The following is a 57,671-nucleotide window of genomic DNA, read 5'->3' as shown; positions in this document are numbered from 1 at the left end:
ACGTCGAGGATCTGCAGCACCTCACGGTAGTTGCCCCGTTCGAGCTCGACGGCGCACAGGGCCTGGTACCCGGTGACGCGGTCGTAGAGGTCGAGGTCCTCGCGCTTCTGCTCCATCCAGACGGTGCCCAGGTCCTCGACGGCGGGCCCGCGCCAAAGATCCATCGCTTCGTGGAGGGCGGCCGCGGCGTCGTCGAGCCGTCCCGCGCGCCGCGCGTTCCCGCTGTCGCGGACCAGGGTTTTGAAGCGGGCGTAGTCGAGTTCGTCACCCTCGGGCAGGAACTGGTAGCCGGCACGCTGGGTGACGATCCGCGCGGAGACGCCCGAGCCCCGCAGCGACGCCCGCAGCCGGCTGACGTAGGCCTGCAGGTCTTTCCTGGCGTGCGCGGGCGGGCTGTCGTCCCAGAGCGCTTCGATGACGGTGCGGACGTGGACGACCTTGCCGTGGTTGAGCATCAGCACACCCAGCAGCGAACGCTCCTTCGCCCGCCCGAGCGCGGCTTTCCGGTCTTGCCGGTCTCCGAGCCGCAGCTCGACGGGCCCCAGGATCCGGAATTCCATCAGGTTTCCTCGTCCACCCCCGCTCCCCGCCTGGCACCGTAACGCGCCGGCGGCGAGGTTTCGGCGCAGGTCAAGCGGCTGTCAAGAATTTGTCCAGCAACCGGCAACCGGACTGTCAACCGGGCGCGGTCACGATCACTGCTGACAACCGGTTCGGCGAGGAGGTGGCCAGATGTGGATACGACGATGGCTGCTCGGATCGCCGCCGCCGGCCCCGGAGCCGGTCGCGGATCCCGTGCACCACACCATTCTCGCCCTCGCGATCGACGGCTTTTCGGCGTTCGACCGGACGAACACGCACCGCCTGGCGTTGCGAGCCGGGTTGTACCGCGTGGCCGAGCAGGCGCTGAGGGTCTGCGGAGTGGAGTGGGAAGGCTGCTACCGCACCGATCTCGGCGACGGCGTGCTCGTCTTGGTCCCGGCCGGGTATCCGAAGGCGGTGTTCAGCGAGCTGGTGCCGGACGCGCTGGCGACGGCGTTGGGGGAGCACAATTCCGGGCACCGGCTACCGGAGCGGATCCGCCTGCGGGTGGCGCTGCACGCGGGCGAGGTGAGTTACGACGACCACGGCACGACCGGTGCCGCTATCGTGCATACGTTCCGGATGCTGCAGTCTCGGGTTCTGCGAGATGCTTTTGCTTGTGCGGTGGGGGATCTTGCGGTGATTGCTTCGGCTTGGTTCTACGACGAGATCATCCGGCACAGTCCGGTGAGTCGGCCTGATCGGTTCCGGCCGGTGCTGGTACAGGAGAAGGAGACGGCGGCTCGGGGCTGGATCCGGTTGCTGGGGCCGGGCGATCCGGGTGGCAGGACTTGGACGGACGAAAACGCAGTATAGTGATGAGGGCGCTCTGCGCCCACGCCCTCATCACCCTCTACTGTTTCGCCTCTGGCCTCACGTCGGTGAGGAAAGACGACCATGCGCTCGGCGAGAATGCGAGAACCGGTGCCCCGTCCTCCTCCTTGCTGTCGCGCACGCCGACTGAATCAGATGTGAATCGTGCTTCGACACAACTGGCTAACGCGTTGGAATGGCTGCTTTTGAACCATTCGCGGTCGCCGGATGGGTTGTTGTGTCGAGTTTGTGCGTCCAAGGGGCTTACCTATCGTTGAAGAGTCCTTCCGGTTACCCCGCTTTTGGCGGGTTGGGTTTCGGGTGCCGGGGGCCAGGGGTGCACGCCGGGGATGGAGGGTCCCGGCCGCCTCCATTCCCGCGTCTCATGAGGTTGACGTCAGGCTTCCTCCGGTGTCACGACCCGCAGGAACGTCGTCCACGCGGTACGGGGGAACTCGATGAAGGGCGAGTCGGGACGGCGATCCTTGCTGTCCCGAACGAAGGCGGAGCCGGGCTCGAACCGAGCTTCCACGCAGCTCCCGCCGGCGTTCGAGTGGCTGCTCTTGAACCAGACGCTGTGGCTCGCCGCGGAGGTGACTTTGGTGGTCAATCAAGTTCCTTGGTGTGATGCTGAATCATCTTCAGTGTTTGGCTCTTGTCGAGGGCCCGCCGATAGGCGTCCTCGTAGGTGGTCGTCAGATTCCTGACTTGCGTCGAGTCGTCGATGATCCCCCAGGTGGTGACGGTTTCCTGCCAGGCCAGAGTGGGCAGCTGCGGGTTGTCGAAGTCGATGAGGACGACGGTCGCCCCGCCGAAGAGTCCGCATGCGGTCGCCGTGAACGGGATGACGCGGATGTCGAGCGTCTCCGGATGCTGCTCGATCAAAGTCGCGAGGTGCACAAGCTGGTTCCGGAGCACCTGCCTGCCGCCGATCTGCTGACGGAGCGCCGCTTCACTGATGACAGCGGTGAACTTGAACGGATCACTCTTGTCGGTGAGCCGCTGCTGCCGGCGCAGCCTGGCCTCGACCCGCTGGTCGACTTCGACGGGCCGCATGGTCACATCGGGCAGCATGATGCCCCTGATGTAATCAGCCGTCTGCAGCAATCCGGGGATGAGCAGGTTCTCGTAGTCCCGGATGCTTCGCGCGCCTTGTTCCAGTCCGTAGAGCCGTTGGATCTCGTTGTCGAAGAGTGCTGAATAACGCGTCCACCAGCCGCGTTCCTTGGCGGCCGTGCGCAGGGCGAGAAGCTCTTGCTTCTCCTCGGCGTCGAACTCGAACAGCTCGATGATCCGCACGAGGCTCTCGGGTGAGAGGATTTTGCGCTCGTTCTCGACCGCGGACCAGTAGTTGCGGGAGAAGCCCAGCGCGTCGGTGATGGTCTTGACTTCGACGCCCAGCTGGTCACGCCGCCGCTTCAGACGCAGGGCGAGTTCCCACGACGCGACGACCGGTGACGACGGCGCTGACAACGTCGGGCTCCTTCTGCACGCGCAGACGCAGCTGCGAGGGGGCATTCTTGGTTACGGTAACCGAACGGTGCGACCAGTGCAGTAGTGATGATGTGTTCGGTTCCCTAACCTGAGAATAGACATCAGCACGCCGCGACACGCCCGACGACGCGCGCCCGATCGGCTGATGCGCAGTCGTTGCCGAAGGGAACGATGATGTCCGATCCCGAGACGACCCGGCCGCCCTCGGGGCGGCCTGGCGGGCGGACGCACAGCCGGCCGCGGCCCGGGCGGGCTCCTGGGGCCATCGGGATCGCGCCGGTCCGCGGGGACTCCGTGGACTGGCGCGGCAGTGTCGAGCTCAACACCGCTCACTGCACGATCGTCGTGGTCGACGTTGAAGGGTTCGGGCGGTACAGCCGCACGAACCCGAACAAACTCAGGGTCCGCTCCGGCATGTATCGCGCGATCGAACGCGCCTTCGCCACCGCCGGAATTCCCTGGGCCGGCTGCCGGCACGCGGATCTGGGGGACGGCGTGCTCGTGCTGGCCCCGGCGGAGATCTCCAAGACGCTGTTCGCGGACCTCCTCCTCGGCGCCCTCGCCGACGAACTCATCGTTCACAACGCGACGCACCCGGCGCAGGAGCGCATCCGGCTCCGGCTGGCGCTGCACGCCGGGGAGGTGACCTACGACGACCACGGTGTCACCGGCTCGGCGATCCTCCACGCGGAACGGCTGCTGGACGCGCCCGCGCTCAAGCGTGAACTGGCGAACTCCGCTGCGATCCTGGCGGTGATCGCCTCCGGGTGGTTCTTCGACGAGGTGATCAGGCACAGCGAAGACAGCCGCGCCGGTGCTTACCGGCCGGTTGACGTCGGGGGCGGGGAACGGCCGGCGACGGCGTGGATCCGGCTTCTCGCGGCGAGGGCCGTGCGGTGGCGGCACAAAGGCTGATCGTCGGGAAAGCCTGCCGTACTCCCGAAACTTTCCGAAAGTTATTGCCCCACCATTCCCGTCGAACGCATGCTTTCGCCATCCCCAGCCTCGACGAGGAGGAAGCATGCTCACCAAGAACCGGTTCCGGGTGTTCGCCGCCTGCGCCGCCCTTGTGTCGACCGTGGTGCTGCCCGGGGTTGCCCGGGCCGACACCGTCATCACCACCAGTCAGACCGGCAACAACAACGGTTACTACTACTCGTTCTGGACCGACGGTGGTGGCTCGACCGCCATGACGCTCGGCTCCGGGGGCAACTACCGGATGAACTGGAGCAACACCGGGAACTTCGTCGGCGGCAAGGGGTGGAGCAACGGCAGCCGGCGGACGGTGAGCTACTCCGGCAGCTTCAACCCCTCCGGCAACGGCTACCTCGCGCTCTACGGCTGGACGTCCAACCCGCTCGTCGAGTACTACATCGTCGACAACTGGGGCACCTACCGGCCGACCGGGACGTACAAGGGCACCGTGACCAGCGACGGCGGCACCTACGACGTCTACCAGACCACCCGCTACAACGCGCCGTCCGTCGAAGGGACCAAGACCTTCAACCAGTACTGGTCCGTCCGGCAGCAGAAGAAGACCGGTGGCACCATCACCACCGGCAACCACTTCGACGCCTGGGCCCGGTACGGCATGCGGCTGGGCAGCTTCAACTACTACATGATCCTCGCGACCGAGGGTTACCAGAGCAGCGGCAACTCGAACATCACGGTGGGCTGACCCGTGCGGACATGGATCACGGCGCTGGTCACCACCCTCGCCTTCACCGGGAGCGTCATGGGAAGCGAAGCGCACGCCGCCGCCGCGTGCAACGGCTACGTCGGCCTCACCTTCGACGACGGACCGTCGAGCTCGAACACTCCGGCACTGCTGAACGCGTTGCGGCAGAACGGCTTGCGAGCCACCATGTTCAACGAGGGCCAGTACGCCGCCGCGTACCCGGGGCAGGTGAGCGCCCAGGTGAGTGCCGGGATGTGGGTGGGCAACCACAGTTACACCCACCCGCACCTCACGCAGCAGAGCCAGGCGCAGATGGACTCCGAGATTTCCCGGACGCAGCAGGCGATCGCGGCCGCGGGCGGTGGCACGCCGAAGCTGTTCCGCCCGCCGTACGGGGAAACCAACGCGACTTTGCAGGCAGTCGAAGCGAAGTACGGGCTCCGGCAGATCATCTGGGACGTCGATTCGCAGGACTGGAACGGCGCGAGCGTGGACGCGATCGTCCAGGCCGTCGGCCGGCTCTCCAACGGCCAGATCATCCTGATGCACGAATGGCCCGCCAACACCCGGGCGGCCATCCCGCGGATCGCGCAGACCCTGGCGAGCAAGGGGTTGTGCGCGGGCATGATCTCGCCGCAGACCGGGCGGGCGGTCGCGCCGGGCTGAAGGGGACGGTGGCGCGGCGGGGTCCGGCCGCCGCGCCACCGCGCTCAGTTGACGTACCAGTCCACCCGGACGGCGTCCGGCGACAGCGTCCGCAGCCGGGCGCACACTTCGTGGGTGACCACGAGCCCGTTCGTCCGGCAGAGCTCGGTGTGCTCCGGGTCGGGCGAGGCCGTGAAGTTCGCGGCGGCGAGGTGCTCGCGCATGACGTCCGGAGCGCGGTCGCCGGTCGCCGTCATGACCCGCCAGCAGCCGCCGGAACCGCAGTCGCGGTCCTCCTGGATCTGCAGCCCGGCGGGCCCCGGTGAGACGCCTTCGTCGCCGGCCGCCGCCTCCAGCCCGACGAACCAGGCGGCGCCCGTGACGAAGAACCCGGCGCACACCAGGAGGGCCAGCCGGGCGCCTCCCCGCCGCGCGCCGACCGCGCACACCACCGCCGCCAGCGTCGTGTGCAGCCAGAAGATCTCCCGCCCGGCGGGCCACGGCCCGGCCAGGTTCAGCGCGCGGGGCAGCACGAACCACGCCAGCAGCACCAGCAGGACCGATCCGGCGATCAGCCCGGTCCGGCGCGACGGCGCCAGCCCGCACCAGATCAGGATCGGCAGCAGGCCGAACGCGCCGCTGAACACACTCGGCGAGAACGCCGCCACGACCACCGCCGGCACCACCAGAGCCACGCGCCACCAGTGGGTCTTCACACTTTCGTGGGTCAGCACGTGCCCATTGTGCTCAGCCGGGGAGAAGCCGGGCGACCCGGCCGGGTCCGGCACGTGCGAGGAGCTCGTACGACCGCCGCCGGTCGTGGTGGTCGTACACCGGGGTGGTCAGCATCAGCTCGTCGGCGCCCGTCTCGTCGACAACGGACTGCAGCCGTTCCCGCACCGTCTCCGGTGACCCCACGAAGAGCCGGTCGCTGAGGTCGGCGGGCTCGCCGGACTCGGCATCCGTCGGACTGGGCAGCAGGATGCGCTCACCCCGGAGCCGCCGGAGGACCTTCACCCGGGTCGGCCGGGCCAGCCACTCGGCCCGTTCGTCGGTTTCGGCCGCGATCACGGACACACTGACCACCGTCGTCGGCGCTGAAAGGGCAGAAGGCCGGAACGTCGAGCGGTACGTCCGCATCGCTTCGGCGGCGTCGCCCGGGTTGAGGTGGTGGGCGAAGGCGTAGGCCAACCCGAGCTCCCCGGCGAGCCGTGCACTGTCCGGCGACGAGCCGAGCAGCCAGATCTCCGGGGTGTTCCCGCTCGCCGGGATCGCCGGCCCCGGCTCGGCGAAGTACCCGATCAGCTCTTCGACCTGCTCTCGGAACCCCGGCGTGGTGCGATCCCCGCGGACGAGGTCGACAGCGTGCCGCGGACCGCCGCCCGCCCGGCCGAGACCGAGGTCGATCCGGCCGGGGTGGAACGCCGTCAGCGTGCCGAACTGCTCCGCGACCACGATCGGCGGGTGGTTCGGCAGCAGCACGCCGCCCGCGCCGACCCGGATGTGGCGCGTCGCCGCCGCGAGCCGCCCGGCCACGACGGCGGGCGCGGAGCTCGCGACACCGCGCATCCCGTGGTGCTCGGGCACCCAGTAGCGGTGGTAACCGAGCTCGTCGGCCAGCACGGCGAGGTCGACGGTGCCGGCGAGCGCCTGCCGGGCGGTCGAGCCGGCCACGATCGGCGAGGTGTCCAGAACGGACAGCCGGACGTCCACAGTGGACTAACCGGCGAACAGGTCCGGCCGGCGGTCGGCCAGGTAGGGGCTGAGCTCGCGGGCCTTCGGGATTTCGGTCAGGTCGATGTCCGCGATCCGGAGTTCGCCGTCGCCGGTGAGCACCCTCCCGTCCGGGCCGACGATCCGGCTGAGCCCGCAGTAGGTGAGGCCCTGGCCGCTGCCGGTCCAGTTGGCGTAAGCGATGAACAGCTGGTTCTCGAACGCGCGGGCCGGGACGAGCCCGGTGGCGACGAACCCGCAGGGCTCCATCAGCGCGGTGGGCACGAGCAGCAGCTGCGTCCCGGCCAGGGCGTGGGCACGCACGGCTTCGGGGAATTCGACGTCGTAGCAGATCAGCACGCCCAGCGTGAGGCCCTCGAACCCGGCTTGCACCACCCCGTCGTGGCCGGGGTCGAACGCGGCCCGCTCGATCGGCCCGTACAGGTGGCTCTTGCGGTAGCTCAGCAGGGTCCGGCCGTCGCGGCCGGCCAATCGGGCGGTGTTGTAGACGCGGTCTCCGTCGGATTCGGGCCAGCCGTGCACGATGGCGATCCCGGTCTCGGCCGCGATCGCGGAGACCTCCGCGCAGTGCGGCCCGGCCAGGGGTTCGGCGAGAGCACGCAGCCGCCGCGCGTCGGTCAGGTAGCCGGTGCCGGACAGTTCGGGTGTGACGAGCAGCGCCGCGCCCGCCGCCGCGGCCCGCCGGGCGGCAGCACGCAGCCGGTCGGCTGAGACGCCGTCCGGTTCGGCCTCCCAGCAGGCGATCTTCACCGCCCAAGGGTAAGCGTGCCGCCGAAAAACCGGCAACCCCTACTCTGCCCCACCACGGGGGGCCGGGTGGCCGGTGATGCGGCAGACTGCTGGTCATGGACAAGGTGCTCCGCGGCCTCCGGCTCCCCGAGAACGTGGCGCCGGGCTGGTTGGTGGTGCAGCTGCTGGGATCCGTGGTGATCCTCGCGACGCTGCTGACCACCGGGGAGACCCAGTCGTTCGTGTGGGTGGCCTACGGTGCGGCCGCCGCGTGCTGGGTGGGTTTTGTGCTCGTGAACGAGCGCCTGCCGCGGACGTCGGCGGTGCTGCTCGCCGCGGGAGCCACCGTCGTGGCGCCGGTGATCAGCCTGGCTTCGGACACCTCGGCGCTGGTCATCGGCGTGGTGATGCTCGGCCGGTTCGCCGCGCTGACCACGCTGGGCGTGCGGGTGATCGTCGCGACCGGATGCGCCGACATCGCGCTGTGCATAATCGGCGGCCTGATCGGGGACGTCGGGGTCGGCGAGACCCTCGGCAACCCGCTCGGCCTGGTGATCATCCTGCTGTTCGGGCTCAACCGGCGGCAGTACCGGATCCACCTGGCCCAGACGCGGGCGCTGCTGGAGCAGACGAAACGCGCGCAGGCCGAGCAGGCGCGCGCGGCGGCGCTGGACGAGCGCACCCGCATCGCGCGCGAGATCCACGACGTCCTGGCGAATTCCCTTGGCGCGCTGGTCGTGCAGCTCGAACTCGCCGAAGCACTGATGGAGAAGAACGAGGACGGCCAGGCGCTGGAACGGATCCTGGTCTCGCGGCGGTTGGCGGTGGACGGTCTGGCCGAGGCGCGCAACGCCGTCGCCGCGCTGCGCGCCGACGTCCCGCCGCTCGACCGGGCGCTGGCGGATCTTGTGCAGCGGCACCGCAAGGTGAACGCGGCCGAAGTGTCCTTTCGCACCGAAGGCGACCTCCGGGCGCCCGCTTTCGCGGTGGTAGCCTGCCTCGTGGCGACGGCCCGGGAAGCGTTGACGAACACCGCGAAACACGCGCCGGGCTGTCCGGTGACCGTGGTGCTGGGGTTCGAACCGCGGGCGATCCGCCTCACCGTCCGGAACCCGTTGTCCGGCGAGCCGCAGGAGGGGAAGGGCTTCGGCGTGACCGGGATGCGGGAACGGCTCGCCCAGGTCGGCGGCCGGCTGAGCGCCGGGCCCGAACCGGGGGCGTGGCAGGTGGTCGCGGAAGTTCCGGAACCCGCGCACAACGGAGGGGATCATGGGTGAGCCGCAGACGATCAAGGTGATCGTGGTCGACGACCAGCAGGTCGTGCGGGAAGGCCTGGTCGCGCTGATGAGCCTGCTCGACGACGTCGAAGTGGTCGGCTCGGCGGCGAACGGCGCGGAGGCGCTCGAACTGGTCGGCCGGCTCGACCGGCTCGACGTGGTGCTGATGGACCTGAACATGCCGGTCATGAGCGGCGTCGAAGCGACCAAGCGCATCACCCAGGACCACCCGGACGTCGCCGTTGTGGTGCTGACGACCTATTCGGACGACGAGTCGATCGCGGGCGCGCTGGCCGCGGGGGCGCGCGGTTACCTGACGAAGGAAGCGGGACGCGGCGAGATCGGTTCCGCGCTGCGGTCGGTGGTCGCCGGCCAGCTGACGTTCGGCGCGGACGTCTCACGCCAGGTGGTGAGCGCGCTGTTCGACTCCGGCGGCCAGGTCACCCCGAAAGCCGTCCCGCACAAGGAAGGCCTGCCCGACGGGCTCACCGCGCGCGAGGCCGAGGTGCTCGGCCTGATCGCCGCCGGGTTGAGCAACGGGAAGATCGCAGCCGAGCTGTTCATCGGCGAGGCGACGGTGAAGACCCACATCAACAACGCGTTTGCGAAGATCGGCGTGCGCAACCGGGTCGAGGCGGTGCGCTACGCCGTGCAGCACGGGCTGGAACGGGAACCGCGGTCGCGGTGACGTCGGGGGCGCCACCGCGACCGGGTGGTCAACCGGCGAGCACAGCCTCGCGGCGCGGCTTCAATGCGAGCTTCGGGTTGTGCGCCACGACTTTGAACTCCTTCGCCCGCGGCACCCGGCTGAACAGGTTGTCCGTCCCGCAGAAGTGCAGCTCGGTGACGTCGAGCCGGTGCAGGGACGCCGTGACCGACGGCCAGTCGATCGGCCGGTCGAAGGTGTCCAGCAGCATCGTGCGCACCTGGGCGGCCGTGGTCACCACCGTGCCGTCCTGATCGGTCACCAGGGGAATCTCGGGGTCACGCAAGGGACAGTCGCCGAACGCGGCGGCCGAGGCCCGGCGCCGCAACGCCTCGAACGCGGGCGCGTGCACCGGCGGGCGCATCGTGTACAGCGAATAGCCGCCGACCGCGCTGATCCGGCGGGTGAACTCTTCGAGTTCGCCTTCGTGCAGCGAGATCATGTGGAAGCCGTCGTCGACGACACCCGAGATCTCGTACCACGACAGCTCGCCGAGCACCGTCCGCCAGCCGTCTTCGGGCACGCGCATCACGGTGTGCGTGACGACGTCCTGGTGCTGTGAAGCGAAGTACTCCGCCTCGCAGTCGGCCTGGATCGCGGTCAGGCGCACGGCGTCGGCGAACGAGAGCGCGCCGGAGTACACCGCGGCGGCCTTCTGTCCGAAGCTCACGCCGGTGACGGCGTCCGGCCGGAAGGTGAGCGAGTCGGCGAGGGCGACGCAGCTGACCAGGAACGCCAGCTGTGCCGCGGCGGAGTAGTCGTCCTCACCGTCGGCGTAGGCGTCCAAAATGGAGTAGCCGACCACGTCGTCGGCCTCCGCGACACGCTGCCTCGCAGAGGCGTCGAGCACGAGGAACTTGGTCAGCTCGGCGAACTTGCTCGGCGCCATGCCGGGGAAAACGAATGCGGCGCTGCTCATGCCCCCGCACCGGCCTTGGCGAGCTCTTCCATGTGCTTCTTGTCCGGCTTCCCGTTGCGGTTCACCGGGAACTGGTCCACCACGACCACCCGGTTCGGCTGCTCGTAGGCGGGCAGCACCTCTGCGATCCGGTCGCGCCAGTAACCGCTTTCCCGCTGGTCCGGGTCGGCGACGAAGAACACGAGCTGGGCGCCCTTGCGCTCGTCGGGCAGCGAGATGATGCGGGTGCTGCAGCCGTGCGCGGCGACCTTCCGCTCGATGATCTCCGGGTGCAGCGTGTACCCCATGCGGTGCACGGCGGCCTTACGACCGGCGATGAACAGGTTCCGGCGCTCGTCCAGGTAGCCGAAGTCCCCGGTGGGGTACCAGCCCTGCTCGACCGGGGTGCTCGTCCCGTCTTCGCCGAGCAGCGCGGTCAGCATGTCGGGGCAGTCGATGACGACTTCGCCGATCTCACCGGCGGCGACCTCACGGCCGTCGTCGTCGAGGACCTTGACGCCGATGCCGGCCATCACCTGGCCGGTGCCGACCGGGTTGTCCAGCGTGGCGAACGCCAGGTTGCCCAGCTCGGTGCTGCCGTAGCTGTCCAGCAGCGTCATGCCGAACTCGGCCTCGTACTCGGCGACCACCGGGCTGTCCAGCGGAGCCGCGCCGCTGCAGAACATCCGGACCTTCGCCAGCGCGGCCCGGGCCTCGGGGCGCTTGCGCACGATGTTCAGCATGCTCTGGTAGGTGGTCGGCGCGGCGTCCACCACGGTCGCGCCGCACTGGCCGGCCATCCGCAGCGCGCGGTCGAGCCGGCGGTAGGGGGCGATCACCAGCGAACAGCGGGTCAGCCAGGCGATCATCACCATCGAAATGCCGTACTGGTGCGAGAAGGGCAGCAGCGGCAGCAGGACGTCGTCCGGCCGGTGCCCGACCTGGTCGGCGTTGCGCTGCATGTTCTTGAGGAACCGGGCGCCGTTCTTGACGATGCCCTTCGGTGAGCCGGTCGAGCCGGACGACCACATGATGATGCTGTCCGGCCGCTCGCACCAGCGGTCGAAGCTCAGCCGCTCGCCGGGTTCGGCGGGCACGGCGTCGGCGAGCAGTTCGTAGAGGTAAACGGGGTACTGGCCGTCCGGCAACGGGGCGTCGTCGTCCACGATGGACAGCCGGACCCCCGCGCGGTCGAGGATCTCCTGCGTCTGCTGCGGCTTCTCCTGCGGGTCTACCAGCACGATCGACACACCCAGGTGCATCAGCGCGAACAGCGTCGTGACGTAACCGGCGGAGTTGCCGGCCTTGAGCATCACCCGGTGACCGGGCAGCAGTCCCCGCGCGGCCAGCGCGTCGGCCACGCCCAGTGCGCGCAGCTCGAACTCGTCGAGGGTCTGCACCGAGTCCGCAGCAAAGAGTTTCGCCGGCATCGGCCCGTCCTTTCGGTGGAATTGACGAAGTGCCCGATCCAAGGTGTGTCCGAATATAGGAATGGCCGGTCGGCGTCCGCCACCCCTAACCCGGGTAGGGGTGTGCCGAGCGCCTCATCAGCAGGTCCAGCCCCGGATCGGACCGGCGGAAGCTAGGGGCGCTTAGGGGTGGGGACGGCCGCGGCGCCTCGGTAGCCTCCCGAGAGGGTGCGGGAATTCCCGCCAATTCCCGTCGGGAAAACGATCGCTGGAGAACGAGGGAAAAATGGTGAACCCCATCCGGGACCTCGGAGACCTTTCCGCCTACGACCGTTCCCGTGTCCTCGGTGAATTCGTCCGGGCGCAGCTGGCCGCCGTGCTCGAGGACTGGTCGGCCGGCGGTGCCGATGAGCACCGCTCCTTCCTGGAGCTCGGCCTGGACTCGGTCGCCGCGGTCGCGCTGCACGCGCGCCTGGTGGAGGCCACCGGCCTGACGCTGCCGGTGACGCTGGCGTTCGACCACCCGACCCCGGCTCGCCTGGCCGAGTACCTGCAGGACCGGCTGACGGGTTCGGGTCCGGCGCCGGTGGCGGAGCTGCTGCCGTCGTTCGACGGTGAGCCGATCGCGATCGTGGGCATGAGCTGCCGCTTCCCCGGGGGTGTCCGCACTCCCGAGGAGTTCTGGCGCCTGCTTTCCGAGGGCGGGGACGCAACTTCGGAGTTCCCCACCGAGCGCGGCTGGGACCTCGACGCGCTCTACGACGCCGACCCGGACCGCCCCGGCACGACGTACACCCGCCGCGGCGGGTTCCTGCACGACGCCGCCGACTTCGACGCGGCGTTCTTCGGCATCAACCCGCGCGAAGCCGTCGCGATGGACCCGCAGCAGCGGCTGCTGCTGGAGGCGGGCTGGCACGCGCTCGAGGACGCGGGCATCAACCCGCTGCGGCTGCGCGGCAGCCGCACGGGTGTGTACGTCGGCGCCGAGTCGAAGGACTACGGCCCCCGGCTCGAGGACGCGGACGGCGCCGAGGGCTACCTGGACATCGGCACCGCCGGGAGTGTCGCTTCCGGCCGCGTCGCCTACACGCTCGGCCTGGAGGGGCCCGCGATCACCGTCGACACGGCGTGTTCGTCCTCACTGGTCGCGCTGCACCTCGCCGTGCAGGCGCTGCGGCGGGGCGAGTGCGGGCTGGCGCTGGCTTCCGGCGTCGCGGTGCTGTCGAGCCCGGGCGGGTTCCTGTCGTTCAGCCGCCAGCGCGCGCTGTCGGAGGACGGCCGCTGCCGCGCCTTCGCCGCCGACGCGGGGGGCACCGGCTGGGCCGAGGGTGTCGCGACCGTGGTGCTGCAGCCGCTGTCCGAGGCCCGGGCGCAGGGCCGTCGGGTGCTGGCGGTGGTCAGCGGCAGCGCGGTCAACCAGGACGGCGCGAGCAACGGCCTGACCGCACCGAGCGGCCCGGCCCAGCAGCGCGTGATCGAGCAGGCCCTCGCCGACGCGGGGCTGCCGGCCACCGAGGTCGACGCCGTCGAGGCCCACGGCACGGCGACCCTGCTCGGCGACCCGATCGAGGCTCAGGCCTTGCAGGCGGTTTACGGCGCCGGGCGTCCGGCGGAGCAGCCGTTGTGGCTGGGGTCGGTGAAGTCCAACATCGGGCACACCCAGGCGGCCGCGGGGCTGGCCGGGGTGGTCAAGATGGTGCTGGCCATGCGGGCGGGAACGTTGCCGCGCACGCTGCACGTCGAGGAGCCGACCCCGCACGTGAACTGGGCCGGCGGCGGAGTTTCGCTGCTGACGGTCTCGCGTGCTTGGCCGGAGACGGGGCGACCGCGCCGGGCGGGGGTTTCTTCGTTCGGGATGAGCGGGACGAACGCGCACGTGATCCTGGAGGCCGCGCCGGAGGAACCGGCGACGGCCGAGGCCACCCCTTCGGCGAGCAGGCCGTCGGAGCCCGCGACCACAGCTGCGCAGCAGACCGGTCCTTTCCTCCTGCCGATCTCCGCAAAAACCGCCGCAGCCCTGCGTGCCCAAGCCGAAGCCCTCGCCGACCACCTCGACCGCCACCCCCTGGCCGACCTCGGCGCCGCGCTCGGCACCACCCGTGCCGCGCTCAAGCACCGTGCCGTCCTGGTCGCCGAGGACGCAGCATCCGCGCGCACCCAGCTCGAAGCCCTCAAGACCGGCGACGACGCGCCCGGCCTGGTCCGCGGCCGCGTCGCCGACGGCGGGCTCGCCGTCCTCCTCCGGGGTGAACTGCCGCCCGATGTCCGGGACCTCTACCGCACTCACCCGGTCTTCGCCGAGGCGCTCGCCGACGCCTGTGGCCACCTGAACCTGCAACTGGACACCCCGCTGCTCGGCGTGCTGCTGTCCGCGGCGCCCGAGCTCGACCGGCCCGAGTACGCCACCTCCGCGGCCTTCGCCGTGGACGTGGCCCGCTACCGGCTGGTCGAGTCCTGGGGCGCGCCCGCGGACGTTGTCGCCGGGCTCGGGATCGGCGGGGTTGCCGCGGCGCACGTCGCCGGGGTGCTTTCGCTTGCGGACGCCTGCGCACTGGCCGGGACCGTGGCCCGGGGCGCGGGAGAAGACGAGCTGCGGAGGCTCGTTCGGGCACTGACCTTCGATCCCCAGCGAAGGCCGGTGCTCGACGTCGTGACCGGTGACCCGGTGGAGGCGGCCGAACTCGCCGCCGCCGGGCACTGGACGCGGCTCGCGGAGCCGGTCCAGCCGGAAGCCGGCTGGCTGGACCGGCACGGCGTGCGCGCCGTGCTCGAACTCGGCGCGACCACGAACCTCGCCGAAGCGCTCGCCACGCTCTACGCCCACGGCGCCGACGTCGACTGGCACGCCTACTACGGTGACCGCGACGTCCGGCACGTGCGGCTGCCCGGTTACGCCTTCCAGCGCGAACGCTTCTGGCTGAACGCTACGGCCCGGCGCGACACCGGGCTGGTCACCACCGTGCTCACCCACGCCGCCAAGGACGAGGTGACGCTGAGCGGGCAGCTCTCCCTGACCACGCACCCCTGGCTCGGCGACCACCGCGTCCAGGGCGCGGCGATCCTGCCCGGCACCGCGTTCCTCGAGCTGGCCGTGCAGGCGGGCACGCACACAGGCTGCCGCACGGTGGCCGAGCTGACCCTGCACGCGCCTCTCGTGCTGCCCGAGAACGCTGGTGTGAGCCTCCAGGTGACCGTCGGTGAGCCGGACGCACAGGGCACCCGCCCGTTCACCGTCCACTCGCGACACGAGGGACCTTGGACGCACCACGCTTCCGGCTCACTCGCCGCCGAGCCCGTCACCGCGGGCGCCGACGTGCCGCAGCCCACCGCCGGTGCCGTCGACATCAGCGACGTCTACCCAAGTCTCGCCGAGACCGGCCTCGGTTACGGGCCCGCCTTCCGCGGCCTGGCCGCCGCCTGGCGCACCGATGACGACGTGATCGCCGAAGTCGTGCTGCCCGAAGGAGTTCCGGGCGGCTTTGCGCTGCACCCGGCGCTGTCGGACGCGGCCCTGCACGCCCTCGAGCTGTTCGAAGGCGCCTTCGGTGGGGACGGCCGTGCCTGGCTGCCGTTCTCGTGGAGCGGCGTCACCGTCCACGCGACCGGTGCCACCCGTGCCCGCGTGCGGCTCACCAAGACCGGCGACAACACGGTCGCGCTGACCATCGCCGACCTCGACGGCAGGCCGATCGCCACCGTCGAGTCCTTGACCCTGCGGCCGATGTCGGTGCCGGCCGAGCTGTTCACCACCCACTGGGTCCCGCTGACGGCGGACGAAGCCCGCCCCGAGGTCCCGGACTTCGTGCTCGCCCCGGTCACGACCACCGGGACGGGCGCCGCGGCCGTCCACCGAACCACGTCCGACGTCCTGGCCGTGCTCAACACCTGGCTCACGACCTCCCGGACGGCGGACTCCCGGCTGGTCGTGCTGACCACCGGCGCCCTTGCCGTCGCGGGCGGGGACGCCGTTCCCGGGCTCGCGCAGGCCACCGTCCCCGGCCTGATGCGGTCCGCGCAAGACGAAGAGACCGGCCGGATCGTCCTGGTCGACACCGACGGCAGCGCCGCGAGTGAGGCCGCGCTGCCCGCCGCGGTGGCGTCCGCCGTCGCCGCGGGGGAGACCGAACTCGCACTGCGTGACGGCGTCGCGCTGGTTCCGCGGCTCGGCACTCAGACGTCCACAATGGACGCCACGGCGCTCGACCCCGAAGGCACGGTGCTCATCACCGGCGGCACCGGGGTGCTCGGCGGCCTGGTCGCTCGTCACCTCGTGCGCCGCCACGGCGTCCGGCGCCTGGTCCTGCTGTCCCGGTCCGGCAAAGCCGACCTGACCGACCTCGACGCCGAAGTCGAAGTTGTGGCCTGCGACGCCGCCGACCGCGAGGCGCTGGCCGCCGTCCTCGACGGCATTCCCCGGCTCACCGCCGTCGTCCACGCCGCGGGTGTCCTCGACGACGGGGTGCTCGGCTCGCTCACCGCCGAACGGCTGGCCAAGGTGCTCACGCCGAAGGTCGACGCGGCCCTCAACCTGCACGAGCTGACGCTGGACCGGCCGCTCGACGCGTTTGTGCTGTTCTCCTCGTCCGCCGCGCTGCTCGGCGCCGCGGGGCAGGCGAACTACGCCGCCGCCAACACCTTCCTGGACGCGCTCGCCCAGCACCGCCACGCGGCCGGGCTGCCCGCGCTGTCCCTGCAGTGGGGACTCTGGGAACAGGCCAGCGGGCTGACCGCGAAGCTCGGCGACGCCGACCATGCCCGCCTGCGCCGTTCGGGGATCGCCCCGTTGCCGACGGACCGCGCGCTGGCGATGCTCGACGCGGCGTTGCAGACGACGGATCCCGTGGTGGCGCCGGTGATCTTGGACTACTCGGCGTTGAAGGCGAAGGGTGACGTCGTCCCGCTGCTGCGCGGGCTCATCCGCGCCACGCCGAAGCTCGCACCCGTCGCCGCTGCGCCGGCAGCGGACCTCACCGGTCTGGTGCGCGAGCACGTGGCCGCGGTCCTCGGCCACTCCGCGCCGGACGCCGTCGAGGTCGACCAGGCGTTCACCGAACTGGGCTTCGATTCGCTGACCGCCGTTGAACTCCGCAACCGCCTCGGCACCGCGCTCGGCCGCCGGTTGCCCGCGACGCTGATCTTCGACTACCCGACGCCGGCCGCGCTGGCCGCGTACCTCGCCGAAGGAAGCCGGGCCGTGGTGACAACCGCGTCCCCGAAGGTCGTTGACGAGCCCGTGGCGATCGTCGGCATCGGCTGCCGCTACCCCGGGGGTGTGACCGACGCGGATGGCTTGTGGCGGCTGGTCTCCGAAGGCGCGGACGCGATCGGCGACTTCCCCGACGACCGCGGCTGGGACCTCGACGCGCTCTACGACCCGGACCCGGCCGCGCCGGGCAAGATGTACGTGCGCAACGGCGCTTTCCTCCCGGACGCGCTCGAGTTCGACGCCGGGTTCTTCGGCATCTCGCCCCGCGAAGCGCTCGCGATGGACCCGCAGCAGCGTCAGCTCATGGAGGTTGCCTGGGAGGCCCTCGAGAACGCCGGGATCGACCCGGGCAGTCTCAAGGGCAGCCGCACCGGCGTTTTTGCCGGGATCATGTACCACGACCACGCGGCCCGGCTGCGCGAAGTTCCCGAGGAGCTGGAAGGTTTCCTCGGCAACGGCAGCGCCGCCAGCGTGCTCACCGGCCGCATCGCCTACACCCTCGGCCTGGAAGGGCCCGCGATGTCGGTGGACACCGCGTGCTCGTCTTCGCTGGTCACGCTGCACCTCGCCGCGCAGGCGCTGCGGCGCGGCGAGTGCACGATGGCGCTCGCCGGCGGTGTGACGGTGTTGTCCACCCCCGAGGTCTTCGTCGACTTCAGCCGGCAGCGCGGGCTCGCCCCGGACGGCCGTTGCCGCGCGTTCTCGGACGACGCCGACGGCACCGGCTGGGCCGAGGGTGTCGGCATGCTGGTGCTGGAACGGCTTTCCGACGCGCAGCGCAACGGGCACCCGATCCTCGCCGTGGTGCGGGGTTCCGCGGTGAACCAGGACGGCGCGTCGAACGGGATGACCGCGCCGAACGGCCCCTCGCAGCAGCGTGTCATCACCGCCGCGCTGGCGGACGCCGGGCTGGGTACCGCGGACGTCGACCTCGTCGAGGCGCACGGCACCGGCACCGCGCTGGGCGACCCGATCGAGGTCCAGGCCCTGCAGGCGACCTACGGCGCCGGCCGGGGTGCGGACCGGCCGCTGTGGCTGGGGTCCTTGAAGTCGAACCTCGGGCACGCGCAGGCCGCCGCCGGTGTCGGCGGCGTGATCAAGGTCGTGCAGGCGCTGCGGGCCAAGACGATGCCGCGCACGCTGCACGCCGAAACGCCGTCGTCGAAGATCGAGTGGGCCGGTGGCGGGGTCGAACTGCTGCGGGACAGCCGCCCCTGGACGTCGGACAAGCCGCGCCGGGCGGGCGTGTCCTCGTTCGGCATCAGCGGGACCAACGCGCACGTGATCCTCGAAGAGGCGCCGGCGTCCGACGTCGTCGAGCGCGAAGGCGAGGCAGCGGGTCCGCTGCCGGTCGTGGTGCACGCGAAGACGCCGGAAGCGTTGCGGGACCAGGCTTCCCGGCTGCGGGACCACGTTCTGGCGCACCCCGAGTTCTCCGTCGCCGACATCGGCTACTCCCTGGCCACCGGCCGGACCGGGTTCGCCCACCGCGGCGCGGTGGTGGCCGCGGATCGCGACGCACTCCTGAGTGGACTCGCGGAACTGGCCTCGGGTGCGGAGTCCGCGGTGACCGGCTCCGGCTCGGCCGACGCCCGGGTGCTGATGGTGTTCCCCGGTCAGGGTTCGCAGTGGGTCCACATGGGACTGGAGCTGGCGGAGCACGAGCCGGTGTTCGCCGAGCGGCTGCGCGAATGTGACGCGGCCTTGTCGGAGTTCGTCGACTGGTCGCTGTTCGACAAGCTCGCGGACGAGTCGTCGCTGGGTCAGGTCGACGTCGTTCAGCCGCTGCTGTGGGCGATGATGGTGTCCCTGGCCGCGTTGTGGCGCGCCTACGGTGTTGAGCCGGCCGGGGTGGTGGGGCATTCCCAGGGTGAGATCGCCGCGGCGACCGTGTCGGGGGCGCTGTCCCTGAGTGACGGCGCGAGGGTGGTTGCCCTGCGCGCGAGGGCGTTGCGCGCCCTGGAAGGCATCGGCGGAATGTCGTCGATCCTCGTGTCCGCCGAGCGGGCCGCGCAGCTGATCACGCCGTGGGGCGAGAAGCTGGCGGTCGCGGCGGTGAACGGCCCGGCGCAGGTCATCGTGTCCGGCGACGTCACCGCACTCGACGAACTCGCGAAGCTCTGCGAGCAGGAAGGCGCGCACTACCGGCGGATCGGCGTCTCGTACGCGTCGCACCACCCGCAGGTCGGGCAGCTGGCCGACGTCATCCTCGGTGACCTCGCGCCGGTGGCGCCGACGACCACCGAGATTCCCTTCTACTCCACAGTGTCCGGCGAAGCGATCAACACCGCCGCCTTGACCGGCGAGTACTGGCTGGAGAACCTGAAGAGCCAGGTCCGGTTCTTCCCGACCGTCGTCGAAGCACTCAAGAACGGCTTCACCCACGTCCTGGAGATCAGCCCGCACCCGGTGCTCGGCGCGCCCCTGGAAGAGGCGGCGCAAGGCATCCCGGTGCTGTCGACCCTGCGCCGCGGTGACGGCGGGCCCAGCCGGTTCATGACGTCGGTGGCCGAGTTCACCGTCGGCCAGGGCAGCCTCGACTGGACCTCGCTGTACCTGGACGCGGGTGCGCGCCGGGTTCCCCTGCCGACGTACGCCTTCCAGCACGAGCGGTACTGGCTGGAGGCACGCCAGGGCGCCCAGGACGTGGGCACCGTCGGGCTGAGCCCGGCCGGGCACGGCCTGCTCGGCGCGGTGATGCACGCCGCCGGCGACGGGACGGTCTTCCTCAGCGGCCGGTTGTCCCTGGCCGCCCACCCGTGGCTGGCCGATCACGCGCTCGGCGACACCCCGCTGCTGCCCGGTGCCGCGATGGTCGACATGGCCGTGCACGCCGGTGACCAGATCGGCTGCCCGCACCTGGAGGAGCTCACCCACCACGCACCGCTTCTGCTGCCGCGGACCGGATCCGTGGTCGTGCAGCTGATGGTGACCGCTCCCGACAACGACGGCCGTTGTGGCCTGACGCTGCACTCGCGTCCCGACGAGGACGGCGAGTGGGAGCTGCACGCGTCCGGTCTGCTCTGCCGCGAGACGCCGGAACGGCCGCAGGCCCCGGCTACCTGGCCGCCGGAGGGCGCGAAGCGGATCGAGACCGACGACGCCTACCGCGTCCTTGCCGGTCAGGGCTACGCCTACGGGACGATGTTCCAGGGGCTCGAAGCCGCGTGGCGTGCCGGCGACGCGCTGTACGCCGAGGTGAGCCTGGCGGAAAGCCTGGAGGAAGACGGGTTCCTGCTCCACCCGGCGCTGCTCGACGCCGCGCTGCACGTCATCAGCCTGGCGAACCCCGGTGAGGACACGGCGATCCCGTTCTCCTGGCAGGGCGTCACCGTGCACGCGAGCGGCGCCCGCCGGCTGCGCGTCCGCATCACCGGCGGCGCGGACGACACCGTCACCATCAGCGCGTTCGACGGCGCGGGCACCCCGGTGCTCGACGTCCAGGCCCTCGTCTCCCGGGCTCTCCCGCAGCAGGCGCTGTCGCAGTTCGTCAACATCCGGGACAGCCTGTTCCAGGTCGACTGGCCGGAGTGGACGGCCGAGAGCGGGTCGGCGGTCATTGTCGACAAACCGACCTTCGGGGTGCTGGACGACACCAGCGGCCTCCGGTCCTGGTTTGCCGAGGCCGGGTGTGAGCCCGTGCTCTACCGCGGCTGGGACGAGGTCGCCGTCACGCGCGAAACCCCGGACCTGGTGCTGTGGGACACCGCTTCGCTGCTTCGCAGTCCCGTCGACCTAGACGACGGCGCGGAGCTGGCGGACACGGCGGGCCGGCTGGTCGAAGCGGTGCTGATGCGCTTGAAGCGCTGGCTCGCGCTGCCGCAGTCCGAACGCACCCGGCTCGTCGTGGTGTGCTGGGGCGGCCTGGCCGTCGCCGGGATCAGCGGCCTGATCCGCTCGATGAGCTCGGAGTTCCCGGACCGCCTGGTCCTGCTGGACGTCCGCGGCAAGGGCACGGTCGACGTCCCGGGCCTGATGTCGGTGCTGGCCACCGACGAGCACGTGGTCGGCGTCCGCGACGGCGTGGTCTGCGTGCCGCGGCTCGAGCGGACGATCTCCGAGCTGGCCATCCCCGACGGTGAAGCCTGGTCGGTCGCGTCGGACGGACGCGGCACCCTCGACGGCGTCGGGCTTGTGCCTTCCGACGTGGCCACACGGGAACTCGGCCGCGGCGAGGTGCGCATCGCGGTGCGCGCGGCCGGCGTCAACTTCCGGGACGTGCTGATCAGCCTGGGCATGTACCCCGACGCGGGCGCGATGATGGGCAGTGAAGCCGCCGGTGTTGTGTTGGAAGTCGGCGACGACGTCCGCTCGGTGGAACCCGGCGACGCCGTGATGGGCCTGTTCACCGAATGCTCCGGCTTCGGCTCGCACGCGGTGACCGACGCCCGGATGGTCGTCCCGGTGCCCGAAGGCTGGACCTTCGAGCAGGCCGGCGCGGCCCCGGTCGTGTTCCTGACCGCGTTCTACGCGCTGCACGACCTGGGCAAGCTGGCCACCGGCAAGCGGATCCTGATCCACACCGCGACCGGCGGCGTCGGCATGGCGGCCTTGCAGCTGGCCCAGTACTGGGGTGCGGAGGTCTTCACGACCGCGCACCCGAACAAGTGGCCGGTGCTGCGGACGCTCGGTGTGCCGCGCGAGCGGATGGCCAGCTCCCGCACCGCGGACTTCGAGGCGGAGTTCCTCGCGGCCACGCGCGGTGCGGGCATGGACGTGGTGCTGAACTCGCTGGCCAACGAGCAGACCGACGCGTCCCTGCGGCTGCTGCCGCGTGGCGGGCGGTTCGTGGACATGGGCAAGACCGACGTCCGCGACCCGGAAGTCGTCGCGAAGGAACACCGGGGTGTCAAGTACCGGGCCTTCGACCTGATCGAGGCCGGGCCCGACCGGATCCAGGACATCCTCACCGCGCTGCACGAGCTGTTCACCGCGCGGGTGCTGCTGCCGCTGCCGGTGAAGGCCTGGCCGATGCAGCAGGCCCGGCGGGCGCTGCGGTTCGTGCGGGAAGCGCGTCAGATCGGCAAGGTGGTGCTGACGCTGCCGGAGGAGATCGACCCGGACCGTCCGGTGCTGGTCACCGGCGGCACCGGCACCCTCGGCGCGCTGCTGGCCCGGCACCTGGTCACCGAGTACGGCGTGCGGGACCTGGTGCTCACCTCGCGCCGTGGCCTCGGCGCGGTCGGTGCTGCGGACCTCCGGGACGAGCTGTTGGAGGCGGGCGCGGACTCCGTCGCCGTCGTGGCCTGTGACGTCGCCGACCGCGATTCGCTGGCCGGACTGTTCGAGCAGACCGGACCCGTCGGGGCGGTCTTCCACACGGCGGGGGTGCTGGACGACGGCCTGTCGGTGAACCTCAGCCCCGAGCAGGTGCGGCGGGTGCTCGCGCCGAAGGTCCAGGCGGCCACCTACCTGCACGAACTCACGCTGGACATGGGGTTGTCGCACTTCGTCCTGTTCTCCTCGGCCGCCGGTGTCCTCGGTGACGCCGGGCAGGCCAACTACGCGGCGGCCAACACCTACCTCGACGAACTGGCCGCGGAACGCCGTGCGCTCGGCCTGCCGGCGCTGGCGCTGTCGTGGGGCCTGTGGGCGGACGAGTCCGGGATGACCGGGCACCTCAGCGGTGTCCACCACGACCGGATGGCCGCGAACGGCATGCGCGCGCTGTCGGCCGACCACGCGCTGGGGCTCCTGGACGTCGCGATGACGTCGACCCATTCGCACTACGTCCCGATTTCGCTGAGCGTCGGGGCGCAGCGCGAACCGATCTTCCGGGCGCTAGTGCAGCCGAAGCGGGCCCAGGCCCGCGCGGGAAGCGCCGTCGCGGAGGACGGGCTCGTCGAACGGCTGTCGGTGCTCAACACCGAGCAGCAGCTGCAGCTGCTGGACAAGCTGGTGGCCGCGCAGGTCAACCTCGTCCTCGGGCACGCCGAGGAACACCCGATCGACCCGGACCAGCCGTTCACCGTGCAGGGCTTCGATTCGCTGACCGCGGTCGAGCTGCGCAACCGGCTCAACACGCAGACCGGGGCGCACCTGCCCGCAACGCTGATCTACGACCACCCGACCCCGCGGCACATCACGCAGCTGCTGCACCGGACCCTCGCGCCGGCGCAGGAGCCGCTGTCGGCCGACGACGAGGACAAACGGCGGCTGCAGGAAATCCTGGCCACCGTGCCGCTTTCGCACATCCGGGAGATCGGGCTGTTCGACGCGCTGCTGAGCCTGGCCGAAGAGCCGGACGGCGGCTTCACCGCCCCGGCGGCGAACGTGGACGACATGGACACCGACGCACTCATCGCGTTGGCGATGGAGGGATCCGAGAACTCATGACTGCTCCCGACGAGAAGGTCGTCGCCGCACTCCGGGCGTCGGTCAAGGAAACCGAACGGCTGCGTCAGCAGAACCAGCAGCTCCGCGCCGCCGCGCACGAACCGGTGGCGATCGTGGGCATGGGCTGCCGGTTCCCGGGCGGCGTCGGATCCCCGGAGGACCTCTGGCGGCTGGTCGCCGACGGCGCCGACGTCATCGGAGAGTTCCCCGCCGACCGCGGCTGGGACGCGGACGCGCTGTACGACCCGGACCCGGAAGCCGCCGGGAAGTCGTACGTGAAGACCGGCGGGTTCCTCCACGGCTCCAACGGTTTTGACGCAGGGTTCTTCGGCATCTCGCCGCGCGAGGCCTTGGCCATGGACCCGCAGCAGCGTCAGCTCCTCGAAGTCGCCTGGGAGACGCTCGAGAACGCCGGCCTCGATCCGGTGGCGTTGAAGGGCAGCCCCACCGGCGTCTACGTCGGCGTGATCCACAGCTCTTACGCCGACCGGCTGCCGTCGGTGCCGGGTGAGCTGGAAAGCTACGTGGACAACGGAAACCTCAGCAGTGTCGCGTCCGGGCGGATCTCCTACACCCTCGGCCTGGAGGGGCCCGCGGTGTCGGTCGACACGGCTTGCTCGTCGTCGCTGGTGGCGCTGAACCTCGCCGTGCGCGCGCTGCGCAACCGCGACTGCACCCTCGCCCTGGCCGGTGGCGCCACGGTGATGGCGAGTGAGAGTTCGTTCGTGAACTTCAGCCGTCAGCGCGCGGTGGCCCCTGACGGCCGGAGCAAGGCGTTTGCCGAGTCCGCCGACGGTTTTGGTGTTGCCGAGGGTGCCGGTTTCCTACTGCTGGAACGGCTTTCGGACGCCGTCCGCAATGGACACGAGGTCCTCGCGGTGGTGCGCGGGTCGGCCGTGAACCAGGACGGTGCGTCGAACGGCCTGTCCGCCCCGAACGGGCCCTCGCAGCAGCGTGTGATCACGGCGGCGCTGGAAGACGCGCGGCTTTCTGCCGCCGACGTCGACCTGGTGGAGGCCCACGGCACCGGCACCGCTTTGGGTGACCCGATCGAGGTCCAAGCGCTGCAGGCGACCTATGGCGTTGATCGCGCGGCCGACCGTCCACTGTGGCTGGGTTCGCTGAAGTCGAACATCGGGCACTCTCAGGCTGCGGCCGGGGTCGGCGGGGTCATCAAGATGGTGCAGGCTTTGCGGGCGGGTGTCATGCCTCGGACGCTGCACGCGTCGACGCCGTCGTCGAAGATCGAGTGGAACGGCGGTGGTGTTGAGCTGCTGCAGTCGGCGCGTGAGTGGGTTTCGGACGCTCCTCGCCGGGCCGGGGTGTCGTCCTTCGGGATCAGCGGGACGAACGCGCACGTCATCCTGGAGCAGGCACCCTCGGCCGAGGTGACCTCGGCCGATGTGGCGGGTCCGCTGCCGTTCCTGGTCCACGCGAAGACGCCGGAGGCACTGCGGGACCAGGCTTCCCGGCTGCGTGAGCACGTCCTGGCGCACCCGTTGCTGTCGCTGGGAGACCTCGGGTTCTCGCTGACGGGCCGGAGCAAGTTCCCGCACCGCGGTGCTGTGGTGGCCGGCGACCGTGACGAACTGGTCAAGGGTTTGGCGAACCTGGAGCTGGTCGGTTCGGGGTCCGGGCCGAGCCGGGTATTGATGGTGTTCCCGGGTCAGGGTTCGCAGTGGGTCCGGATGGGCTTGGACCTGGCCGAGCGTGAGCCGGTGTTCGCGGAGCGGCTGCGTGAGTGTGACACGGCTTTGGCGGAGTTCGTGGACTGGTCGTTGTTCGACAAGCTGGCGGAGGAGACCAGCCAGGTCGACGTGGTGCAGCCGCTGCTGTGGGCGATCATGGTGTCGCTGGCCGCGCTGTGGCGTTCGCACGGGGTCGAGCCCGCCGGTGTGGTCGGCCATTCGCAGGGCGAGATCGCCGCGGCGACCGTGTCCGGTGCGCTGTCGCTGCAGGACGGTGCCCGGGTGGTGGCCTTGCGGGCGAAGGCGTTGCGGGCCTTGGAAGGCATCGGCGGGATGGCGTCGCTGCGGGTGTCGGCCGAAGAGGCCGCGGAGCTGATCGACGAGCGGCTCGCGGTGGCGGCGGTGAACGGCCCGGCGCAGGTGATCGTGTCCGGTGAAGTGTCCGCTTTGGACGAACTGGCCCAGCGGTGTGAGAGCTACCGGCGCATCGACGTTTCCTATGCGTCGCACCACCCGCAGGTCGGCCAGCTCGCCGACGTCATCCTCGAAGACCTCAAGCCGGTGTCGCCGGAGAGCACGGAGATCCCGTTCTTCTCGACCGTGTCCGGCGAGCAGATCAACACGGCGACCCTGACCGGCGACTACTGGCTGGAGAACCTGAAGAGCCAGGTCAAGTTCTTCCCGACCGTCGTCGAAGCGCTCAAGCGCGGCTTCACGCACGTCCTGGAAGTCAGCCCGCACCCGGTACTCGGCGGGCCGCTGGAGGAAGCGGCCCAGGACGTCCCGGTGCTGTCGACTCTCCGCCGCGACGGTGGCCAGGAGCGGTTCCGGACCGCACTTGCCGAGCTGCACGTCCACGGTGGACACGTCGACTGGACGCCGGTGTTCGAGGGCGCCCGCCGGGTTCCGTTGCCCACTTACGCCTTCCAGCACGAGCGGTACTGGCTCGAGTCCGGCGGTGACGCCGGGGATGTCCGCTCGGCCGGGCTGCGTCCGGCGGAGCACGGCCTGCTCGGCGCGGTCCTGCACTCGGCGGAGTCGGGCTCGGTGTACCTCTCCGGCCGGCTCTCCCTCACGGCCCAGCCGTGGCTGGCCGACCACGCCCTCGGTGACACCGTGATCCTGCCCGGCGCGGCGATGCTGGAGATGGTGATCCACGCCGGTGACCAGCTCGGCTGCCCGCGGGTCGAGGAGCTGACCCACCACGCGCCCCTCACGCTCCCGGCGGACGTCCAGGTCACGGTCCACGCACCCGACGAGACCGGCCGCTGCGCCTTCTCCCTCCACTCGCGGTCCGCGGACGAAGACTGGGTCCAGAACGCGGAAGGCACCCTGGTCAAGGGCACGGCCGCCACCGAGACCGGGCTGTCCGTGTGGCCGCCCCAGGACGCGCAGCCGGTCGCCGTCGACACGTTCTACCCCGCGCTCGCGGACGCCGGGCTCAGCTACGGGCCGGTGTTCCAGGGCCTCCGGCGGGCGTGGCGCCGGGGTGAGGAGCTGTTCGCCGACGTCGTCCTGCCCGACGACCAGGCCGCCGACCGGTTCGTCATCCACCCCGCGCTGCTCGACGCCGCCGTCCAGGCCGCCGAGCTCGGTGACGGTGACGGCACCACCCGGCTGCCGTTCTCCTGGCGCGGGGTCTCGGTGTTCGCCACCGGCGCCCGCGCGCTGCGGGTCCGGGTCGCCCCGACCGGCGAGGACGGCGTCAGCGTCACGACCGCCGACTCCACCGGCGCCCTCGTCGCGCAGGTGGACGAGCTGATCTCGCGCCCCGCCCAGGCCGCCGGGCCCGCGGTGCGGCTGCGTGACGTGATGTACCGCGTCGACTGGCAGGACTGGACTCCCGCGCCGGTCTCGGCGTCCGCCGAGATCGTGCGGTGGCCGGTCCCCGGCGGGCTGACCGCGAACGAAGTCGTCAAGACCACCTTGCGGCGCATCCAGCAGTGGCTGGCGGAGCCGGGTGAGGCGCGCTTGGTCGTCGAATGCGCCGACATCCTCGAAAACGCGGGCCTGCCGGGCCTGGTCCGCACGGTCGCCGCCGAATTCCCCGGCCGGGTCTCGCTGCTGGTCACCGACGGGTCCGAAGTGGATGAAGCCGTCCTCGCCACCGACGAGCCCGTCGCTGGCGTCTTCGACGGGACGACGCGGGTGCCCCGCCTCGGCCGTGTCGGCGCCGAACTCACCCTCCCCGAAGGAGGCTGGCGGATCGGCAACACCGCCGAACCGGTGCCCTACGACGCCGGCGTCGCACCGCTGGAGCCCGGGCACGTCCGGGTCCGCGTGCGCGCGGCGGGGGTGAACTTCCGGGACGTCCTGGTCGGCCTGGGCATGTACCCGGACCCGGACGCGGTGCTGGGCAGTGAAGCCGCCGGCGTCGTGGTCGAGGTCGGCCCCGGTGTCGACTCGGTCCGCGTCGGCGACGCCGTGATGGGCATGTTCACCGAGTGCGCCACTTTCGGCGCTCTGGCCGTCACCGACGCGCGGCTGGTCGTCTCCATCCCCGACGGCTGGACGTTCGAGCAGGCCGGTGCGACCCCGGTGGTGTTCCTCACGGCCTTTTACGCCCTCGCCGACCTCGCCGAGCTCACGGCGGGGGAGCAGGTGCTGATCCACACCGCGACCGGCGGGGTCGGCATGGCGGCGCTGCAGCTGGCCCGGCACTGGGGCGCGGAGGTGTTCACCACGGCGTCCCCGGCGAAGTGGGACACCCTGCGTGGCCTCGACGTCCCCCTCGACCGGATCGCCAGTTCGCGGGCCCTCGACTTCGAGGCCGACTTCCGCGAGGTGGCCGGCGGGCTCGACGTCGTCCTGAACTCCCTCGCGCACGAGCACACCGACGCGTCGCTGCGGCTGCTGCGGTCCGGCGGCCGGTTCGTCGACATGGGCAAGACCGACGTCCGCGACCCGGAAACCGTTGCCGCGGACCACGAAGGAGTGTCCTACCGGGCGTTCGACCTCATCGAGGCCGGCCCGGACCGGCTGCACGAGATCCTCACCGAGCTGCACGGGCTGTTCAGCGCGGGCGTGCTCGTGCCACTGCCGGTCAAGTCGTGGCCGATGCAGCAGGCGCGGCAGGCGCTGCGGTTCGTACAGGCGGCCCGGCACGTCGGCAAGGTGGTGCTCACCCTGCCCGAGCCGCTCGACCCGGCCCGTCCGGTGCTGGTCACCGGCGGCACCGGCACGCTCGGCGTGTTGCTGGCCCGGCACCTCGTCACACGGCACGGCGTGCAGCACCTGATCCTCACCTCGCGTCGCGGCCCCGAAGCCGCCGGGGGACTCCAGGACGAACTGCTGGGGCTGGGCGCCGAATCCGTGGACATCGTCGCGTGTGACGTCGCCGATCGTGACGCAGTGCAGACGTTGTTCGCCGAGCACCCCGACGTGGGCGCGGTGTTCCACACGGCAGGGGTGCTCGACGACGGCCTGTCGGTCAACCTCACGCCCGAGCAGGTGGCGAAGGTGCTGCGGCCCAAGGTGGTCGCGGGCACGCTCCTGCACGAGGCGACGCGGGACCTGGCGCTGTCGCACTTCGTGCTGTTCTCGTCCGCGGCCGGTGTGCTGGGTGACGCCGGGCAGGCCAACTACGCCGCTGCCAACACCTTCCTCGACGAGCTGGCTCGCCGGCGCCGGGCGCAGGGCCTGCCCGGGCTTTCGCTGTCGTGGGGCCTGTGGGACGACGCGTCCGGCATGACCGGGCACCTCAGCGACGCCGAACGGTCCCGGATGGCCGCCGACGGGATGCGGCCGCTGTCGGCCGAGCACGCCCTCGGCCTGCTGGACGCGGCGATGACCTCGACCCACCCGCACTACGTGCCGATCGCGCTGACCGTCGGCACGCAGCCCGAGCCGTTGTTCCGCGCACTGACCAAGGCGACGCGGTCCAGCGCGCACACCGCCACGGTGACAACCGGTCTGGCAGGGCAGCTGGCCGCGCTCAACGCGGACCAGCAGCTGCACCTGCTGGAGTCGATCGTCGCCGCGCAGGTGAACCACGTGCTGGGGCACGCCGAGGAACACGCGGCCGACCTGGACCAGCCGTTCAAGACCCAGGGTTTCGACTCGCTGACCGCGGTCGAGCTGCGGAACCGGCTCAACGCCCAGACGGGCGTCCGGCTGCCGGCGACGCTGATCTACGACCACCCGACCCCGCGGCACGTCGCGCGGCTGCTGCACGCCGACCTCGCCCCGGAGCAGGCGGCGGGTGGTTCCCCGGTGCTGGACCGGATCGACAGCCTGGAGAGCGCGCTGGCCGGCGCCGTCGCCGACGAGGACCGGGCGGAGATCACCGAGCGGCTACGGGCACTGCTCGACCGCTGGACCGGCGGCACCGAGGCCACCGGGGACGACGTCGACGACGCCTCGGCCGACGAACTGCTCGACATCATCGCCAAGGAATTCGGAAGGTCCTGACCCATGCCGAACGACGAAAAGCTGCTCAAGGAACTGAAGTGGATGACCACCGAGCTGCGGCGCAGCCGCCGTCGGCTGGTGGAGGTCGAGGACGCCGCGCACGAGCCGATCGCGATCGTCGGTACGGGCTGCCGCTTCCCCGGCGGCGTGACGTCGGCCGAGGACCTGTGGCGCCTGGTCACCGAGGGCGCCGACGTGATCGGCGAGTTCCCCGCCGACCGCGGCTGGGACATGGACACGCTCTTCGACGCCGATCCCGACGCGGCCGGGAAGACGTACGTGCGCTCGGGCGGTTTTGTCCGGGATTCCACCAGCTTCGACGCGGGCTTCTTCGGGATCTCGCCGCGTGAGGCCCTGGCCATGGACCCGCAGCAGCGGCAACTGCTGGAGGTCGCCTGGGAAACCCTGGAGGACGCCGGGATCAACCCGGACTCCTTGAAGGGCAGCCTCACCGGCGTCTTCGCGGGGGTCCTGCAGAGTGACTACTCGACCCGGCTGGACACCGTTCCCGCCGACCTCGAGGGCTACCTCGACAACGGCAACATGGCCAGCACCGCCACCGGCCGCATCGCCTACACCCTCGGCCTGGAAGGGCCGACGATGTCGGTCGACACGGCCTGTTCGTCGTCGCTGGTCGCGATCGACCTCGCGGTCCGGTCGCTGCGGAACCAGGACTGCTCGCTGGCCCTGGCCGGCGGCGTGACGATCATGTGCACCCCGGCGACGTTCACCAGCCTCAGCCGTCAGCGCGCGCTCGCCCCGGACGGCCGGTGCAAGGCGTTCTCGGACGACGCGAACGGCTTCGGCGCGGCCGAGGGCATCGGGTTCCTGCTGCTGGAAAGGCTTTCCGACGCCGTCGCCAACGGGCATCAGGTTCTTGCCGTGGTCCGTGGTTCGGCGGTCAACCAGGACGGCGCGTCCAACGGTCTGACGGCGCCGAATGGTCCGTCGCAGCAGCGAGTCATCCAGGCTGCTCTCCGGAATGCACGTCTCGGCGCTGCTGACGTCGACCTCGTGGAGGCGCACGGAACCGGCACCGCGCTCGGCGACCCGATCGAAGTCCAGGCGCTGCAAGCGGTTTACGGTGCCGAGCGCTCGGCGGGCCGTCCACTGTGGCTTGGCTCGCTGAAGTCGAACATCGGGCACGCCCAGGCTGCGGCTGGGGTCGGCGGTGTCATCAAGGTGGTGCAGGCGTTGCGGGCCGGGGTCATGCCTCGGACGCTGCATGTGTCGACGCCGTCGTCGAAGATCGAGTGGGACGGCGGTGGTGTTGAACTGCTGCAGGAGGCTCGCTCGTGGGAGTCGGACGCGCCTCGCCGGGCCGGGGTGTCGTCCTTCGGGATCAGCGGGACGAACGCCCATGTGATCCTGGAGCAAGCGCCTTCGGGCGAGGTCACTTCGGCCGAGGTGACGGGTGCGGTGCCGGTGCTGCTGTCCGGGCGTACGCCGGAGGCGCTGCGGGACCAGGCCGCGCGGCTGCGGGACCACGTGCTGGCGCACCCGTCGCTGTCCCTGGGCGATCTGGGCTTCTCGCTGGCCACGGGCCGCGCGAGCTTCACCCACCGTGGCGCGGTTGTTGCTTCCGATCGCGACGAACTTGTCGCCGGACTGGACGACCTCGCGCTGGTCGGCACCGGGTCCGGGCCGAGCCGGGTGCTGATGGTGTTCCCGGGTCAGGGTTCGCAGTGGGTCCGGATGGGCCTGGATCTCGCTGAGCGCGAGCCGGTCTTCGCGGAGCGGCTGCGTGAGTGTGACGCGGCTTTGGCGGAGTTCGTGGACTGGTCGTTGTTCGACAAGCTGGCGGAGGAGACCAGCCAGGTCGACGTGGTGCAGCCGTTGTTGTGGGCGATGATGGTGTCACTCGCGGCTCTCTGGCGTTCCTACGGTGTTGAGCCTGCCGGTGTGGTGGGCCACTCCCAGGGTGAGATCGCCGCCGCCACCGTCTCGGGTGCGCTGTCGCTGAGCGACGGCGCTCGGGTGGTGGCGTTGCGGGCTCGCGCTCTCCGGGCGCTCGAGGGCATCGGCGGCATGGCGTCGATCCGCGTGCCGGCCGAGCAGGCTGCCGAGCTGGTCAAGCCGTGGGGCGAGAAGCTCGCCGTGGCGGCCGTGAACGGTCCGGCGCAGGTGATCGTGTCCGGTGAGGTGTCCGCTTTGGACGAACTCGCCGAGACCTGCGCGAGCTACCGCCGCATCGACGTTTCCTATGCCTCGCACCACCCGCAGGTCGGCCAGCTCGCCGACGTCATCCTCGAAGACCTCAAGCCGGTGTCTCCGGAGACCACCGAGACCCCGTTCTACTCGACCGTCTCCGGCGAAGCGATCGACACGGCGACGCTGACCGGCGACTACTGGCTGGAGAACCTCCGCAGCCAGGTGAAGTTCTTCCCGACCGTCGTGGCGGCCCTGAAGCAGGGCTTCACGCACGTCCTGGAGGTCAGCCCGCACCCGGTGCTGGGCGCGCCGCTGGAGGAGGCCGCGCAAGGCCTCCCGGTGCTCTCGACCCTGCGCCGCGAAGGCGGTCAGCCGCGGTTCCGGACCGCGCTGGCCGAGCTGCACGTCCGCCACGGCCGGGTCGACTGGGCGCCGCTGTTCGAGGGCGCGCGCCGGGTTCCCTTGCCCACCTACGCCTTCCAGCACGAGCGGTTCTGGCTTGACGCGCCCAAGTCGAAGGGGTCCACGGACGCCGCCGAGGCCGCGTTCTGGACCGCCATCCGTGAGGAGGACGTCGACGAGGTCGCCAAAACCCTCGGCATCACGGGTGCCACCCTCGGCCCGGTGCTCCCGGCGCTGTCCGATTGGCAGCGCCGGCGCGAGGAGCGGTCGAGCCAGGACGCCCTCCGTTACCGCGTCACTTGGACACCGCTGTCTCGGCCCGTCGCGGCCCGGCTCACCGGCCGGTGGCTGGTCCTGACCCCGCCCGGCGTCGAAGCGCCGCGGCTCGACAACCGGGGCGCCGAGATCGTCCACGTGGTGGTCGACGCGACCACGGACCGCGCGGCGTTTGCGGAACTGCTCACCGGCGAGCCGTTCACGGGCGTGCTTTCCCTGCTCGGCCTCATCCCGACGCTGCACCTGACCCAGGCCATGGGCGACGTCGAATCCGGGGCGCGCCTGTGGTGCGTCACCCGTGGCGCGGTCTCGCCGACCCGCGAGCCGGGGGACGTCGACCCGGTGCAGGCCCAGCTCTGGGGCTTCGGCCGCGTCGCCGGCATCGAGGCCCCGCAGCGCTGGGGCGGCCTGGTCGACCTGCCCGCCGACGCGGGCGACGACCTGCTGGTCGCCGCGCTCTCCGGCACCGAGGCCGAGGTCGCCGTCCAGGACGGCGAGTTGTTCGGCCGACGCCTGGTTCGCAGCCCGGTCGGCGGGGCCGCCGGGCAGGAGTACCGGCCGCGCGGGACCGTGCTGGTCACCGGCGGCACCGGCGCGCTCGGCGCGCACGTCGCCCGCTGGCTCGCCGGCAACGGCGCCGAGCACGTTGTGCTCACCAGTCGTCGAGGCGAGGCCGCGGAAGGCGCGGCTGAGCTGGCGGAAGAGCTCCGCGCGTGTGGCACCGGCGTCACCATCGCGGCTTGCGACACCGCCGACCGCGACGCCCTGCGCAGGCTCCTGGACGGCGTCGGGCCGCTCAGCGCCGTGTTCCACGCGGCCGGTGTCCTCGACGACGGCGCGCTCGACTCGCTCACCCCGGACCGGTTCACCACCGTGCTGCGGCCCAAGGTGGACGCCGCCCGGAACCTGCACGAACTCACGCACGACCTCGACGCGTTTGTGCTGTTCTCGTCCTTCGCCAGCGTCATCGGCAACGCGGGGCAGGCCAACTACGCCGCCGCCAACGCCTACCTCGACGCGCTCGCCGAACAGCGTCGCGCGGCCGGGCTCCCGGCGACGTCGGTGGCCTGGGGCGCGTGGGGCGGCACCGGGCTCGCCGCCGACGAGACGATCGCCGAGCGTCTCGGCAAGGAAGGCGTGGCCCCGATGGCCGCGCCGACCGGCGTCACCGCGCTCGGCCTGGCCCTGGACCACCAGGACGTCGCCGTGGGGGTCGCCGACGTCGACTGGCCACGCCTGGTCGAGCGGCACGGACCCCGGGCTTTGCTCGACCAGCTGCCCGAGGCTGTCCTGCCCATGACCGCGCCCGCAACCGCCGTCGCCACGGCGGACGCGGGAACGACCCTGCGGCAGCGGCTCGCTGACACACCGGCCGCGGACCGCGAGGGCGTGCTGCTCGACCTGGTGCTCACCCAGGCGGCCGCGGTGCTCGGCCACGCGTCCCCCGCCGCGATCGACCCCGGCCGCGGGTTCACCGAGCTGGGGTTCGATTCGCTCACCGCGGTGGAAACGCGGAACCGGCTGAACACGCTCACCGGGCTGCAGCTGCCGACGGCGCTGACGTTCGACTACCCGACCCCGGCCGTCCTGGCCCGGTACCTCGCCGGCCGGCTCGCCCCGGACGACTCGACGACGGCCGCGTCGGTGCTCACCGAGCTGGACAAACTCGGCCAGGCCTTCGCCGCGGCGGGCCCGGACGGCATCACCCGGGCGCAACTCAAGGTCGGCCTGCAGTCGTTCCTCGCAAAATGGATCGACGGTGAATCCGGTTCTTCCGGCGATTCTTTCGATTTCGGAACGGACGAAGAATTGTTCGAGTTCATCGACAACGGGATGACCGCCTGACCCGTGCTTCCCCTCCTGCGCCCCCGGCGAGCTTCCCCAGCTCGGCGGGGGCGCAGGGGTGTCTAGGGGAGAGCTAGGGGTTGTCGGCGCCGGGGCCGGTCCATAGCGTGGAAATTGGAATTCGCGGTCGTCGAACCGCCCGCCTGCGCCGAATGAGGTCGAAGCTGAAATGGCTGATGTCGAGAAGCTCCGCGAATACCTCCGCCTGGTCACCGCCGATCTGCAGCAGACCCGTCAGCGGGTGCGCGAACTCGAGGACCACGATCCGATCGCCGTGGTCGGCATGGGCTGCCGTTACCCCGGCGGGGTGCACGGCCCGGACGCGCTGTGGCAGCTCGTGGCCGACGAGGTCGACGCCATCGGCGCCTTCCCGGACGACCGCGGCTGGGACCACGACGCGATCTTCGACCCGGAGCCGGCCAAACCCGGCAAGACCTACGTCCGCCGCGGCGGCTACCTGCGCGGCGCCGACCAGTTCGACGCGGAGTTCTTCGGCATCTCGCCCCGCGAGGCCGTGGTCATGGACCCGCAGCAGCGGCAGCTCCTGGAAGTGTCCTGGGAGGCCATCGAGCACGCCGGCATCAACCCGCGCTCGCTGCGCGGCAGCCGCACCGGCGTGTTCATCGGCGGCTGGTCGGACGACTACACCGCCGCGGCCCGCGGGATCTCCGAGGAGTACGAGGGTTACCTGTTCACCGGCAGCGCGGCCAGCGTCATCTCCGGCCGGGTGGCCTACACGTTCGGCCTGGAAGGGCCCGCGGTCACCGTCGACACCGCCTGCTCGTCCTCGCTCGTCTCCCTGCACCTCGCGACCCGCGCCCTGCGCAGCGGCGAATGCACCCTCGCCCTCGCGGGCGGCGTCACCATCATGTCCACCCCGCAGGGCCAGATCGAGATCAGCCAGCAGCGTGCGCTGGCCCCGGACGGCCGCTGTAAGGCCTTCGGTGACGGTGCTGACGGCTTCGGCGCGTCCGAGGGGGTCGGGGTCGTGGTGCTGGAGCGCCTGTCCGAGGCCCGCCGCAACGGGCACGAGGTGCTGGCCGTCGTCCGCGGCTCCGCCACCAACCAGGACGGTGCGAGCAGCGGCCTGAGCGCCCCGAACGGCCCGTCGCAGCAGCGCGTGATCCTCGCCGCGCTGCAGGACGCAAGGCTGTCCGCCGCCGACGTCGACGTGGTCGAGGCGCACGGCACCGGCACGTCGCTCGGCGACCCGATCGAGGCCGACGCGCTGATCGCCGTTTACGGCAAGGACCGCCCGGCCGGGCGGCCGCTCCGGCTGGGCTCGTTCAAGTCGAACATCGGGCACTCGGCCGCCGCCGCGGGGGTCGGTGGTGTGATCAAGATGGTGCAGGCGCTGCGGGCGGGTGTGCTGCCGAAGACGCTGCACGCGTCGACACCGTCGTCGAAGATCGAGTGGGCCGGCAGCGGTGTCGAGCTGCTGCAGGAAGCTCGCCCGTGGGAGTCCGACGCGCCTCGCCGCGCGGGGGTCTCGTCGTTCGGGATCAGTGGCACCAACGCGCACGTCATCCTGGAGCAGGCGCCGGAGGCCGAAGCCGAAGAGCGTGCCGGGGTACCGGCCGGCGCGATCCCGGTGGTGCTGTCCGGCCGCACTCCGGAAGCGGTGCGGGACCAGGCGTCCCGGCTGCGCGAGCACGTGCTGGCGCACCCGGAGCTGTCCGTCGCCGACCTCGGTTTCTCACTGCTCGGCCGCACGGCGTTTGCACACCGCGGCGCGGTGGTCGCCGCCGACCGCGACGAACTCCTCGCCGGGCTGGCGGATCTGCCGCTGACCGGATCGGGTTCCGGCGCGCCGAGCCGGGTGCTGATGGTGTTCCCCGGCCAGGGCTCGCAGTGGGTCCACATGGGACTGGAACTCGCGGTGCTGGAGCCGGTGTTCGCCGCGCGGCTGCGTGAGTGTGACGCGGCGTTGTCGCAGTTCGTCGACTGGTCGTTGTTCGACAAGCTCGCCGACGAGTCCGCGCTCGGTCAGGTCGACGTTGTGCAGCCGCTGCTGTGGGCGATCATGGTGTCGCTGGCGGCTCTGTGGCGCTCGTACGGTGTTGAGCCCGCGGGGGTGGTGGGCCACTCGCAAGGGGAGATCGCCGCGGCAACCGTGTCCGGCGCACTGTCCCTTGAGGACGGTGCGCGCGTGGTCGCGTTGCGGGCTCGCGCTCTCAAGGCCCTCGAAGGCATCGGCGGGATGTCGTCGATCCTGGTGTCCGCCGAACGTGCGGCCGAGCTGATCGAGCCGTGGGGCGACAAGCTGGCGGTCGCGGCGGTGAACGGCCCGGCGCAGGTCATCGTGTCCGGCGACGTCACCGCGCTCGACGAGCTGGCCGTCGTCTGCGAGAACGAGGGTGTCCACTACCGCCGCATCGGCGTCTCCTACGCGTCGCACCACCCGCAGGTCGGGCAGCTGGCCGACGTCATCCTCGAAGACCTGGAGCCGGTGGCCCCGAAGTCCACCGGAATCCCGTTCTATTCGACCGTGTCCGGCGAGGCGATCACCACGGCGACGCTGACCGGGGACTACTGGCTGGAGAACCTCCGCAGCCAGGTCAAGTTCTTCCCGACGGTGGTCGAGGCGCTCAAGAACGGCTTCACGCACGTGCTGGAGGTCAGCCCGCACCCGGTGCTGGGCGCGCCCCTGGAAGAGGCGGCCGACGGCCTGCCGGTGCTGTCGACGCTGCGCCGGGACACCGGGCAGAAGCGGTTCCGGACCGCGCTGGCCGAGCTGCACCTGCACCACGGCCGCGTCGACTGGACGCCGGTCTTCACCGGTGCGCGCCGGGTTTCCCTGCCCACCTACGCCTTCCAGCACCAGCGCTACTGGCTGGAGCCGCGCCAGAGTAGCCAGGACGTCGCCACCGTGGGCCTGCGCCCGGCGGAACACGGCCTCCTCGGCGCGGTCCTGCACGCCGCCGACACCGGTGCGACCTACCTGTCGGGACGGCTTTCGCTCGCCGCCCAGCCGTGGCTCGCGGACCACGCCCTCGGCGACACCGTCGTGCTGGCCGGGTCGGCGATGCTGGAAATGGCCGTGCACACCGGGAGCCGGCTCGGCTACCCGCGGGTGGACGAGCTCACCCACCACGCACCGCTCGTGATCCCCGGTGACGGCGCGGTGGTCGTCCAGGTCACCGTCAACCTCCCCGAAGAGCGGGACGTCCGCGCGTTCACCCTCGCCTCACGCGCCGAGGACGAGGAGGAGTGGGTGGTCAACGCGACCGGTCTGCTCGCCCCGGCCGGCGCGGACGAAGACTCCGGCGAACTCGCCACCTGGCCGCCGCAGAACGCGGAAAGCCTGTCCCTCGAAGACTTCTACGAGACCATGGCGGACGTCGGGGTCCACGCGGGCCCGGCCTTCCAGTGTGTCGGCGCGGCCTGGCGGCGCGGCGACGACATCTTCACGGAACTCGCGCTGCCGCAGGACCTGCACCGCGAAGCCGGTTCGTACGTGCTACACCCCGCGTTGCTCGACGGCGCGCTGCAGGGCGCGTGGTTCGGTGTGCTCGGCGATCCCGGGCAGGGACGCGGCCCGTTCAGCTGGAGCGGTGTCAGCCTGCGCCGGCCCACCGGGACGACGCTGCGCGCCCGCATCCGCGCCACCGGTCAGGATGCGCTGTCCGTGCTGGTCAGTGACAAAACCGGCGCCGAGGTCGCCGCCGTGCGCTCGCTGGTCATGCGCCCGGTCGGCGACGGATCCGCGCCGGTCGAGCCGCCGCTGCGGGTCGACTGGGTCGAGCACCCGGCGGTCACGCCGACGACGTCCGGGACGTTCGCGCTCCTCGGTGCCGACGAGCTCAAGGTCACCGCCGCCCTCGAAGCGGCGGGCGCGCAGGGCGAGCGTCATGCCGACATCACCGCGCTGGCCGCCGGTTCCACGCCCGAGTACGTCTTCCTGTCGCTGCCGCCGCAGCCCTCGGCCACCTCGGCGCAGCTGGCCGAGCAGGCGTGCACCGCGACCACGGCGATGCTGAAGACCGTGCAGGAGTGGCTCGCCGAGCCGAACCTGCGGCATTCGCGCCTGGTGGTGGTCACCAGCGGCGCCGTCCGCATCGGCGAGCAGGACGATATCGACCTGACGCACGTTCCGGTGTGGGGCCTGCTGAGGTCTGCCCAGGCCGAGCACCCCGAGCGGTTCGTGCTGGTGGACACCGACGGCAGCACCGAGTCCACCGCCGTGCTGATCGAGACGCTGCTGGGCGGCGAGAACCAGTTCGCCCTCCGCGAGGGCCACGCGTCCGTGCCGCGGCTGACCCGGATTTCCTCGCCGCAAGGGGAAACCCCGAAGTGGGACCGCGGCACGGTGCTCGTCACCGGCGGTCTCAAGGGGGTCGGCTCGCTGATCGCCAAGCACCTGGTCACCACGCACGGCGTCCGGCGGCTGCTGCTGCTCGGCCGCCGTGGCCTCGACACCCCCGGTGCCGGCGCCCTGGTCGCGGAACTCGCCGGACTGGGCGCCGAAGCCCAGGTCTGCGCGTGTGACGGCGCCGACCGGGACGCGCTGTCGGCGGCGCTCGCCACCATCCCCGGCGAGTACCCGCTGACCGCCGTGGTGCACTCGGCCGGCGTGTTCGACGACGGCCTGCTCCCGGACCTGACACCCGGCCAGGTCGAACGGGTGTTCGCGCCGAAGGTCGACATGGCGCTGAACCTCCACGAGCTGACCGCCGGGTTCGACCTCGACGCGTTTGTCCTGTTCTCGTCGTTCGCCGGGACCTTCGGCGGCGCGGGCCAGGGCCCGTACGCCGCGGCCAACCTGTTCCTCGACGCCTTCGCCGCCCACCGGGTCGCCCGCGGCCTGCCGGCCACCGCGCTGGCGTGGGGGCTGTGGGAGGAGCGCAGCGGCATGGCCGGCGCTCTCGGTGACGCGCAGCTGCAGCGCTTGGAGGGCGGCGGGCTCGTCCCGATGACCGCCGAGCACGGCGCCGCCCTGTTCGACGCTGCCTGCGCGTCCGGTGAGACCGCGCTGGTTCCGGTGCCGTTCGACCGTGCCCGGCTGCGGGCCGACGCGAAGGCGGGGGCGCTGCCGGCGATCCTGTCCGGCTTGGTGCCCACGCCGGCGCGGGGGAGCGGGGAGACCCGGACCGTGGACGCGTCCCGCTTCCGCGCCGAGCTGGCCGCACTGTCCACCGAGGACCGTGAGAAGCGGCTCCTGGAGCTGGTCCGCACCACGGCCGCGTCGGTGCTCGGCCACGCCGGGGCCGCCGAGGTCGGCGCCGAACGCGCGTTCGGCGCGCTGGGCATCGACTCGCTGACCGCGCTGGAGCTGCGCAACCGGCTCACCGCCGCGACCGGGCTGCCGCTGCCCGCGGCCCTGGTCTTCGACCACCCGAACCCCCTGGCGGTGGCCCGGCTCCTGGCCGGTGAGCTGGGGGAGCCGGCCGTCGAGACCGCGGTGCCGCTGCTCGCCGAGCTCGACCGGCTGGAGGCCGCGCTCACCGCGCTCACGCCCGATTCGCTGGCCGCGCTCGTCCCCGACGAGTCCGAGCTCGCGCGCATCACCCACCGGGTGCAGGCGCTGCGCCCGCTGTGGGACCAGGCGCGGGGCGCCGCCGCCGTGTCCGGTGCGGACCTGGCCGCCGCCACCGGCGACGACCTGCTCGACCTGCTGGGCGACCGCTTCGGCTCGGCCTGACCGCCCCCGCTTTCGAACGAGGTGCAACACATGGACAACGAGGACAAGCTCCGCCGCTACCTCAAGCGCGCGGTCGCCGAGCTGGACGACGCCCAGGCGCGGCTCGCCGACGCCGAGCGGCGCGCGAGCGAGCCGATCGCGATCGTCGGCATCGGCTGCCGCTTCCCCGGCGGCGCGGACACGCCGGAGCGGTTCTGGGACCTGCTGGCCGCCGGCGTCGACACCGTCGCCGAGGTGCCGGCCGACCGCGGCTGGGACATGGACCGGCTGTACGACCCGGAGCTGAGCCGTCCGGGCACCAGCTACGTCCGCACCGGCGCGTTCCTCGACGCGGCGGGGGACTTCGACGCCGACTTCTTCGGTGTCTCGCCGCGGGAAGCACTGACCATGGATCCGCAGCAGCGAGTGCTGCTCGAGACGTCGTGGGAAGCCATCGAGCGGGCGGGGATCAACCCGGCTTCGCTGCGCGGCGAGCGGGTCGGCGTGTTCGCGGGCACCAACGGTCAGGACTACGGCAACCTGCTGCTGCAGGCCCCCGAGGGCGAGGGATATCTGTCCACGGGCTCGGCGGCCAGCGTGGTCTCGGGCCGGATTTCCTACACCCTCGGTCTTGAAGGCCCGTCCGTCACCGTTGACACCGCGTGCTCGTCTTCGCTGGTCACACTCCATCTCGCGGCCCAGGCCCTGCGTTCCGGCGAGTGCTCGCTGGCGCTGGCCGGCGGCGCGACCGTCGTCTGCACCACGGACCTGTTCGCCGAGTTCAGCAAGCAGGGCGGGCTGTCCCGCGACGGCCGCTGCAAGCCGTTCTCCGCGGCCGCCGACGGTTTCGGCATCGCCGAGGGCGCCGGGATGCTGCTGGTGGAACGGCTGTCCGACGCGCAGCGGCTCGGCCACCCGGTGCTTGCCGTCGTCCGCGGCTCCGCGGTGAACTCCGACGGCGCGTCCAACGGCATCACCGCGCCTAACGGCCCGTCCCAGCAGCGGGTGATCCGGCAGGCGCTCGACGCGGCCGGACTGTCCACTTCGGACGTCGACGCGGTCGAGGCGCACGGCACCGGCACGTCGCTGGGTGACCCCATCGAGGCCGACGCGCTCCTGGCCACCTACGGCCGTGGCCGGGACGCCGACCGGCCGCTGCACCTCGGCTCGGTCAAGTCGAACGTCGGCCACACACAGGCCGCGGCCGGGGTGGCCGGGGTGATCAAGATGGTCCTGGCGCTGCGTAACGAGGTATTGCCGCCGACCTTGCACGCCGACGAGCCGACCCCGCACGTCGAGTGGTCTTCCGGCGCCGTCTCGCTGCTGACTGAGGCCCGGCCCTGGCCGGAGGCCGACCGGCCGCGCCGGGCGGCGGTGTCGTCGTTCGGGATCAGCGGCACCAACGCGCACGTCATCCTCGAGCAGGCGCCCGCCGGCGAGTCTGCCGCTGTGCCGGAACCGGAGGTCGTCCCGCTCCCGCTGTCCGCGCGCACCCCGGAGGCACTGCGTGCGCAGGCCGGGCGGGTGCTCGACGCACTGCGGACTGCGCGGCTCACCGACGTCGGGTTCACCCTGGCGCGCAGCCGCGCCGGGCACGAACACCGCGCCGTCGTCCTCGGGGACCCGGAGACCGCGCTGGCCGCGCTCGCCGCCGGGGAGCCGGACACGAACGTCGTCACCGGGTCCACTGTGGACGGAAAGCTCGCGGTCCTCTTCTCCGGGCAGGGTGCCCAGCGGCTCGGCATGGGCCGCGAGCTCCACGCGTCTTCGGCGGTCTTCGCCCAGGCCTTCGACTCGGTGCTCGCGGAACTCGACCCCGGTCTGCGTGACGTCATCTGGGGTGACGACGCCGCCGCGCTCAACCGCACCGGGAACACCCAGCCCGCGTTGTTCGCGATCGAGGTTGCGCTGTACCGCCTGGCCGAGGCCCTGGGCGTCCGGCCGGACTTCGTCGCCGGGCATTCGATCGGCGAGATCGCCGCGGCCCACGTCGCCGGGGTGCTCTCGCTGGCCGACGCCGCCCGGCTGGTCACCGCCCGTGGCCGCCTGATGGAGGCGCTGCCCGAAGGCGGCGCGATGATCGCGCTGCAGGCCACCGAGGCCGAGGTGGTCCCGCTGCTCACCGACGGGGTGTCGATCGCCGCGATCAACGGCCCGGAAGCCGTGGTCGTGTCCGGCGCCGAGGACGCCGTGACCGCGATCGCCGCCCAGTTCACCGAGCAGGCTCGCAAGACCAAGCGGCTGCCGGTGTCGCACGCTTTCCACTCGCCGCTGATGGAGTCGATGCTCGCCGAGTTCCGCGCGGTGGTTTCCGGGCTCACCTTCGGCCGGCCCACGATCCCGGTCGTCTCCACCCTGACCGGCGGTCCCGCCGACCTGACCGAGCCCGAGTACTGGGTGCGGCACGTGCGTGAGGCCGTCCGGTTCGCCGACGGGGTCGCGAGCCTGCGCGAGGCGGGTGTCCGCACGTTCCTCGAACTGGGCCCGGACGGCGCGCTCTCGGCCTTGGTCGAAGGTGCGGTTCCCCTGCTGCGCAAGAACCTCGACGAACCCCGCGCGGTGCTGTCGGCGCTCGCCCGCCTGCACGTCACCGGGACCGTCGTGGACTGGGACGCCCTCCTCCCCGGCGGTCGGCTCGTCGACCTGCCCACGTATCCGTTCCAGCACAAGCACTTCTGGCTCACCCCGGGCGAGCCGGGCGGCGACGCCGGCGCGTTCGGCCAGGCCGTCGGCACCCACCCGCTCCTCGGCGCAACGCTGACCCTGCCCGACGGCGCGCTCGTCGCGACCGGACGGCTGTCACTGCACAGCCACCCGTGGCTCGCCGACCACGTTGTCCTGGGCACGGTGATCTTGCCTGCCACCGCGTACATCGACCTGGCCCTGCACGCCGGCGAGGGCGCGGAACTGGCGGAGCTCACGCTCGCCGCGCCCCTGGTCATCCCGGAGCAGGGCGCGGTCGCGATCCGGCTGCACGTCGGCCCGGCCGGTGAAGACGGCCGCCGCGCACTCCGCCTCGACTCCCGCCCGGCCGACTCCGACGACGACTGGACGGCCCACGCCACCGGCTTCCTCGGCACCGGCGGAGGCGAAGCGCCCCGGCCGTTGACCGAGTGGCCGCCCGCAGGCGCCGAACCGGTGGTCCTCGACGGCATCTACGACCGCATCGCCGACAGCGGCCTGACCTACGGCCCGGCGTTCCGCGGCCTCCGGAAAGCCTGGCGCCGCACCGAAGGCGACACCACCGAGATCTTCGCCGAGGTCGCGCTGCCCGAGCACGTCCGCTCCGACGGCTTCGGCCTCCACCCGGCCCTGCTGGACTCCGCGCTGCACCCGGCGGTCGGCATCCCCGGGCTGCTGGCCGAAGCCGCCGACGCGGGTCTCCCGTTCTCCTGGACCGGCGTCCGGCTGCACCGAGCAGGCGCCGACGCGCTGCGCGTCCGGCTGGGCGCCACCGGCACCCGCGGCCTCACCGTCGAGGTCGCCGACGTCGAAGGGAACCCGGTTGCCCAGGCGGAGTCCCTGGTTTCGCGGCCGCTCTCGCCCGAGCTGCTCGCCGGTGCCCGCTCCGAGAAGGACGCCCTGTTCACCCTCGACTGGCTCCCGGTCCGGGCGACGGCCGCCCCGCGCGGCCGCGTCGCCCTCGCCACTTCCGACGACGACCCCGCCTGCGCCTTCGCCGACCTCGGCTCGTTCGCCGACCTGGCCGCGCTGCTGACCGAGCTGGACGACCTCCCTGCGCCCAGCATGGTCTTCACCTCCCTCCCGGTCGACGGCACCGATGCCGCCGCGGCGCACGCGGCCGCCGAGCAGGCCCTGCACCTCGTGCAGGCGTGGCTCGCCGACACCCGGCTGGCCGGCACGCAGCTGGTGTTCGTCACCACCGGCGCGGTGGCCACCTCCGCCGGCGAGGACGTCCCGGACCTGGCACACTCGACGGTGTGGGGCCTGGTGCGCGCCGCGCAGTCCGAGAACCCGGGCCGGTTCGTCCTCGTGGACACCGACGGTTCCGCCGCCGAACTGGCCGCGGACGAGCCGCAGCTCGCCGTCCGCGGGTCCCGGCTCCTCGCCCCGCGGCTCGCGAAGGCCGACGTGCCCGAACCAGCCGAGACAGCCCGTCTCGGCGGAAAGGTGCTGGTCACCGGCGGCACCGGCGGCCTCGGCTCGATCGTGGTCCGCCACCTGGCCGCCGCGGGTGTTGAGCACCTGGTCGTGGCTTCGCGCCGCGGTCCGGACGCGCCCGGCGCGGCGGAACTGGAGAAACTCGGCGCGGAGGTGGTGGCCTGCGACGTCGCCGACCGCACCGCCGTCGAAAGCCTGGTCGGGAAGTACACCTTCAACGCCGTGGTCCACACCGCCGGTGTCCTGGACGACGGCCTGGTCACCAACCTCTCGGCCGAGCAGCTGCACCAGGTCCTGCGGGCCAAGGTCGACGCGGTGCGGAACCTGCACGACCTCGTCGGCGACGTCGACGCGTTTGTCCTGTTCTCCTCCGCCTCCGGCGTCCTCGGCAGTCCCGGCCAGGCCAACTACGCGGCGGCCAACGCCTACGTGGATGCCCTCGCGCAGCACCGCCGCGCCAACGGCCGACCCGCACACTCGCTGGCCTGGGGCTCGTGGGAACACACCGGCGGCGGCATGACGAGCACCCTCGCCGACACCGACCGTGGCCGCATCAACCGCAACGGCGTCCTCCCGCTGTCGATCGAGGACGGCTTGTCGCTGCTGGACCTGAGTGTCCGCGGCGAACTGCCGCTCCTGGTCCCGATGCGCCTCGACCTGCCGACACTGCGGGCGAAGGCCGGTGACGGCGTCCCCGCGCTGCTGCGCGGCCTGATCAAGGCGCCGAGGAAGAGCACCGTGACGGTCCAGCCGGCGACCCACCGGCTCGCCGGACTGTCCGGTGAGGAGCGTTCGAAGGCGCTGCTGGACCTCGTCCGCACGCAGGCCGCGCTCGCCCTCGGGCACAGCGGCCCGGCCGACATCGGCGCCGAGCGCGGGTTCCTCGACCTCGGCTTCGACTCGCTCACCGCGGTGGAGCTGCGCAACCAGCTCGACGCGGCCACCGGCCTGCGGCTGCCGGCCACGCTGATCTTCGACTACCCGAACCCGGCCGCGCTGGCGAAGTTCCTCGACACCGAGCTGCCCAGCGCCGAAGCCGAGGCCGGCGGGGCGCTGCGCACCGCGCTGGACGGGCTTGAAGGCTTGCTGACCGCGGTCGACGCCGAGGAAGCCCAGCGCGCCGCCGCCCGGCTGCGGACGCTGGCCGCCGAGTGTGTCGCGCGCTTCTCCGAGGACGGCGCAGACTCGCGGGCCGAGCTGGACTCGGCGACCGCGGATGAACTTTTCGACCTGCTCGACAACGAGCTGGAAAGCTAGGAGCTCGCGGTGGCGAACGAAGACAAGTACCTCGAATACCTCAAGCGGGCCACGGCGGATCTGCGCGAAACCCGGCGCCGCCTGCGTGAGGTCGAAGAGGCGAGCCGCGAGCCGATCGCGATCGTCGGGATGGCCTGCCGCTTCCCCGGCGGTGTGCGCACACCCGAGCAGCTCTGGCGGATCGTCGCCGACGGGGTCGACGCGGTCGGCGAGTTCCCCGGTGACCGCGGCTGGGACCTGGCCGAGCTCCACGACCCGGGCATGACACGCCCGGCCACCAGCTACATCAAGACCGGCGGCTTCCTCGACGACGTCGCCGACTTCGACCCCGCGCTGTTCGGCATTTCGCCGCGCGAGGCCCTGGCCATGGACCCGCAGCAGCGGCTGCTGCTGGAGACGTCGTGGGAGGCCCTCGAGCGCGCCGGGATCGACCCGACGTCGTTGCGCGGCAGCCGGACCGGCGTGTTCGCCGGGATGATGTACCACGACTACCACACCCGGCTCGGCCGGCTTTCCGAGGAACTGGAGAACTTCCTCGGCAACGGCAACTCCGGCGCGGTCGCGGCCGGGCGCGTCTCCTACACCTTCGGGCTGGAGGGCCCGGCGCTGACCGCGGACACCGCGTGCTCGTCGTCGCTGGTGACGCTGCACCTGGCCGTTCAGGCCCTGCGCAACGGCGAATGCTCGCTCGCCCTGGCCGGCGGGGTCGCGATGATGGCGATCCCCGAGCCGTTCATCCAGTTCAGCCGCCAGCGCGCACTCGCGAAGGACGGCCGCTGCAAGGCGTTCGCGGACGCCGCCGACGGCACCGGCCTGTCCGAAGGCGCCGGGATGCTGCTGGTGGAACGGCTTTCCGACGCGCAGCGCAACGGGCACCCGGTGCTCGCCGTCATCCGCGGCACCGCGGTCAACCAGGACGGCGCGAGCAGCGGCCTCACCGCCCCGAACGGCCCGTCACAGCAGCGGGTGATCCGCCAGGCCCTGGCTTCGGCCGGACTGTCCGCTTCGGACGTCGACACCGTCGAGGGCCACGGCACCGGCACCTCGCTCGGTGACCCGATCGAGGCGCAGGCGCTGCTCGCCACCTACGGCCGGGAGCGGCCCGCGGACCGGCCGTTGTACCTCGGCTCGCTCAAGTCGAACCTCGGCCACACCCAGGCCGCGGCCGGGGTCGGCGGGATCATCAAGATGGTCCTGGCCATGCGGCACGGCGTGCTGCCGGCCACCCTGCACGTCGACGCGCCGTCGTCCCAAGTGGACTGGACGGCGGGCGCGGTCGAGCTGCTCACCGAGGCACGTGCCTGGCCGCAGGGCGAGAAGCCGCGTCGTGCCGGGATTTCGTCCTTCGGCATCAGCGGGACGAACGCGCACGTCATCGTCGAAGAGCCGCCCGTCGCCGAACCGGTCGAGCGCGTCGCGGCCACGCACGCCCACACGCCGTGGGTGCTGTCCGGCAAGACCGCGGACGCCTTGCGCGCCCAAGCCCGCCGGCTCGCCGACCACCTGCATTCGGACATCGACCCGGCCGCGGCCGCCGCCACGCTGTTCACCGGCCGCGCCCGCCTCGAACACCGCGCGGTCGTGCTCGCCGAGGCCGGTTCGCTGCCGCTCGACGCGCTGGCCGCGATCGCCGACGGCACCAAGTCCCCGGACGTCGTCACCGGCACCGGCACCGACGGCGCCCTCGCGGTCCTGTTCTCCGGCCAGGGCTCGCAGCGGCCGGGCATGGGCCGTGAGCTGTACGGCACGTTCGACGTCTTCACGAAGGCCTTCGACGAGACCTGTACCGCACTGGACGAGCACACCCGCGCCGGCGTCAAGTCGCTCGTGTTCGCCGAGCCCGGCACCCCGGAAGCCGAGCTGCTGTACCAGACCGAGCACACCCAGCCCGCGCTGTTCGCCATCGAGGTGGCGCTCTACCGGCTCCTGGAGTCCTTCGGCGTCCGCCCGGACTTCCTGGTCGGCCACTCCATCGGCGAGCTGACCGCCGCGCACGTCGCCGGGGTGCTCTCGCTGCCTGACGCGGCAGGTCTCGTCGTGAAGCGCGCCCAGCTCATGCAGACCCTCCCCGCCACCGGCGCGATGGCGACCCTCGCCGCGACGCCGGAGGAGCTCGGACAGCTGCCCGAGAGCGTCTCCATCGCCGCGATCAACAGCCCGGACTCGCTGGTGATCTCCGGCGACCGCGACGCCGTCACCACGATCGCCGAAGAGTGGAAAGCCCGTGGACGCAAGGCCAAGGCGCTCAAGGTCAGTCACGCCTTCCACTCGCCGCACACCGAGGCGATCCTCCCCGCCTTCCGCGAGTACGCGGAGACGCTGACCTTCCACGAGCCGCGGATCCCGATCGTCTCCGACGTCACAGGGCAGCTGGCCACGGCCGAGCAGCTCGCCGACCCGGGCTACTGGACGCGGCACATCCGCGAAGCCGTCCGGTTCGGGCCTGCGATCGAGACCCTGGCCGGCCACGGTGTCACCGGCTACCTCGAGGTCGGCCCCGACACCACCCTCACCACGCTGGCCGGGCACACCCTCGGCGCCGGTGACCACGCGGCCGCCGCCCTGCTGCACCCCGGCAAGCCCGAGGAACGCAGTGTGCTCGCCGCACTGTCCACTTTGTACGCACGCACGTCGGTGAAGCCCGACCTGAGCGCGTGGCTGCCCGCGCGCGACACCGCCGCGCTGCCGACGTACGCCTTCCAGCACAAGCGTTACTGGCTCGACGCGACGGACACCGGCGGAAACGTCGCGACCGCCGGGCTCGGCGCCACCGGGCACCCGCTGCTCGGCGCGGCCACCGGCCTGGCGGGCGGTGACGGCTTCCTGTTCACCGGCCGCCTCTCCACGGCGACGTCACCCTGGCTCGCCGAGCACGTGGTCCTGGGTAGCGTCCTGCTCCCGGCGACCGCCTACGTCGACATCGCGCTGCACACCGGCGCGCACGTCGGCGCGGACCAGCTCGCCGAGCTGACCCTCGCCGCGCCGCTGGTGATCCCGGCCGACGGCGCGGTGCGGCTGCAGGTGTTCGCCGGCCCGGCGGACGACCAGGGCCGCCGTGAGCTGACCGTGCACTCCCGCGACGAGCGGGCGGCCGACGACGAGCCGTGGCAGCTGCACGCCACCGGTCTGCTCACCGCCGGTGTCCCCGCGCAGCCGGAGACCCTCGCGTGGCCGCCTCAGGGCGCCACCGCCGTGGACGTCTCCACGCTGTACGCCGAACTCGCCGAAGCCGGGCTCGACTACGGGCCCGCGTTCAGCACCGTGCGCGCCGCGTGGCGGCGGGGTGACGAGGTCTTCACCGAGGTTGCCCTGCCCGAGGACCGGCACGACGAAGCCGCCGCTTTTGGCCTGCACCCCGCATTGCTCGACGCCGCCCTGCACGGCATCGGCCTGTTCGCCGAAGACGGCGCCGCGCAGCTCCCGTTCGCCTGGCAGACCGTCGCCCTGCACGCCGTGGGCGCCACCGAACTTCGCGTGCGGCTGGTTCGTGGTGAAGGCGCCGTCGGTGTCCAGGTCTTCGACGGCGCCGGAACGCCGGTGCTGGCCGCGGAGTCCCTGCGCACGCGTGCCGCCGAACGACCCCAGGCCCGCGCCGAGTCGGTGTACCAGGTCGACTGGACCGTCCTCGACCCCGCCGAAGCACCGCGGCCCGAGCGGATCGGCGTGCTCGGCGCCGACCAGGTCGGCCTGCCCGCGGCCGTGCGGTACCTCGACGTCCCGGCGGTGGCCGCCGCGACGGATCCGCCCGAGGTGGTGTTCGCCGCGTTGTGCCGCAACGGTTCCGGCGACCTCGCGGCCGACGCCCACACGGCGGCCGAGCAGGCGCTGACCCTGGTGCGCGCGTGGCTGGCGGACCCCCGCCTCGAAGCCGCGACGCTGGTGCTGGTCACCCGCGGCGCGGTCGCCGCCGGCGACGAGGACGTGCCCGACCTCGCCCACGCCCCGGTGTGGGGCCTGGTGCGGGCCGCGCAGTCGGAAAACCCCGGCCGGTTCGTGCTGCTGGACACCGACGGGCCCGTCTCGGCGGACCCCGTGTTCGCCGCGCTGGCCGCGGGTGAACCGCAGCTGGCCCTGCGGGGTGACCGCCTGCTCGCCCCGCGGCTGACGACCGCGCATCTGTCCACTGTGGACGCGCCGGTGTTCTCGGCGGACAGCACGGTCCTGATCACCGGCGGCACCGGCGGCCTGGGCTCGGCCGTGGCCCGGCACCTGGCCGCGTCCGGCGTCGGGCACCTGGTGCTGCTGTCCCGTCGTGGCCTCGACGCCCCCGGCGCGCGGGAGCTGTGCGACGAATTGGACGTCCCCGTGGACGTCGTCGCGGCCGACGTCACCGACCGCCCCGCCCTGGCCGACGTACTCGCGCGATTCGACGTCACCGGTGTTGTGCACACCGCCGGTGTGCTCGAAGACGGCCTGGTCACCGGCCTGACCCCCGAGCAGCTCCACCGTGTCCTGGCCGCCAAGGTCGACGCGGCCACCCACCTGCACGAGCTGACCAAGGACCTTGAGCAGTTCGTGCTGTTCTCGTCGGCGTCGGGCGTGCTCGGCAGCCCGGGCCAGGCCAACTACGCCGCGGCCAACACCTTCCTCGACGCCCTCGCGCAGCACCGCCGCGCGAACGGGATGCCCGCGCATTCGCTGGCCTGGGGCTCCTGGGAACACACCGCGGCCGGGATGACCACCGAGCTGACCGACGCCGACCGCGAACGGCTCCAGCGCTCCGGCGTCACCGAACTCAGCGTTCCCGAGGGCCTGCGGCTGTTCGACCTGACCTGCGCCACCGACCGGGCCCTGCTGGTGCCGATCCGGCTGGACCGCGCCGCCCTGGCCGGGGTGCCCGACCTGCCGCCGCTGCTGCGCGGCCTGGTGCGCACGCAGCTGCGTCGCGCCGCCCAGGCCGCTCCCACGGCCGACGCCGGCGCGTTCACCTCGGTCGAGGAGCTGTCCGAGCTGGTCCGCGGCCAGGTCGCCGCGGTGCTCGGCCACGACTCGGCCGCCGACGTCGAGGAGCACAGCGCGTTCAGCGAGCTGGGCTTCGACTCGCTCACCGCGGTGGAGCTGCGCAACCAGCTCGCCGCCGCGACCGGGCTGCGGCTGCCGGCGACGCTGATCTTCGACTACCCGAACCCGAAGGTCCTGGCCGCGCACCTCGCCACCGAGCTGCTCGGCGCCGACGCCGCCGTGACCGCGGTGACCACCACGAAGGCGGCCGCCGACGACCCGATCGCCATCGTCTCGATGGCCTGCCGGTTCCCCGGCGGCGTCAGCTCGCCCGAAGGGTTGTGGGACCTGGTCAGCGCCGGCGCCGACGCCATCGGCGAGTTCCCGGCCGACCGCGGCTGGGACCTCGGTGACCTCTACGACCCGGACCCCGACCGCTCGGGCAAGCTTTACACGACCCGCGGCGGATTCCTTTACGACGCCGGGGACTTCGACGCCGAGTTCTTCGGCATCTCGCCCCGCGAAGCCCTGGCGACCGACCCGCAGCAACGTCTGCTGCTGGAGACGTCGTGGGAGGCCATCGAGAGCGCGGGCATCAACCCGCGGTCGCTGCGCGGCAGCCAGACCGGCGTGTTTGCCGGGGTCATGGGCGCCACCTACGGCACCGGGATCGGCGACATCCCCGACGAGGTCGAGGGCCACCTGAGCACCGGCGCGGCGGGCAGTGTCGTGTCCGGGCGCGTCTCCTACACGTTCGGTCTTGAAGGCCCGTCGATGAGCATCGACACCGCCTGCTCGTCGTCGCTGGTCGCGCTGCACCTCGCCGCGCAGGCCCTCAACTCGGGCGAATGCTCACTCGCGCTGGCCGCCGGCGTGCACGTCACCCCGACGCCGGACGCGTTTGTGTTCTTCAGCCGTCAGCGTGCACTCGCCGCTGACGGCCGTTGCAAGGCCTTCTCCGAAGCCGCCGACGGGTTCGGCGCCGCGGAAGGTGTCGGTGTGGTGGTGCTCGAACGGCTTTCCGAGGCCCGCCGGCACGGGCACCCGGTGCTCGCGATCCTCCGCGGCTCGGCGGTCAACCAGGACGGCGCGTCGAACGGGCTGTCCGCCCCCAACGGGCCTTCGCAGCAGCGGGTGATCCGCCAGGCGCTGGCCAACGCCGGACTGTCCACATCGGACGTCGACACGGTCGAGGCGCACGGCACCGGCACCCCGCTGGGCGACCCGATCGAGGTCCAGGCGCTGCAGGCCACCTACGGCGCCGGCCGGGCTGAGGACCGGCCGCTGTGGCTAGGCTCGCTGAAGTCGAACATCGGTCACGCCCAGGGCGCGGCCGGCATCGGCGGCGTGATCAAGATGGTGCAGGCGCTGCGCACCGGCGTCCTGCCGAAGTCGCTGCACGCGGAGTCGCCGTCGGAGAAGATCGAGTGGGACGGCGGTGGTGTCCGGCTGCTGCAGGAGTCCCTGCCGTGGCCGGAGACCGGTGCGCCGCGCCGGGCCGCCGTGTCGTCGTTCGGGATCAGCGGCACCAACGCGCACGTGGTGCTGGAGCAGGCGCCGGAGACGTCGGCGGCCGCTCCCGGTGACGCGCCGATCGTGCCCGTGGTGCTGTCCGGAAAGACTCCGGAAGCCTTGCGCGGGCAGGCTTCCCGGCTGCACGAGCAGGTCCTGGCCGATCCGGAACTCGCCTTGGCCGACCTCGGCCACTCCCTGGTGACCGGGCGCACGGCGTTCGCCCACCGGGGCGCGGTCATCGCCGCGGACCACAGCGAACTCCTCGCCGGGCTGGCCGAGCTGGCCGCCGGAGCGGACGAGAACGTCGTTGTCGGCTCCGGTTCCGGGTCGAACCGGGTGCTCATGGTGTTCCCGGGCCAGGGGGCGCAGTGGGTCCACATGGGACTGGAACTGGCCGAGCACGAGCCCGTCTTCGCTGCCCGGCTGCGGGAGTGTGACGAGGCGCTGTCGGAGTTCGTCGACTGGTCGTTGTTCGACGTGCTCGCCGACGAAGCCGCACTCGAGCGGATGGACGTGGTGCAGCCGGCGCTGTGGGCGGTGATGGTCTCGCTGGCCGAGCTGTGGCGTTCCTACGGTGTGGTCCCGGCCGGGGTGGTGGGTCACTCGCAGGGTGAGATCGCCGCGGCCACCGTGTCGGGCGCGCTGTCGCTCCAGGACGGCGCCCGGGTGGTCGCCCGCCGGGCCCAGGCCCTGCTCGCGCTGGAAGGCACCGGCGGAATGGCTTCGGTGCTCATGACGCCGGAGCAGGCCGCCGAGGCGATCGAGCCGTGGGGCCTGACGGTCGCCGTGGTCAACGGGCCTTCCCAGGTCATCGTCGCCGGCGACACCACCGCGCTGGACGGCTTCGGTGCGGCCTGCGAGCGGGACGGTGTCCGCTACCGCCGGGTCAACGTCGGCTTCGCGTCACACCACCCGAGCGTCGAACAGTGCGAAGCGGAGATCACCGAAGCGCTGCGGCGGGTCAACCCGGTCGGCACCGACATCCCGTTCTTCTCCTCGACCCGCGGCGAAGCGATCGACACGACGCTGCTCACCGGGGACTACTGGTTCGAGAACACCCGGAACCCGGTGCGGTTCCACTCCACCGTGCTGGCCGCGCTGGCGCAGGGTTTCACGCACCTCGTCGAGGTCAGCCCGCACCCGGTGCTCGGCGGCCCGCTGTCCGACGCCGCGGCCACCGCCGGCCGCCCGGTCCCGGTGCTGGGCACCCTGCACCGCGACGGCGGTCAGCGGCGGTTCCTCACGTCGGCGGCCGAGCTGCACGCGCACCACGGCTCCGTCGACTGGTCGGCCTTCTTCACCCGCAGCGGCGCTCGCCAGATCCCGGTGCCCACCTACGCGTTCCAGCACCGGCGCTACTGGCTGACCCCGACGCCGGGCCAGGGCGGCGGCCGCACCGCCGGGCTCAACCGCAGCGGCCACCCGATCCTGAGCGGTGTCACCGACCTGCCCGAACGTGACACGCATCTGTTCACCGGGCAGCTGTCCCTGGGCAGCCACCCGTGGCTGGCCGACCACGCGGTCAACGGCGACCCGCTGCTGCCGGGCACGGCGCTGCTCGACCTCGCGCTGCACGCGGGGTCGCGCACCGGCCGCCCGCACGTGGCCGAGCTGACGCTGCAGAGCCCGTTGATGCTGCCCGCCCGCGGCGCGGTCCAGATCCAGGTGACCGTCGGCGAGCGCGGCGAGCTGGACATCCACTCCCGCGGCGCCGACGAGGACAGCCAGGGCCCGTGGATCCGGCACGCCACCGGCCTGCTCACCGAGACCACGCCCGAAGCCGGCTTCGCGCTGACCGCGTGGCCGCCGGCCGGCGCCGAGGAGGTCGACCTCGACGGCCTCTACGAGGAACTCGCCGCGACCGGGTTCGGCTACGGCCCGGCGTTCCAGGGCCTGCGGGCCGCCTGGCGCGCCGGCGACGACGTCTACGCCGAGGTCGAGCTGCCCGAGCCGGTCAGCGAAGGCGCGTCGGGCTTCGGTGTGCACCCGGCCCTGCTGGATGCCGTGCTGCACGCGATGTCGCTGGGGGAGTTCATCACCCCGAGCGAGGACCCGAACGTGATCCGGCTGCCGTTCTCGTGGGGCGGGGTGAGCCTGCACGCGACCGGCGCGACCACGCTGCGCGCCCGGCTTTCGCCCGCCGCGAAGAACATCGTCGCGGTGCAGCTCGCCGACCCGGCCGGGGCGCCGGTCGCCGAGATCGAAGCCGTCGAGTCCGCGGAGGTCGACGTCCGGCAGCTCGGCGCGTCCGCCGTCACCGCGAACGACACGCTGTTCGGGCTGGACTGGACTTCGGTCGCCCTGCCCGCCGCGGACCCGGCCGGTGTTGCCCTGCTGGGCGCCGACCACCACGGTGTTGCTTCGATGTTCCCCGCGACTGCCGAACCCGAGACGGTCTTGGCCGCGCCGCAGTCCGTCGGCGAGGCTCTCGACCTCGTCCAGAGCTGGCTCGCCGACGATCGTGAAGCACGACTGGTGCTGCTGACCGCGCTGGCCGCCGGTCCGGACGTCACCGACCTCACGACCGCGGGGATCTGGGGCCTGACGCGGTCCGCGATGTCCGAGCACGGTGACCGGTTCGCGCTGGTCGACCTGGACGGCACCGCGGAGTCACTGGCCGCGTTGCCGTCGGCGCTGCGGAGCACCGAGCCGGAACTGCTGCTGCGCAAGGGATCCGCGCTCGCTCCGCGGCTGACCCGGACGCCGGAAGCGGTCGTGACGCCGCGGACGTTCGATCCCGACGGCACCGTGCTCGTCACCGGCGGCACGGGCGTCCTGGGTTCGCTGGTCGCCCGGCACCTCGCTGCCGAAGGTGCCCGGCACCTGCTGCTCACCTCGCGGTCCGGTGCCTCCGCCCCGGGCGCGGAGGAACTGAGCGCCGAGCTGACCGGACTGGGTGTGTCGGTGACGATCACCGCGTGCGACACCGCCGACCGCGACGCGCTGTCCGCGCTGCTCGACGGCATCCTCGGCGACCACCCGCTGACCGCGGTCATCCACACCGCGGGGGTGCTCGACGACGCCGTGGTCACCAACCTGACGCACGAACAGCTGGACCGCGTCCTGCGGCCCAAGGTCGACGCGGCGTGGAACCTGCACGAGCTGACGAAGGACGCCGACCTCGCCGAGTTCGTCCTGTTCTCCTCGGCCGGTGGTGTGTTCGGTGCGCCCGGCCAGGCGAACTACGCGGCGGCCAACACCTACCTCGACGCGCTTGCGCAGTTCCGCGTCGCGCAGGGGCTGCCGGCTTGCTCGCTGGCCTGGGGCCTCTGGGCGGACACGAGCGTGCTCACCGAAGACCTCAGTGACGCCGACCGCGCGCGGCTGGGTGCCGGACTGAGCGCGTCGGAAGGGCTTGCGCTGTTCGACACGGCCCGCGCGCACGGCGCGGCGGTGCTGGTGCCCGCGAAGCTCGACCTGGCCGGGCTGCGCGCCCGGTCGGCCGAGGTCCCGCCGTTGCTGCGCGGTGTTGTCCGCTCGACGACGTCCCTGCGCACGGCCGCGGCGGCGTCGGCGGCTTCGGCGGACGCGCTGCGGCAGCGGCTCACGCCGATGACCGGCGCCGAGCGCGAGCAGGTCCTGCGCGACTTGGTGCTCACCGAAGTGGGCCGGGTGCTCGGCTTCGCGGCGGGCACGCCGGTCGACCCGGGCGCGGCGTTCACCGAGCTCGGGTTCGACTCGCTGACCGCGGTGGACCTGCGCAACCGCCTCGGCGCGGCGACCGGCATCCGCCTGCCCGCGACGCTCGTCTTCGACTACCCGACGGCAACCGCGCTGGTCGAGTACCTCGACGGGGAACTGGCCCCGGCCGAGCCCGCGGCGCCGCCGGTGCTCGCGGAGCTCGACCGCCTGGAGGCCACGCTCGCCGGCGTCGAGGGTGACGTGCGTCAGCAGGTCCGCGACCGGCTGGCGGCGCTGCTCGGCACCTGGGACGAGGACCGGGGCGAGGACGTCGCCGACCGGATCTCCGCGGCCAGCGACGACGAAATGTTCGAGTTCATCGGCAAGGAACTGGGGATCTCCTGATGACCACGACCGAGGACAAGCTCCGGCACTTCCTCAAGCAGGTGACCACGGAGCTGCACCAGACCCGGCAGCGGCTGGCCAAGGCCGAAGAGGACGACCCGGTGGTGATCGTCGGGATGGCCTGCCGGTTCCCCGGCGGTGTCGACTCGCCGGAGTCGTTGTGGCGGCTGGTTTCCGAGGGCGCCGACGCGGTGGGGGAGTTCCCCGCCGACCGCGGCTGGGACCTCGAGCGGCTCTACGACCCGGCCGGGACGGACGCCTCCTACACGCGGCACGGCGGGTTCCTCGACGGTGCCACGGAGTTCGACGCGGGACTGTTCGGCATCTCGCCGCACGAGGCCCTGGGCATGGACCCGCAGCAGCGGCTGCTGCTCGAGACGTCGTGGGAAGCGCTGGAGCACGGTGGTATCAACCCGCTGTCGCTGCGGCGGGCCAAGGTCGGCGTGTTCGTCGGCCTGATGAACAGCAGTTACGCCAGCGGCGCCACGGAAATCCCGGCGGAGACCGAAGCGCACGCGGCGCTCGGCAACTCCACCAGCATCGCCTCGGGCCGCATCTCCTACACCTTCGGGCTCGAAGGCCCTTCGGTCAGTGTTGACACGGCTTGTTCGTCGTCGCTGGTCACGCTGCACCTCGCCGCGCAGGCGCTGCGGAACGGCGAGTGCTCGCTGGCGCTGGCCGGCGGGGCCACCGTGGTCGCCCAGCCGGACGCGTTCATCAGCTTCAGCCAGCAGAAGGCGCTGTCCCGCGACGGCCGGTGCCGCGCGTTCGCCGAGGAAGCCGACGGGTTCGGCATGGCCGAGGGCGCCGGGATGCTGGTGGTCGAACGGCTTTCCGACGCCCAGCGGCTCGGCCACCGGGTGCTCGCGGTCGTCCGCGGCTCGGCGGTGAACTCCGACGGCGCGTCCAACGGCCTCACCGCGCCGAACGGCCCCTCGCAGCAGCGCGTGATCCGGGCCGCGCTCGCCGACGCCGGACTGTCCACTTCGGACGTCGACGCGGTGGAGGCGCACGGCACCGGCACGTCGCTCGGCGACCCGATCGAGGCGCAGGCGCTGTTCGCCACCTACGGCCGTGACCGGGACGCCGGCCGGCCGCTGCTGCTCGGCTCGCTGAAGTCGAACATCGGGCATTCGCAGGCCGCGGCCGGTGTCGGCGGCATCATCAAGATGGTGCAGGCGCTGCGGGCCGGGGTGGTGCCGCGGACGCTGCACTCCGGGAACCCGTCGTCCCATGTGGACTGGAGTTCGGGCACGGTGGCGCTGGTGCCGGAGAACGTGCCGTGGCCGGAGAGCGACCGTCCGCGGCGTGCGGCCGTGTCGTCGTTCGGGATCAGCGGCACCAACGCGCACGTCATCCTCGAACAGGCTGCTTCGCCGGTTGCCGAGTCCGCCGACGGCGACTTCCCGCTGGTCCTGTCCGGCAAGACGGCGTCCGCGCTGCGTGACCAGGCGGTGGCCTTGCGGGCGTCGCTGGCTCCGGGGTCCAACCGCGCCGACGTCGCCCGCACCCTCGCGACGGGCCGAGCCGCGCTCGCCCACCGCGCGGCGATCGTCGGCTCGGATGCGCTTGCGTGCCTGGACGCGCTGATCGACGACCGGCCGAGCGACCTGGTGCTCCGCGGGGTGGCCCGCGCCCAGGGCAAGGTGGCGTTCGTCTTCCCCGGCCAGGGTTCGCAGTGGCCCGCCATGGCCCGCTCGCTGCTCGAGTCGGCACCCGCGTTCGCCGACGCCGCCGAGGAGTGCGCAAAGGCGTTCGACGCGCACCTCGACTGGTCGGTCCTGGCTGTGCTGCGGGAAGAACCGGACGCGCCCGAGCTGAACCGCATCGACGTCATCCAGCCGGTGCTGTTCACGGTGATGGTGTCGCTGGCGGCGCTGTGGCGGGCCCACGGTGTCCAGCCCGCGGCCG

At 72.1% G+C, this 57,671-nt stretch carries 20 protein-coding genes and 3 pseudogenes (2 of these 23 cut by a window edge); 14 read left to right on the top strand and 9 right to left on the bottom strand.

Going from position 1 to position 57,671, the window contains the following annotated elements; genetic code table 11:
- On the bottom strand, positions 1-560 hold the start of the coding sequence (locus ACIA5G_RS42470; protein WP_395934032.1) for a BTAD domain-containing putative transcriptional regulator. It extends 2,308 nt beyond the left edge of the window; 560 of the gene's 2,868 nt are visible here — the first part of the coding sequence; its start codon is at positions 558-560; its stop codon lies beyond the left edge, outside the window.
- Between the two features lie 172 nt (positions 561-732).
- Between ACIA5G_RS42470 and ACIA5G_RS42465 the strand changes: the two genes are divergently transcribed.
- Positions 733-1,398 (top strand): hypothetical protein, encoded by a 666-nt coding sequence (locus ACIA5G_RS42465; protein ID WP_395934030.1) that lies wholly within the window; start codon positions 733-735, stop codon positions 1,396-1,398.
- Between the two features lie 37 nt (positions 1,399-1,435).
- On the opposite strand, the gene ACIA5G_RS42460 is transcribed toward ACIA5G_RS42465, so the two are convergent.
- From ACIA5G_RS42460 to ACIA5G_RS42450, 3 genes are all read right to left on the bottom strand, one after another.
- Positions 1,436-1,654: a DUF397 domain-containing protein gene (locus ACIA5G_RS42460; RefSeq protein ID WP_395934028.1), complete on the bottom strand. Its 219-nt coding sequence runs from the start codon at positions 1,652-1,654 to the stop codon at positions 1,436-1,438.
- Positions 1,655-1,792: 138 nt separating this feature from the next.
- The gene (locus tag ACIA5G_RS42455; protein WP_395934026.1) at positions 1,793-2,005 is read right to left on the bottom strand and encodes a DUF397 domain-containing protein; all 213 of its coding nucleotides are present in this window, start codon (positions 2,003-2,005) and stop codon (positions 1,793-1,795) included.
- The gene (locus ACIA5G_RS42450; protein ID WP_395934024.1) at positions 2,002-2,868 is read right to left on the bottom strand and encodes a Scr1 family TA system antitoxin-like transcriptional regulator; all 867 of its coding nucleotides are present in this window, start codon (positions 2,866-2,868) and stop codon (positions 2,002-2,004) included. Before ACIA5G_RS42450 ends, ACIA5G_RS42455 begins: the two co-directional genes overlap by 4 nt.
- A gap of 195 nt (positions 2,869-3,063) precedes the next feature.
- On the opposite strand from ACIA5G_RS42450, the gene ACIA5G_RS42445 reads away from it, so the two are divergent.
- The 3 genes from ACIA5G_RS42445 (at position 3,064) to ACIA5G_RS42435 (ending at position 5,233) form a co-directional block, all read left to right on the top strand.
- Positions 3,064-3,804, top strand: coding sequence for a hypothetical protein (locus ACIA5G_RS42445; protein WP_395934022.1), 741 nt, complete (start codon positions 3,064-3,066; stop codon positions 3,802-3,804).
- A gap of 106 nt (positions 3,805-3,910) precedes the next feature.
- Positions 3,911-4,567, top strand: a complete 657-nt coding sequence (locus ACIA5G_RS42440) for a glycoside hydrolase family 11 protein (RefSeq protein ID WP_395934020.1) — start codon at positions 3,911-3,913, stop codon at positions 4,565-4,567.
- 3 nt (positions 4,568-4,570) lie between these two features.
- Entirely contained in the window at positions 4,571-5,233 is a 663-nt protein-coding gene (locus tag ACIA5G_RS42435; protein ID WP_395934018.1) for a polysaccharide deacetylase family protein, read from the top strand.
- A 44-nt stretch (positions 5,234-5,277) separates the two neighbouring features.
- Here ACIA5G_RS42435 and ACIA5G_RS42430 read toward each other — a convergent pair whose 3' ends face one another.
- Genes ACIA5G_RS42430 through ACIA5G_RS42420 form a run of 3 tightly spaced genes read right to left on the bottom strand, consistent with a single transcriptional unit; the run spans position 5,278 to position 7,696 of the window.
- A complete protein-coding gene (locus ACIA5G_RS42430) occupies positions 5,278-5,946 on the bottom strand; it encodes a hypothetical protein (RefSeq protein WP_395934016.1) in 669 nt (222 codons plus the stop codon).
- A 13-nt stretch (positions 5,947-5,959) separates the two neighbouring features.
- On the bottom strand, positions 5,960-6,925 hold the full coding sequence (locus ACIA5G_RS42425; RefSeq protein WP_395934014.1) for an LLM class flavin-dependent oxidoreductase: 966 nt from the start codon (positions 6,923-6,925) through the stop codon (positions 5,960-5,962).
- Between the two features lie 6 nt (positions 6,926-6,931).
- Positions 6,932-7,696, bottom strand: a complete 765-nt coding sequence (locus tag ACIA5G_RS42420) for a carbon-nitrogen hydrolase family protein (RefSeq protein WP_395934012.1) — start codon at positions 7,694-7,696, stop codon at positions 6,932-6,934.
- A 95-nt stretch (positions 7,697-7,791) separates the two neighbouring features.
- Here ACIA5G_RS42420 and ACIA5G_RS42415 point away from each other — a divergent pair, with 95 nt between their 5' ends.
- Both ACIA5G_RS42415 and ACIA5G_RS42410 read left to right on the top strand, forming a co-directional pair.
- On the top strand, positions 7,792-8,952 hold the full coding sequence (locus ACIA5G_RS42415) for a sensor histidine kinase (protein ID WP_395934010.1): 1,161 nt from the start codon (positions 7,792-7,794) through the stop codon (positions 8,950-8,952).
- Entirely contained in the window at positions 8,945-9,640 is a 696-nt protein-coding gene (locus tag ACIA5G_RS42410) for a response regulator (RefSeq protein WP_395934008.1), read from the top strand. The genes ACIA5G_RS42415 and ACIA5G_RS42410 overlap by 8 nt, the downstream gene beginning before the upstream one ends.
- Positions 9,641-9,668: 28 nt before the next feature.
- On the opposite strand, the gene ACIA5G_RS42405 is transcribed toward ACIA5G_RS42410, so the two are convergent.
- Positions 9,669-10,577, bottom strand: coding sequence for an ACP S-malonyltransferase (locus ACIA5G_RS42405; protein ID WP_395934006.1), 909 nt, complete (start codon positions 10,575-10,577; stop codon positions 9,669-9,671).
- Positions 10,574-11,986, bottom strand: coding sequence for a class I adenylate-forming enzyme family protein (locus ACIA5G_RS42400; RefSeq protein ID WP_395934004.1), 1,413 nt, complete (start codon positions 11,984-11,986; stop codon positions 10,574-10,576). The genes ACIA5G_RS42405 and ACIA5G_RS42400 overlap by 4 nt, the downstream gene beginning before the upstream one ends.
- A gap of 265 nt (positions 11,987-12,251) precedes the next feature.
- On the opposite strand from ACIA5G_RS42400, the gene ACIA5G_RS42395 reads away from it, so the two are divergent.
- From ACIA5G_RS42395 to ACIA5G_RS42360, 8 genes and pseudogenes are all read left to right on the top strand, one after another.
- Positions 12,252-23,507, top strand: coding sequence for an SDR family NAD(P)-dependent oxidoreductase (locus ACIA5G_RS42395; RefSeq protein ID WP_395934002.1), 11,256 nt, complete (start codon positions 12,252-12,254; stop codon positions 23,505-23,507).
- Positions 23,492-25,105, top strand: a pseudogene (locus ACIA5G_RS42390) (type I polyketide synthase); the annotation flags it as partial. The gene ACIA5G_RS42395 and the pseudogene ACIA5G_RS42390, both read left to right, overlap by 16 nt.
- Positions 25,106-25,159: 54 nt before the next feature.
- Positions 25,160-29,605 carry an SDR family NAD(P)-dependent oxidoreductase gene (locus tag ACIA5G_RS42385; RefSeq protein WP_395934428.1) on the top strand — a complete coding sequence of 1,482 codons (4,446 nt, stop codon included), beginning with the start codon at positions 25,160-25,162 and terminating at the stop codon, positions 29,603-29,605.
- Between the two features lie 3 nt (positions 29,606-29,608).
- On the top strand, positions 29,609-34,279 hold the full coding sequence (locus ACIA5G_RS42380; RefSeq protein WP_395934000.1) for a type I polyketide synthase: 4,671 nt from the start codon (positions 29,609-29,611) through the stop codon (positions 34,277-34,279).
- A 169-nt stretch (positions 34,280-34,448) separates the two neighbouring features.
- A complete protein-coding gene (locus ACIA5G_RS42375; protein WP_395933998.1) occupies positions 34,449-39,920 on the top strand; it encodes a type I polyketide synthase in 5,472 nt (1,823 codons plus the stop codon).
- A gap of 21 nt (positions 39,921-39,941) precedes the next feature.
- The gene (locus ACIA5G_RS42370; RefSeq protein WP_395933996.1) at positions 39,942-45,278 is read left to right on the top strand and encodes a type I polyketide synthase; all 5,337 of its coding nucleotides are present in this window, start codon (positions 39,942-39,944) and stop codon (positions 45,276-45,278) included.
- A gap of 39 nt (positions 45,279-45,317) precedes the next feature.
- Positions 45,318-55,760, top strand: a pseudogene (locus ACIA5G_RS42365) (SDR family NAD(P)-dependent oxidoreductase); the annotation flags it as partial.
- Between the two features lie 41 nt (positions 55,761-55,801).
- Positions 55,802-57,671: pseudogene (locus ACIA5G_RS42360) on the top strand (type I polyketide synthase); its annotated part runs 3,284 nt beyond the window's last position; the annotation flags it as partial.

Origin of the sequence: Amycolatopsis sp. NPDC051758, assembly GCF_044453095.1 — a bacterium.
Classification (GTDB): Bacteria; Actinomycetota; Actinomycetes; order Mycobacteriales; family Pseudonocardiaceae; genus Amycolatopsis.
The sequence above is the reverse complement of the archived record's forward strand: the minus strand, read 5'-3'. Positions and strand labels throughout refer to the sequence as shown.

What these genes read in the sequence shown, in the direction of transcription:
- ACIA5G_RS42465 (WP_395934030.1), top strand. Translation starts at nt 733, where the DNA reads ATGTGGATACGACGATGGCTGCTCGGATCGCCGCCGCCGGCCCCGGAG.
- ACIA5G_RS42445 (WP_395934022.1), top strand. Translation starts at nt 3,064, where the DNA reads ATGTCCGATCCCGAGACGACCCGGCCGCCCTCGGGGCGGCCTGGCGGG.
- ACIA5G_RS42440 (WP_395934020.1), top strand. Translation starts at nt 3,911, where the DNA reads ATGCTCACCAAGAACCGGTTCCGGGTGTTCGCCGCCTGCGCCGCCCTT.
- ACIA5G_RS42415 (WP_395934010.1), top strand. Translation starts at nt 7,792, where the DNA reads ATGGACAAGGTGCTCCGCGGCCTCCGGCTCCCCGAGAACGTGGCGCCG.
- ACIA5G_RS42410 (WP_395934008.1), top strand. Translation starts at nt 8,945, where the DNA reads ATGGGTGAGCCGCAGACGATCAAGGTGATCGTGGTCGACGACCAGCAG.
- ACIA5G_RS42405 (WP_395934006.1), bottom strand. Translation starts at nt 10,577, where the DNA reads ATGAGCAGCGCCGCATTCGTTTTCCCCGGCATGGCGCCGAGCAAGTTC.
- ACIA5G_RS42400 (WP_395934004.1), bottom strand. Translation starts at nt 11,986, where the DNA reads ATGCCGGCGAAACTCTTTGCTGCGGACTCGGTGCAGACCCTCGACGAG.
- ACIA5G_RS42395 (WP_395934002.1), top strand. Translation starts at nt 12,252, where the DNA reads ATGGTGAACCCCATCCGGGACCTCGGAGACCTTTCCGCCTACGACCGT.
- ACIA5G_RS42385 (WP_395934428.1), top strand. Translation starts at nt 25,160, where the DNA reads ATGGTGTTCCCGGGTCAGGGTTCGCAGTGGGTCCGGATGGGCTTGGAC.
- ACIA5G_RS42380 (WP_395934000.1), top strand. Translation starts at nt 29,609, where the DNA reads ATGCCGAACGACGAAAAGCTGCTCAAGGAACTGAAGTGGATGACCACC.
- ACIA5G_RS42375 (WP_395933998.1), top strand. Translation starts at nt 34,449, where the DNA reads ATGGCTGATGTCGAGAAGCTCCGCGAATACCTCCGCCTGGTCACCGCC.